This window comes from Aeromicrobium tamlense (assembly GCF_013408555.1).
In the GTDB taxonomy this organism is placed as follows: domain Bacteria; phylum Actinomycetota; class Actinomycetes; order Propionibacteriales; family Nocardioidaceae; genus Aeromicrobium; species Aeromicrobium tamlense.
In genome coordinates, this window is record NZ_JACBZN010000001.1 from 1,284,199 (window position 1) to 1,340,086 (window position 55,888).

Consider the following 55,888-nt stretch of genomic DNA (forward strand, 5'->3'; position numbering starts at 1 on the left):
AAGTTGGTCTCGTCGAAACCGTCCGGCGTCGTCACCGCGATCAACTCCGTCTCAAGTAGAGCTTGAAGGTTGGCTCAAGTGGGGGTTCAGGGTTCCTTCGCCCCCAACCTAACACCCGGGCTCGCGTGGGTCAGCCGGTCACCAGAGCCGAGTACGCCTCGGCGGTGAGCAGGCCCGACGTGACGTCCTCGTCGGCGATGCGGACCTTGAGCAGCCAGCCCTCGCCGTACGGGTCGGAGTTGATGACCTCGGGGGTCGCCTCCAGCGCGTCGTTGCGGGCGATGACCTCACCGGTGACGGGCGTGAAGACGTCCGAGACCGACTTCGTGGACTCCAGCTCGCCGACGACGGAGCCCGCGTCGATCGAGTCGCCCTCGGCCGGCAGGTCGACGTAGACGATGTCGCCGAGCTGGTCCTGGGCGAAGTCGGTGATGCCGACGATGGCGACGTCGCCCTCGACACGCACCCACTCGTGCTCCTCGCTGTAGAACAGGTCCTCAGGAATCACGGTCGTCCTCCATCGTCGCGGTCAGTCGTTCGCGGGTCGAGCGTACTGGGGCTCGGGGGCATCGGCGACAGCGGTCACGCGGATGCGCTGGCGCTTCTCCACGCCCACCTCTCCCCCGCGTCCCTCGACGCGGTCGGCCAGGCCGCCGCGGAACGTCACGGCGTCGGCGAGGGTGTCGGGATCGCCGATGACCTCCATGACGTAGGGCGGCTTCAGGACGCGGCCGCTGACGCGCACGCCGGCGTCGTCGTCGAGGAACCAGGTCTGCGCCACGACGCGCGCGACGCCGTTGAGCGAGATGACCTCGGCGCCCGCGTCGCGCATCTCCTGGACGGCGTCGAGCAGGACCGAGGCGGTGACGGCGCCCGGCGGGGCGGTGATCGTGATCTCGATGCCCTCGCCCTCGGCCCCGACCGTGCCGGCGAGGATCGCGAGGGCGTTGGCGCGCTCGACCGCGGCCTTCCTGGCCTCGGCGGTGCTCTCGTTGGAGTCGCGCAGGTCGTCGCGCGAGGCCCGCAGCGTGTCGATCTGCTGCGACAGGCGCGTGTTGGTGGCGTCGAGCGACTTGAGCAGCTCGGCGAGCTCGACGCCGCGGACGCCGCTGAAGTCGTCGGTCTCGTCGTCCTGGCGCCACTGGACGGTCATCGTGAAGGCCAGCAGCCCCACGAGGAGCGCCACGATCCAGGAGGACCGCCGGCCCAGCTGGTCACGCATGGAAGATCAGCCTGCGGATCGCGGCGGAGTTGGCGAAGATGCGGATGCCCAGGACGACGATGACGCCGGTGGACAGCTGCGAGCCGACGCCCAGCTGGTCGCCGACGAACACCATGATCGAGGCGATCGCCACGTTGGAGACGAAGGAGACGACGAAGACGCGGTCGTCGAAGCGTCCCTCCATGTAGGCGCGGGCGGCGCCCAGCACGGCGTCGAGGGCGGCGATGATCGCGATCGGGACGTAGGGCTGGAGGGCACTGGGGACCGTGGGCTGCAGCAACAGGCCGATCGTGACACCCACGACGAGACCGATGACCGGGATCACGACGCGCTCCTCCTCAGGGGCTCGGCCGAGACCCTCAGCCGCGACTCGGGTGCGGCGGCCAGCTCGACGTCGTCCGATCCTTGCACGTCGTACCGCAGACCATCGGCCTCGGCACGCGCGTCGAGGTAGCGGCCCGACGGACCCGCCTGCCACTGGGTCTCCAGCGTGGACTCGTCGCCGATCGCCGCGACGACGACCGGCTCGGTGACGGAGCGGTAGTTCACGGTGATCGCCTCCCCCGCGGAGCGGATCGCCGAGGTGGAGGTGAGCCGGTGGCCCCCGACCGAGACGGCCTCGGCGCCGGCCAGCCACAGCCCGTTGACGACGAGCTGGAGGTCGGCGTCGGTGAGGCGGCCGCCGGGGCGGTCCTCGTTGGCCGACGACTGCACCGTGATCGTCAGGCCGGGCCCCTCGACGGGGACGGCGCCGGACGCCACGCGGACCGCCACGGTGCCGGGTCCGTCGACGACCGACTCGGCCTGGAGGTCGGCGATCTCGCCCTGCAGCCCGGCGACGGTCTCCTGCTTGTTGGCCACGAGGTCCTCGCGCAGGCGGATGTTCTCGATCAGCGCGTCGCGCTCGGCCTCGGTGGCGGGGCGGTCGATGCGCGTCTGCACCGCCGCGACGGTGAGCATCGTGGCGATGGTCGCGATCGCGAGGCCGGTGAGCGCCTTCGCGCCGTTGCCCGGCGGCTTCTCGTGGTCGACGTAGTAGTCGTCGTCGAGCGCGGTGGCGGCCAGCCGTTCGAGGATCGACTCGGCCTCGGCGACCGACGACTCCTCGTCGCGCCGGCTGCTCATCGGACCCGTGGCGTGGTGGCCAGCAGGCGGCGCACCTGGATCGCGTAGAGGATGCCGGCCCACCAGTAGAGGCCGACGCCCCACACCGTGAACGCCCAGCCGAACACGCGCGCCAGGTTGGCCACCGCGCCGTCGCCGTCGCCGAGCAGCAGCAGGGGGAAGGCGTAGAGCAGGCCCGCCGTGGCGGCCTTGCCCAGGAAGTGCACGGGCAGGGCGCTGAAGCCGCGGGTGCGCAGGAACGGCACGAGCGAGAACAGGACGACGTCGCGCAGCGGCAGGATGATCGCGAGCCACCACGGGATGATGTCGCGCAGGCCGAGACCCACGACGACCGCGAGGATGTAGAGCCGGTCGGCCACCGGGTCGAGGACGGCGCCCAGGCGCGTGGTGGCGCCGGTGGCGCGGGCGATCTTGCCGTCGAGGTAGTCGGTGATGCCCGACAGCACCAGCACGCCGATCGCGAGCACGTCGGCCTCGGGGACGAGCACGAGCCACAGGAAGACCGGCACCAGCAGGATCCGGATCGCGCTGAGCAGGTTGGGGATCGTGAACAGCTCGCTGCGCAGCGAGGGCTTGGCGGGCTTCTCAGCGGGCTCGGCCGCCGGCTCCTGCGGGGCCTGCGGCTCGGGGCGCGGCTCCCGCTGGTCGGGCGTCTCACCGCGACGGCCGGGCGGCGGCGACACGGGATCGGGCCGGGCCGCGCGTTCGCGGCTCGGGGCGGTCTCGGAGGCCGCCACGACCTCGGGCTCCTCCTCGCCCTCGATGCGGCGCACGCGCTTGCCTGTCACGCCCACAGCCTACCGGCGGACGTCCCGCGATCCGGGCTGCCCTTGCCCCGGGGAACACAACTGACAGACTGAGGCTTGAACTCAACGAAGACATCAACCACTTCGACGACCAGGAGGACGCGTGGCCGACTACACCCTGCCGGACCTGCCCTACGACTACGGGGCACTCGATCCCCACATCTCGGGCAAGATCATGGAGCTGCACCACAGCAAGCACCACCAGAACTACGTCAACGGTCTGAACACGGCGCTCGAGAAGCTCGAGCAGGCGCGTGAGGTCCAGGAGTTCGACACGATCAACCTGCTCGAGAAGAACCTCGCGTTCAACCTCGGTGGTCACATCAACCACTCGATCTTCTGGAAGAACCTCTCGCCGGACGGTGGCGACAAGCCCACCGGCGAGCTGGCTGCCGCGATCGAGGACAACTTCGGCTCGTTCGACGCGTACCGCGCGCAGTTCGAGCAGGTCGCCCTCGGCATCCAGGGCTCGGGCTGGGCCATCACGGCGTGGGACACGCTGGGACAGAAGCTGGTCATCGTCCAGCTCTACGACCAGCAGTCCAACATCCCCGCGACGCTGATCCCGATCTCGCAGCTCGACATGTGGGAGCACGCCTTCTACCTCGACTACCTCAACGTCAAGGGCGACTACGTCAAGGCGTTCTGGAACATCGCCAACTGGGCCGACGCCCAGGAGCGCTTCACCGCGGCCACGAGCGGCGGCCAGATCCTCTTCTGACCCGCCGCCCCGCCGGGGCGAGACACACGACTGCCCGGTCACCCTCAGGTGGCCGGGCAGTGGTGTGTCCGGGGTCGGTCAGCGGCGTGGCGCGTCGTCGCGCAGGCTCGAGAGGTACGCGTTGTACTGCTCGAGCGCCGCGTCGTCGTCGCGGTCGGCCGCCCGGTCGCTGCGCCTGGCCTCGCGCGAGTCCGAGCGGAACCACTGCACGAAGATCGCGCCGACGACGAGCAGCAGCGGGATCTCGCCCATCGCCCAGGCGATGCCGCCGCCGAGGTACTGGTCGGCGGCGAGGTCCGTGGCGTACGGGCGCTCGAGTGCCTGGTAGTAGGACTCGGCGATGATCACGTCGGACGACATGAGCGCCACCGAGAAGAAGGCGTGGAACGGGACCGACAGCATGAGCACGCCGAACCGGGCCAGCGGGGTGAGGCGTCGCGGCGCGGGATCGACGCCGATCATCACGTAGTAGAAGAGCAGTCCCGAGAACAGGAAGTGCAGCTCCATGAACGCGTGGCCCGAGTGCGTGCGCATCATGGCCTCGAACAGGCCGGTGAAGTAGACGGCGTAGAGGGTGCCGAGGAAGATCACCGCGGCGACGATCGGGTTCGTGTAGAACGCCGAGACCTTCGAGTGCAGCGCGTCGCGCAGCAGGGACCGCGGCGAGTGCTCGCCCGGCCGGCGCGGGCCCGGCAGGGTGCGCAGCGCGAGCGTCATCGGCGCGCCCAGCACGAGGAAGATCGGCGCGATCATCGACAGCATCATGTGCGAGACCATGTGCAGGCTGAACATGACGCTGGAATACACGCCGAGGCCGCCGAACGTGGCCCAGGCGACGACCGCCAGGCCCAGGAACCAGCTGATGGTGCGTCCGACGGGCCAGCGGTCGTTGCGGCGACGCAGCACCCGCAGCCCGGTCAGGTAGAACGCGGTGCCGAAGACGACCACGGCGATGCCGATGCCGTCGGGGTAGAACCCGGTCAGGACCCGCGCGAGCGTGGGCTCCGGCGGCAGCGGGCGCCCGAGCAGCAGCTCGGCGGGGCTGGTGAGGACGTCCTCCCCCACCGGGGTGGCCGTGCGGCTCAGGACGACCGCGACGGCGATCGTCACGGTCATCAGCAGGACCTCGAGGACCGCGAAGCGGGCGAAGCCGGCACCGCGGTGGCGCAGGCGGCGCCGCTGGACGACGCCGAAGGCGCCGAGACCGACGAGCGCGGTCGCCTTGACCAGCAGCAGCAGACCGTAGGTGGAGTCGAGGCCGCCGAGCGAGCCGAGGTTCACGAAGCCGCTCACGAGCCCGGAGACCGCGACGGTGGCGAAGCACCACAGCGCGAGGGTGGAGTAGCGCGCGACGGCGTCCTCGAGGCGACGGCTGCGACGCAGCGCGACCCAGCCCAGGGCGATGAGGCCGCCCACCCACAGCACGACGCCCACCAGGTGCAGGACCAGCGAGGCGGTGGCGAGCATGTGCGATCCGGCCGAGGCCGAGTGACCGGTCAGTCCGACGGCGGAGATGCCGATCAGGCCGACGGCGACGCACAGCGCGAGCTGACGGACCGAGAACGTCCAGCGGGCCCACAGCGCGACGACGAGGGCGGCGACCGCCTGCACCAGGAGGCCGCGGCCGGTGGCGAACACCGACGCGAAGTCGACGAGCTGGCCGAGCTCGACCTGCGTCATCGGACGTGCGTAGAGGTCGGCGACGTTGGCCCAGTAGAAGACGAGCGCCGCGACGAACCAGCCGCCCGCGGCCCAGGAGGCGATGCGGACGGCCTGGACGGCGAGGCCCTCGAGCCTGTCGCCGGAGGGCAGCAGGACGACCGCCGTCAGCAGGAAGCCGATCGTGACGGTGGCCAGGATGTCCGAGGCGTATCGCGAGATCGGCAGCGCCCAGCCGACGACGGGACCCGGGTCGGGCAGGCCCGGCGGGGGCGGCTGCGGGGTCGCGCCGGACAGGACGACGACCGCGACGAGGGACGCCAGGCCGACGACGCCCAGGACCGCGCCGTAGAGGCGCGGCGAGAGCTCAGGAGCGGTCATGGTCGGACGTGACGGAGCGACGGCGCAGGACGGTGGCGGCGCCGATCGCCAGCACGACCGCGACGACACCCACGCCGAGCAGCAGCGGCGACGACCAGACCGAGTCGTCCTCGGCGTCGGCGGCGGCGTCGTTCGTCGCCGTCTCGGGCGACTGGGTGGCGGTGGGCTCGTCGCCGGCGGGCGCCTCCTCGGTGGCGATGCCGGCCGCCTGGGCGACCTCGAACGAGAGGGTGCCCGTCACGGGGTGCCCATCGGCGGAGATCACGCGATAGTTGATGTCGTACGCGCCCTCGGGCGCGTCCGCGGACGGCGTGACGACCACCCGGGGTCCGTCGACCTGGAACTCGACCTCGACGGCCTCGCCGTCGACGGCCACGCCGACCTGGGAGGGCTCGCGCAGGTTCTCGCTGAACGTGAGCACGACCTGCTCGGGCACGGAGGCCAGCCGAGCGCCCTCGGTGGGGTCGGTGGAGATGAGGGAGGTGTGCGCTTGCGCAGGCATCGACCACCCGAGCAGAGCCGAAGTGACCAAGAGCACAAGGGAGATCGCACGCACGTTCCCCAGCCTATCCGGCGGGTGTTCGCAGGGTTTCTGGCCCATCGGGACCAGGCGCCGTGGCACGACGGGAGTGACGGCTGGGGATTGTGTGAACAGTGGATGGAGGAGCGTGGTTGACTCACTGATGGAGGTGTCGCACTGATGCGCTGGACTCGGGTCTTCGCGGGGGTGACGGTCCTGGTCGCCGGCCTGGCGTTCCCGACCGCCGCTCATGCCGTCGACCCCACGACTCCCCCGTCCACCGGGGCCCCGTCGGCCACGTCCTCCGCCCCCTCGCTCGACGTCCCCGACGTCCCCGATCCGCTCGCCATCGCGCCGAGCGCCATCACCGAGCTGACCACCCTGGCGCTGCGCTACGAGGCCAACCTCAGCGTCGCGGAGGACCGTCGCAAGGAGGCCGCCGAGCGCACCCGCGATGCCGACCGCCAGCGCCGGGTCGCGCGGGCGTACGTCGCGCAGGTCGTCGACTACGCGATGTCCCCGAGCGGCGATCCCTTCGCGCGCAAGCTCACGGCCCTCGCCGCGGCGGAGAACCCCGAGGACCTCATCACCGGCATCTTCAGCACCGAGCAGGTCACGGAGGCGCAGGAGGGTCACCTGGGCGACGCCAAGCGGGCCTTCGAGGCGGCGCAGAAGCTCCAGCGCCGCGCCGACCGGGCCACCGCCATCGCCGAGAAGGCCGAGAAGGCGGCGGCCCGCCAGCTGGCGCAGGTCGGCAAGCTGGCCGAGCAGCTCGGCCTCGGCGCCTCCTCCACGCCCGAGGGCCTGCCGCAGACGCGGGCCGAGCAGGAGGCGTGGAACGACCGGGTCGCCACTGCGTGGACCTCGTACCGCAAGCGTCTCGCCCGGCTGGGGGTGAAGGCGCCGTCGGCCGCCCGCCTGAAGGCCACGAAGGGTGTCGGCACCGCCACCGTCGGCTCGCGGACCGTCCAGGTCCTGCCGGCGCAGACGATCCGCATGATCGACGCGCTCGTCGGGCGCATCGGACAGGACTACTCCGCGCGGAACGCCTCTCCCGCGTGGAGCTGCGGCGGCGTCGTGAACGTCAAGAACGGCTACGACCTGCGGGGCACGCCCGCGCAGCTCTACGCCCGCACCGTGAAGGTGCCCACCGACGAGATCCTGCGCGGCGACCTGGTCTTCTCCGCGAACAAGAAGTCGGGCATCCACCACGTCGGCGTCTACGTCGGCGACGGCCTGATGATCGACGCGCCCGCCACTCGCGCGCAGGTGGGCGTCTCGGAGGTGCCCGCGAAGCCGTACGCGGTCACGCGGCCCTCGCTCGGCAGCGGCCGCAACACCCCGCCCAACGGCTCGGCCGACTCCCCCACCACGGTCTGCAACGCCACCCGTCCGGTCGCGGCCACGCGGCAGGGCTGGACGTTCCCGCTGAAGCAGGGCTCCTACTCGATCTCGGCCGGGTTCGGCATGGGCGGCAGCATGTGGCAGTCCACCCACACCGGCCAGGACCTCGCCGCCCCCACCGGCACCCCGATCTACGCCTCGCGCGGCGGCACCGTGAGCCTGCAGGAGGTCGGCTGGGCCGGCACGCTCATCACGATCTCGCACCCCGACGGCACGGCCGAGCGCTACGCGCACTCGTCCAAGGTGCTCGTCGAGGACGGGCAGACGGTGAGCTCGGGCGACGAGATCGCCCTGGTCGGCTCGCGCGGCAACTCCACCGGCCCGCACCTGCACTTCGAGATCCAGGTCGACGGCCAGTTCATCGACCCGATGCCCGTGCTCGTGCAGTTCCTGACGAACAACGGCGCCGGCAAGGGCTGGGGCGGCTACAGCAACGGCCAGGTGCCTCGCGGCGTGCTGTGCGCCGTCGGCGACACGATGCTGCGCTGCGACGTCGCGAAGCGCGCCAAGCGCCTCGCGGCCGACTACGCCCGCGAGTTCCGCGGCGAGCGCCTCGACTTCGCCACCGGCTACCGCGACATCGTGGGCCAGATCCAGCGCGGGCCCGAGGGCACGCTGGTCGACATCCCGGGCACCTCGCCGTTCGGCTGGGGCACCCGCTTCGAGCTCGGCGACCTCAGCAAGGCCCAGTCCGCCTGGGTGGCCAAGCGCGCCGCCAAGCTCGGCCTCAAGGGCGAGGGCAACGGCACCTGGTCGCTGCCCACCGCCTGAGCGGACGCCCGCGCCGTCTTTGTCCGGATCCCTGCGGGTGATGGCAGTCGATCGGTGGTGAGTCGTCGGACCCTGCGGGTTGAATGAGTGTCAGGACCACGAGGACAGGACGGTCATGACAGCGCACCCCGCCACCACCCCGCAGAGCGACGTCTCCCCCGGTGCGATGTGGTTCGCGCTGGTCGTGGTCTACGTCGCCTGGGGCTCGACCTACCTCGGCATCCGGATCGTCGTGGAGGACATGCCGCCGCTGCTCTCGGCCGCGGCCCGGTTCCTGACGGCCGCGGTGCTGATGGGGACCTTCCTCGCCGTCCGGTCCGGGCTCGGGGTGCTGCGGGTCAGGCCGCGCGAGCTCCGGGGCGCGGCGATCGTGGGGATCCTCCTGCTCGCCGGCGGCAACGGGGGCGTCGTCCTCGGCGAGCGCACCGTGCCGTCCGGGCTGGCGGCGCTGCTCGTCGCGATGGTCCCGCTGTGGCTGATCCTGTTCCGCTTCGCCGGCGGCGAGCGTCCGCGGCTGCTCACCTGGACCGGCGTGCTGGTCGGATTCGTGGGCCTGGGCGTACTGGTCCTCCCCGGCGGCGGCGCCGGCGGGACGACCACCGGCATCGTGTTCATCGTCGGGGCGACGCTGTGCTGGTCGGTCGGCTCGTTCCTGTCGCCGCGGATGCCGATGCCGGCGAACCCGTTCGTGGCCACCGTGTGGGAGATGCTGTCGGCGGCGATCGCGCTGGTGGTCCTCGGGACCGCGCGGGGCGAGCGTCCGAGCGACTTCGCCGAAGCGTCGACCGCCTCGTGGATCGCGCTGGGATACCTGGTCGTCTTCGGCTCGCTCGTGGCCTACACGGCCTACGTGTGGCTGCTGCAGAACGCTCCGCTCTCGCTCGTGTCGACCTATGCGTACGTGAACCCGGTGGTCGCCGTGCTGCTCGGCGCCGTCATCGTCGCCGAGCCGCTCACCGGTGCCATCGTCACCGGTGGCGCGATCGTCGTGGTCGGCGTGGCCCTCGTCGTGCAGGCGGAGCGGCCCCGGTCCCCCGTCGAGGAGCGCGAGACGGCCCGGACATGACGAAGGGGCCCACCGCTCACGCGGTGGACCCCTTCGCTCGGTGCGTCAGGCCTCGTCGAGAGCCTGGGCGACGCGGCGGTGCGCCTCCCAGATGCGCTCGGGCAGTCCGCCGAACTGCTCGAGGTGCGACTCGCGCAGGCCGATCTCCTGCTTCCAGCGATCGACGTCGATCGCCAGCAGCTGGTCGAGGACGGCGTCGTCGATGTCCAGGCCCTCGAGGTTCAGCTCGTCCTTGCTCGGGACGACGCCGACGGGGGTCTTCGTGCCGGTGACACGACCCTCGCGGTAGTCCATCATCCACAGCAGGGCGCGCAGGTTCTCGCTGTAGCCGGGCCACAGGTAGCCGCCGTCGGCGTCACGCTGGAACCAGTTCACGTGCGCGAACAGCGGCTTGTCGGTGACCTGGTCGAGGATGTCGAGCCAGTGCTGCGCGTAGCGGCCCTCGGGCAGCGCCAGGAACGGACGCATCGACATGGGGTCGTAGCGCAGCTGGCCGGCCACGCCCTCGGCCGCGGCGGTGGCCTCGGCGCCCAGCGTCAGGCCGTCGTAGACGCCCTCGGCCGGATCCTCGATCGCGCGGATCAGAGGCTCACGGTCGCGGGTGCGGCCGCCGTAGATGATGCCGTCGATCGGCACGCCCGCCGGGTCGTCGTAGTCGGGCGACTCGTTCGGGACGTTCGACATGGTCGACGTGAAGCGGCAGTTCGGGTGCGCCCACACGTGGTCCTTGGAGCGCTGCTCCTCGACCGGGCGCTCGGAGATGAGGTGGCCCTTCCAGTCGCGCCAGCCCTCGACGTCGGTGGGGTAGTCGGGCGACTTGCCCTCCCACCAGGTCTCGTGCGTGTTCACGTTGTACGCCGTGTTCGTGAAGATCGCGCCGGTGCCCTCCTGGACCGCGGCGAGCGCGTTGGGGTTGGTGATCGCGTTGGTGTCGATCGCCACGCCGAACACGCCGTACTCGGGGTTCATGCCGTAGAGCTTGCCGTCGTCGCCGACCCACAGCCACGCGATGTCGTCGCCGAAGAACTCGACGTAGTAGCGCTCGCCCAGGACGCCCGGGGCGACCATCATCGCGAGGTTCGTCTTGCCCGAGGCGCTCGGGAAGCCACCGGCGATGTGGTACTTCTTGCCGGTCTCCTTGTCCTGGATCGCGATGAGCATGTACTGCTCGGCGAGGAACTTGCGCGACGCCCAGCCGTCCCAGTTCGCCTGGCGCAGGCCATGGGCGATCTTGCCCAGCAGCGCGTTGCCGCCGTAGGACGAGCCGAAGTGCAGGATCGTGCGCTCGTCGGCGACGGTCACGAAGTAGCGCTTGTCGTCGGGGGTGCCCTGGCCGAGGTTCTCCAGGTCGCCGGTGACGTGGACCGCGCGCACGAAGCTCTCGGGGTCCTGCAGGTTCTCGAACAGGTCGACGCCGACGCGGGCCATGCGGATCATCTGCAGCACGACCGAGCGGTTGTCGGTGAGCTCGATGCCGGCGGCGTAGGCCTCCAGCGGCGAGCCGGGAGCGGCCATCAGGTAGGGGATGACGTACATCGTCTTGCCCTGCGAGGCGCCCGTCATGTTCCCGATGACGACCGGCTTGATCTCGTCGGCGTGGCGCCAGTTGTTGTAGACGCCCTTGTCCGCGGGGTCGCTGGTGGCCACGATGGTCCGCTCCTCCGAGCGGGCCGTGTCCTTGTGGTAGCTCTGCGAGTAGTACAGGCCCTCACCGGCCGGTTCGAGCTCGCCGGCCTCGAGGGCCTCCTGCAGCAGTCGGGCGTCGTCGCTGGCGCTGACGACCTCGATGCGCTCGGGCTGGGTGACACCCGCCCAGTGCTTCACGAACTCATGGACATGGGGGTTCTTCAACCCCGCCTCGTCCAGGACCTTGTCCACGTCGACCATAGGTCTGCCTTGTCCTCTCCTGGACCAGCCCGCCGGCCGGTCCGGTCACGTCGATGTTCCGTCCCGTGTCGACGGCGATTCCGACGACACGATCCCGGAGATTACCGTGACCCTACCGCGCTTCGGGTGCCACTCTCCGGCGGGCCCTGTGGCACATGTCACAGCACGAATGGGTCACAGTCGCGTGACGACACGGTCGCGGTCGAAGCGCCGGACGGCCAGGTGGAACACCGCGAGATCGCCCACGAGGGCGGCCACTCCGACGCCGATCACGACCCCGCCGTCGAACGCGAGAGCGCCCGCCGCCTGCGACACGATCAGCACGATCACGGGCAGCACCAGCAGTCCCGCGACCGCCTGCGCGCCCTGGAGCGTGGAGGCGCGGTGCGAGATCAGGACGATGCAGCCGATCGCGAAGAAGGACACGAGCGGGGCGATCACGAGGGCCAGAACGAGCCACGTGCCGTTCGGGAACGCCCACCCGTGCTGCCACGGCCGCGCCAGGCCGTTCACGACCAGCGCGTAGACGGCGGTCGACAGCCACGTGACCCCCACGGCCGGCACCCACGAGACGAGGATCTTGCCGATCACGAGCTCGCGGTCCGTGAGCGGCGTGAACAGCAGGCCCTCGAGGGTGTCGCGCTCCTTCTCCCCGACGAACGCCGCCGTGGCCAGGACGGTGGCGACCACGATCGGGATCATCAGGAAGACCGGCGCCATGAAGTACTGCACGACCGCCCGCGTGGGGTCGGCGGCGACGCCGGCGGGCAGCCCGTCCAGGTAGGACGTGAGGAAGTCGAGCCGGGCCAGTGCGTCCGGCTGCCGCGTCGCGGCGATGAGCGTCGCCGGGAGGACGAGCGCGAACACGATCGGCAGCATGACGATCGGCAGCAGCGTCTGCCGGTTGCGGCGCAGCTCGATCCAGTCCTTGGCCACGAGGGCGCGGACGCGGTCGGCGTTCAACGCCCCTCCCCCTGCAGCAGCGCGAAGTAGAGGTCGTGCAGCGAGGGCTCGACCGGCTCGGGGTCCGGGACGGCGTGGCCGGCCGCGCGGAGGTCGGCGACGGCCTGCTCGGCGGCCGCGCGATCGGTGACACGGACGAGGTACTCGCGCTCGGGCCAGTGCGCGGCGACCAGCTCGTCGACCTCCCCCGAGGCCACGACGCGCCCGCGGTCGAGCATCACCACGTCGTCGCACAGCTCCTCGAGCCCGTGCAGCTGGTGCGTGCACAGGACGATCGTGGTGCGGCCGTCGGCGCGGAGCTTCGCGAGGTGGCCCAGCACGTCGAGGGCCGAGGCCGGATCGAGCCCGGCGGTGGGCTCGTCGAGGAACAGCAGCTCAGGCTCCGCCAGCAGGGCACGGGCGATCTTGGCCTTCTGACGCAGGCCCTTGCTGAGCGATCCGACCGGGGCGTCGCGGCGGTCGGCCAGGTTGACGACGTCGAGCACCTCGGAGATCCGCTCGGCGGTGTGCCGACGGGACAGGCCGTGCAGCGCGCCCCACGTGCGCAGGTTCTCGGCGACGGTGAGCCGAAGGTAGAGGTTCGCCTCGGTCTGGACGCCGATGCGGGCGCGCAGCCGGGGCGCGGTCTCGGGGGTCACCGGCTCGCCGAACAGCTCGACGGTGCCGGCGGTCGGACGCAGCAGCCCCGTGAGCAGCCGAACGGTCGTGGACTTCCCCGAGCCGTTGGGCCCCAGGACGCCGAGCACGCGGCCCTGTCGCACGGTGAGGTCGAGTCCGGAGACGGCGACGCGGTCGTCGAAGGCGCGCGTCAGTCCGACCGCGCGGACCTGGGGCTCGCCCGTCATCGCACTCCCTCGTCTCGTGCCCGCTCGCGACCCGCCGAGCGGCGGGCTCGGACCCAGAGTGCCTGACGACCGCGCTCGTCCGGGCGGCTTCGGCCGTGTCGCAGCGCTGACTCCGGGGCGGACGTCGCTCGGCGGCGACGGCTTGGCAGACGCGGGTGCACCCGCCATGATGTGGGGCGCCCCGGGCTCGCGCCGTCGTCGAAGCCCTGGAGGGGTCGAGAGCGAAGGACCGAAGCCGTGGACGCAGCGCGATCTCTCCGAGCCGCGACGCCGGCGAGGGCATGGCACGCCCTCACGGCAGGGACGGCGGCGGTGGCGCTGCTCCTGCAGCTCGCACTGGTGTTCTCGGGGGCGTCCGTCCTGGCCGAGACCGAGGGCCCGGACCTCGGCGTCCGGCTCGCTCGCTTCATCGCGTACTTCACGATCCAGAGCAACCTGCTGGTCCTGGTCTCGGCGGTGGTCCTCGCGCGCGACACGCTGGCGGACGGGCCCTGGTGGCGGGCCGTGCGTCTGGCCGGTGTCATGGGGATCACGGTGACGGGTCTCGTGCACTTCTTCCTGCTCCGGCCGCTTCTCGACCTCGAGGGGGCGAGCCTCGTGGCCGACCGCCTCCTTCACCTCGCGGTGCCGCTGCTGGCCGTGGTGGGCTGGCTGGTGTTCGGGCCTCGCGATCGGATCGATCGTCGAGCCCTGCTCGTGGCGTTCCTGTGGCCGGTGGCCTGGCTCGCGGTCACGCTGACGGTCGAAGCGGTGACGGGCTGGTACCCCTACCCGTTCCTCGACGTCGCGGCGTCGGGCTGGTCGGGCGTGGCCATGACGTGCGCGGGCATCGCCGCGCTCGTGATCGGCTGCCTGGCTGCCCTGACCCTGGTCGACCGGCGGCTGGGTCGGCGCGGCGCGCTCAGCCTCGAGAGCTGACGCCCGCCCACGGGCTCAGCGCAGCCCGGACGACCTGACGCACTCGACGCCGGCGGGTCGCTCGGGAACCGGCCGCCGGACGTCGTTCCGCACCCAGATCCGATACGCGCACACGCCGGCGACGAGCCGGTAGCGACGCTTCAGCTCGCGCTCGGCGGTGTCACTGGTCAGTCCCCACGTGCCGAGGGTCCCGTTGCTCACGACCCAGGTCGGCGCGTCGGAGCCGGAGAGGACGCGGGTGAACTCCCGTAGCGCCGGGTCGTCCGTGCGCACCGGCAGGCTCCAGAGGTGCTCGTAGGGCGACCCGAGCCCCGTGGCCCGGACGAGGTCCGGCCTGCCCCAGGCGCTGACGACCGTGTCGCCGGGATCCGCGACCCGTCCGACCATGCGTCCGGCCGCCACGGCGCCGTCGACCGTCGTGAGGGCCGGGTGGATCAGCACCCCACCCACCACACCGGCCGCGACCGCATACGCGACGACGACCGGCACGACCCGCCGGGTGCGCGCCGCGATCAGCCCGGTCGCCACGGAGACCGGCACGGCGAACTCGACCAGGTAGTGACTCCACCAGCTGCCGCCGGCCAGGACCGAGGCCGCCGCGAACAGGGTCATCGCGCTCAGCGCCCACCACACGGGCGCGCGGCACCGCCGGAGAGCAGGCGCGGCGACGGTCGCCAGCACGAGCAGCAGCTGGCCCGAGACCAGCGAGCGTCCGAGGAGCTCGTACTGCCGTCCGTCGGCGGATTCGGAGCGGTCGGTCGCCATGACCTCGTCCGCGCGCAGCCGGAACGCGAAGAGGGCGTCGGCGAGGGCGGCCGGATCGGTGCCCCGGGCCCAGGCCCACAGCAGCAGCGTGGCCGCCAGGGCGAGCGCGCCGGTCGCGGCGACCCCGGCCATGGCGAGAGCACGCCGCGCAGGCACGTCCCGCGCGATCACCGACGCCACGAGCAGCACCACCGCGAAGACGGCGGCGTCGGCGTGGTTCTGCTTGGTCATCACCGCGGCCATCCCCGCGGCGCCGGTGAGCACCGACCAGCGCAGGGAGCCGTGCTCCACCGCTCGGACGGCGGCGTACACGCCGACGGAGAGCCACGGTGCCGCCAGCAGCTCGGCGTTGACGCGGTCGGCGCCCAGCCAGGGGCTGACCGTGAGGACCGCGGCCGCCACCGCGGCCCAGCGCGCGGCGCGATCGCCCGCGAGGCGGTGCGCCGTGGCGGCGCAGGCGACGACCGTGACCGCGACGGCCACCAGGCCGAGCAGCCGCAGTGCGACCACTCCCCCGGTGCCCGCCGCCAGCTCGGCGAGCGCCATCAGCAGGGGCGGCCGGTCGACCCAGTAGTCGCCGTAGAGCGAGGTGCCGTCGTGCCACTGGCCACCGACGATCAGCAGGCCCGCCTCGTCGGGGCTGGGCAGCACCGTCAGGAACGGCAGCCGCGCCAGGATCGCCAGCGCCACCACGAGCAGCACGAAGCGCCGCGTGGTCATCGGTCGACTCGGTCAGTCCTCGACCCGGGTGGCCGGATCGCCGTCGAACAGCCGGCCGTCGGGACGGCCGAGCGCCGTGAGCCGCTCCACCGCGGCTGGATCGAGGACGTGGCCCACCGCGGCGAGGTTCTGGCGCTGGCGCTCCTGCGAGGACGCCTTCGGCAGTGGCACGGCGCCGACGGCCGCGTGCCACGCGAGCACCGCCTCGGCCGGGGTCAGGTCGTGCTGCTCGGCGACCTCGACGACGACCGGGTTCGTCAGCAGGTCGCTCTTGCGGCCGAGCGGGCTCCACGCCTGGGTGACGATGCCGCGACGCCGGTGGTCGGCGAGCGCCTCGACCTGCGGGAAGTAGGGGTGCAGCTCGATCTGGTTGACGGCGGGCAGGACGCCCGTCTCGCGCTCGAGCCGGTCGAGGTGCTCGGGCAGGAAGTTGCAGACGCCGATGTGGAACACCAGGCCGCGCCGCTGGGCGTCGACGAGCGCCTGCCACGCCTCGACGTAGAGGTCGTGCGACGGGTTCGGCCAGTGGATGAGGTGCAGGTCGAGGTGGTCGAGGCCGGTGCGCAGCACGCTCTCCTCGATCGAGGTGACGGCGAGGTCGTAGGCGTGGTGGCGCCCGGGCAGCTTGGAGGTCACCACGATCTCGTCGCGCGGCACGTCGGAGCGCCGCACGGCCGTGCCGACGGCGCCCTCGTTCTCGTAGTTCATGGCCGAGTCGAGCAGCCGGTAGCCGACGCGCAGGGCCGAGATGACCGTGTCGACGCCGCTCAGGCCGTTCAGCTGGTAGGTGCCGAAGCCCACCGGGGGCAGTTCGAGGCTCACCCTCGCACCTTAGGGCCAAAGTCAGCCGGGCAGCAGTTCGTACTCGCGCGCCACGCGGACCGCGGCGTTGCGGCGGGTCACGCCGAGCTTGCGCAGGATGTTGCGGACGTGGGTGCGCACGGTGTTGACCGAGATGTACATCTCCGCGGCGATCTCGTCGGTGGTGAGCAGCGCGGCGAGGTGCCCCAGCACCTCCATCTCCTTCTCCGTGAGCTGCTCGACGGGTGCCGGCTGGCGTGACTCCACCCCCGAACCGGGCCGGGGCCGGGCGGCGGCCGGACCGGTGCGCTCGAAGAGCCACGCGTGCGCCGTCGCGAGCTGGCGGTCCTGCTGGATCAGCTGGCGCACGGGCACGCTCGCCTCGTGGAACGGCCGTCGCAGGGTGGACGGCCGAGCCAGCTGCAGGGCCTCGACGACGGCCCGGTGGGCCTGGACGGGAGCGCCGGCACGCAGCAGGCGCGCGCACTCCGCGAGGGACCCGGCGACGCGGACCGGCACCGGTGCGTGCTGGTCGCGGGCCCGCGCGTAGGCCGTGGCGGCCGCGACGTCGTCCCCCTGGGCGAGCCGGACCTGGCCCGCGGCGAGGGAGACCGCGGGCCCGGCCAGCTCGTCGTCCACCTGGGCGAGCTCCTCGTTCGCCTCGGTGGTCTCGCCCCGGGCGAGCAGCCACGGGACCAGCTCGAGGCGCAGTCGCGCGACGAGCCACGCGTCCTGCGTCCCGAGACGCTCCAGTGCGGCGCCGATCGTCGCGATGGCGGTCGCGCGATCGCCCTGTGCGGCACGCAGGCGCGCGGTGACGAGGGCGAGCATCGCGTTCGAGACCGGATCGCCGAGGACGAAGTCCGCGCGGGCCGCGACGTCGACGTGCTCGCTCGCGGCGCGGAGGTCGAACTGCTCGAGGGCGACCCACGCCTGCGCGATCCGTGGCGCGCGGGGCAGGACGCAGACGGTGAGACCCGCGTCGGAGGCGGTCCGCGCCGCGCGCGCCGCGAGGGTGGCGGCGCGGGTCGTGTCGCCCTCGCAGCACGCGATCAGGGCGAGCAGGCCGAGGCACTCGACCAGCAGGGCGAGCTCGCCGGCACGGTCGGCCGCATCGGCGCCGAGGCGTAGCGCCTCGCGGGCGCCGGGCACGTCGCCCTCACGGAGGTGACCCAGACCCTGCATCGCGCAGACCAACGGGACCATCCCGGGGTCGGACTCCGCCCGGCCGCCGGTGCTGACCAGCGCCAGGCCGGCCGCGTCGGCGAGCGCCGCCGACTCGCGCGGGTCCGCGGCGTCGCGGCCGCGGACGGCGAGCAGCAGGGCGAGTGCGCGCCGGACGTCCTCTCCCGGATCCGTCGCGCCGGAGAGCCGGGCGACCTCGCGGTCGAAGGCGGCCGGGTCGCGCTCGGCGAGCGCCAGCGCCGCCCGGACGAGGACGACGTCCGGGTCCTCCAGCGCGGTGGGGATGGCGCGCAGCTCCTGGACCAGCGGGTGCGTGCCGTCCGCCAGCAGCAGCTGGCGCCACGCGTCGTGGTCGGTGACGAGCCCCGCGAGGTCGGTCCACGCCTCGATCGCTGCGTAGTGGCGCGCGGCCGGGGTGAGCATGCCCTCCCGGGCGTACCAGTCGGCCGTCCGGCGCTGCAGGTCGAGCAGCGTGCCGGGCGCTCGGTACCCCAGCTCGGCGCGGAGCAGGTCGCGGAAGAAGGGGTGGAAGCGATAGTGCTCGGCGTGACCCGGCACGCGCTCGATGAAGACGTTGACCCGTGCGAGGGAGGACAGGCCGCGGACCGCGCTGTGGCCGCCCAGCGCGAGGGCCAGACCGGGCTCGACCGTGTCGGGCACGCTCATCGTCATCAGCAGGTCGAGGACCTCGGGCGAGTGCGCCGCGAGCACCTCCCCCATGAGGTATTCCGCGATGCTGCCGCTCTCGCCCATCACGTCGCCCACGTCGGCGTCGGGGTCCTCGTGGTCGCCGAGGAACTTGCCGGCGAAGCGGGTGCCGGTGACCCAGCCGCGGGTGCGGGCGTTGAGCAGGTGCACCGAGTCGGCGCGCAGCGGCACGCCCATGAGGTCGAGGACGGTACCGGCCTCCTCGTCGGTGAGCGCGAGGTCGGCCATCCGGACCTCGGTCATCGACTCCTCGAGCCGGTAGCGGTAGAGCGGGAGCACCGGGTCGGCCCGGGTCAGCATCACCAGGCGCAGGCGGTGCCCCGTGTGGCGGAGCAGGAAGTCCAGGTCGTCGGCGACCACGGCCGAGCTGACGTCGAACCCGTCCATCACGATCGTGATGGCCTCGGGCTCGGACGCGATCGCGACGGCGAGCTCACGGCGCACCCGCGAGTCCAGGGGCGCGTCCCCGGGCGGGAGCGGTCCCGCGGGAACGGCGATCCCGAGACGCTCGAGCGCCTCGACGAACGCGGGCCACAGCACGTCGCCGGCGTCGAAGGTGATCCACTCCAGGCGCTCGGGCGCACGCGTGGTGGCCCAGTCGACGACGAGCGAGGTCTTGCCCGTCCCTGCGGGCGCGCTGACCAGCACGAGCGAGCAGCCGGGGTCGGCGTCGATCAGGTCGAGCAGTCGCGCGCGGCTGACGAACTGGCGGGGTCGGTCGGGGATTCCCGGCCAGCCGCCGGTGGCGGGGGCGGCCCGGTAGGACTCGTGATCTGCGGACGAGGGCTCGTCCTGCGAGCGTCGCACCATAGCCCTCACCTCCCCTCCCAGCACGCTAATGAGCGGCCGCAGCCGCGCAGATCACACGAATCGTGTGAAGGACCGTGTGCTCCCAGTGCCTCCGAAGGCGTCTACTGCCCCAGCAGCCCCAGCACGGTGGCCCGCGCGACCGCCGCACCCCGGGTGCTCACCCCGAGCTTGCGGTAGATCGACGCGATCTCGGAGTTGGCGGTGTTGCGCGAGACGAACAGCCGCTCGCCGATCTGCGCGATCGTCAGGTGGGTCTGCAGGTACGGCAGGACACGGAGCTCCGCGGGGGTCAGTGGCGCGGTCACCCCGTCGTCGCGGTCGCCGCCGTCCAGCATGGCGACGAACTCGGCCAGCTCGGCGCCCAGGACGCCGAGGTCCGGACGCTCGCGGGCGAGGTCGTGCAGCTCGCGCAGCAGCTCGCGGGCACCACCGTGGTCGCCCGTGGCCCAGAGCAGCTTCGCCACGGCGAGCCGGCCCTTCACCGCGAGCAGGGGCCGCGCGGACGTGCTGACGTGACGCGACTCCATGGCCTCGCCCAGCTCGTGCAGGGCCGCCGCCCGGTCACCGACGCGCAGGTGCAGGCGTGCCGAGGCCGCCAGCGTCAGCACGGTCGCCGGGTGACCCGGCAGGCCGGACTCCTCGGTCGCGCGGACCGCCGCGCGCACGTGCTCGCCCCCGGCGCGCCAGTCGCCACGGTCCATCGCGATCCAGCCCAGCAGGGCGAGCGCGCCCACGGCGATGTAGTAGTGACCGGCCCGCGTCGCCTCGCGCGCCGCCTCCTCGAGGCACGGGAGGGCCTCGTCCACCTGCCCGAGCATCAGGTGGGCCTCGCCGCACAGGGCGATGGCTCGGACGCGACGGAAGCTCCACGGATCGACGTGCGTCAGGGCGTACCGCGCGTCGCGCAGCGCCCGGTCGGGACCGTCCGGTGCCATCGCGGAGCGGAGCAGGGCACGGTCGGCCTCCAGGGAGGAGGTCGGGTCCGCGGTCGACTCGAGGAAGGACAGCCAGCGCTGTGCCGTGCCGGGGTCCCCCGTCAACGCCGCCACCCACCCCTGCACGACGGCCAGCCGCGGGTGCGACGCCAGCTGCAGCTCGCCCAGCGTCGTCAGCCAGCGCTGGACCACGGCGGACTCGCCCCGCTCCCACGCCGCCGGCGCCGCGGCGTCGACCAGGGCCGCGGTCCGCTCGTGCCGGGACGTGGAGAGAAGGTGCTCGATCGCGGCCTCCTGCTCGCCGCGCGCCTCGTGCCAGGTGGCGGCCCGCGTGTGCAGGCGCTCGACGTGCTCGGGGTCCTCGCGGCGCAGCTCGGCGAGGAGGAACTCGCGGAACAGGCGATGGTGGCGGTACCACGCGCGCCCGCGTCCGGTGGGCATCACGAAGCGGTTCGCGTCCTCCAGCTCGCGCAGGCGCGCGGTGGAGTCCGTGCGGTCGAGCACGGCGTCGCACAGCTCGCCGCCCAGCCGGTCGAGGATCGCCGTCCTGAGCAGGAACTCGCGCTGGTCGGCGTCCAGCGGACCCAGCACCTCGGACGCGAAGTAGTCCGCCACGAACCGGTCGTCACCGGCGACGTCCAGCCCACCGTCCGGGGAGGCCTTCGCGACCGCGGCCGCCAGGGCGACGCCGGCTGCCCAGCCCTCGCAGTCGCGCGCGAGTCGGGCCGCAGCCTCGGGCTCCACGTCCAGCCCGGCACGCGCGAGGATCGCGCGGGCGATGGTGCCGTCGACGGCGAGGTGACACTCGTCGAGCTCCAGCGCCTCGTGCTCGGCACGCAGCCGCGGCAGGTGTGGCTGAGCGCGCCGACTCGCGGTCACCAGCTGCGAGCCCGACGGGATGCGCGCGGCGATCAGCCGCACGACGTCGTGCGCCTCGTCCGAGCGCAGGACCTGCAGGTCGTCCACGAGCAGCACGAATGGTCGGGGGCGCGCGCTGATCGCGGCGACGAGTCCGCGCAGCGTGGGCCGCCGCGGAGCGGTGGTGCCGTCCGCGACGGCGAAGGCGTCGGCGAGCGTGGCGACCAGGGCGTCGGGATCGTCGTCGGAGGCTGCCAGGGACGCGACGACCACGGTGCGGTGGTCGAAGGTCGCCCAGCGGCGCAGCAGCGTGGTCTTGCCGTACCCCGCGGCGGCCGTGACGGCGACGACGCGGGACGGCGCGCACCGGGCCGCCGCGATGATCTCGCCGCGACCGACCCCCTCCGGCGCCCCGGTCATGGACTGAGGGTAGCCACCGCGGGGTCGACGACGACGACGGATTCCAGTCGCAGTCCGAGCGCGTGGATCACGGCGACCAGCGCGTCGACGTCCGCGGCGGTCACCGCGACGAGCGTCGTGCACGTGCGGGTGCGCGCCACGAGCTCGGGCCCGAGCGCGTTCCGCAGGACGGGCCCCAGCCCGCTGTCGATCGTGAGCTCGTACTCCACGGTCGGCCCGCCACGTCCGGTCACGGCTCCCCGGCCTCCGGCTCGTCGTCCGGTGTGACGATGCGGCGCACCTCGACGACCTCGAGGCCGTACGTGCGCAGCTGGGCCAGGAATCCGTGGAGCTCGGACTGGTCGCGGATGCGGGCGCGCAGCGAGGTGCGCAGCTCGCGGCCGACCACCTGGATGTCCGCGAGGTCCCCCAGGACCTCGTCGGGAACGGCGCCCTCGATCCTGACCTCGAACACCTGCTGGCGCGGGTGCTCCGTCGTCATGGCCCACCTCCCGAGTGGTCGTCGTCCTGCGTGCAGTCTCGTCGGATCGGCACCGGCTCTCCTCGTCACGACGTGATGAGTTCGCCTGCCGATCGTTCCGGCCGTGGGACGGCACTTCGTCCCCGCAGGATGAGGCCGCTCCCCCGGCCGCGCTCCTACCGTGATCGGGACACGCACGCCGCGCGTCGCCACCGTGAGGAAGGACGGCACCGCCATGGACGAGGTCGAATGGGGACCGGTCGGCTACCTGATCGTGGAGTTCCCCGGTGCGAGGATGACCGGCGAGGGACTGCAGGAGCTGGTCGCGCTCACGGACAGCGGCACGATCCGCATCCTGGACCTGGCCTTCGTGCTGAAGGAGGCCGACGGCTCCGTCAGCGCGCTGGAGATCAACGACCTCGACGGCGACGGCGCGTTCGACCTCACGGTCTTCGAGGGCGCGTCGTCGAACCTGCTGGGCGAGCACGACCTGCGGGAGGCCGGCGACGTGCTGACCGACGGCAGCGCCGCGGCGATCCTGCTCTTCGAGAACCGCTGGGCCGCCCGCTTCGTCCATGCGCTGCGCCGCAACGGCGCGGAGCTGGTCGCGGCCGGCTTCATCCCCCTGGACGACATCGCCGAGGCGCTGGACGCGACCGAGGCCGCGGGCTGAGCCCGCCCACCACCCGAGCGAAGGAGCAGGACATGCCAGGACTACTGAGGGGCGTCGCACGCACCGCCGTCGTCGCCGGAACGGCCACGGCCGTCTCGAACCGCGTCTCGCGTCGCCAGGCCTCCCGCTGGGCGGCCGAGCAGCCGCAGTACCAGCAGGGCTACGACCAGCAGTACGAGCAGGCGCCGCCCCCGCCCCCGCCGCCCGCGGCCCCGCCGGCGGACGATCCGATCGCCCTGTTGAGCCAGCTCGGGCGCCTGCACGAGGCCGGAACGCTCACCGACGAGGAGTTCGCCGCGCAGAAGGCGCGGATCCTCGCGCAGATGTGAGTCATGACCCGTCCGAGGCCGGACCCGGCCCGCCGACAGGCGTGGGCGCTCGTCCGGCGGGCCGCCGTGCGCGTCGTGCTGTCGGTGACGGTGCTGCTCTGCGCCTACTTCCTGTTGCCGGCGCGTGACTCGGGATCCGACCTGCCCTGGTTCCTGCTCGCGCTGCTCGTGTTCAGCGGCGTCGTGGCCGTCCAGGTGCCGCTGATCGCGCGCTCGACGTTCCCGGTGATCCGGGCCGTCGAGGCGCTCGCGCTGGCGATCCCGGTGTTCCTGCTGATGTTCGCGCGCGCCTACCTCACGGTGTCCCTCGCGGACCCGGACGCCTTCAGCAGGCCGCTCACCCGGGTCGACGCGCTCTACTTCACGGTCTCGACGTTCGTGACGGTGGGCTTCGGCGACATCACCGCCACGTCGCAGGGGATGCGCGTGGCCGTTACGGCGCAGATGATCCTGGACCTGGTCATCCTCGGCGCCGTCGTGAAGGTCTTCGCCTCGGCCGCTAGGCGTGGGCTGTCGGGGCGTGATCCCGGGACGCTGCCTGACTGACGGCCCGGCCCGCACCCGCCAGCACCTGGAGCACGGCGAGCAGGACCAGCGCGAGGGCCAGCGACCACCACCAGCGCTCGGGCGAGATCTCGTTGCCCCAGGCCAGCACGACCACCGCCGCGCCGACGGCCACGACCCGCAGCCACGCGACGTTGTCCGTCACCCAGCGCCAGCCGAGGCCGAGCTGGCCGTGAACCACGCCGGCGCCGAACCGCTCGAGGGCACCGCCGATCGCCGTGCGCACCGCCGTGCCCGACCGGTTGGAGCCGGTGAACCAGCCGGCCACGACGAGCGCGAGGCCGAGCATCAGCACGACCTGCCGGCCGCGCTCGAGGTACGCCGACAGCGTCTCGTAGAAGACGGTGCTGGCCGGGCCGAAGGACGTCTCGGCGAGGGCGTTCGAGAAGAGCTGGCGGCCGACGCCGAGCGCGATCGCGAGCACGACGGCGTTCACGGCGATCGCGATCCCGACGGCCACCGTCATGCGGGGCCGGCGCCGCGCGAGCAGGACGGCGCCGAGGTAGAGCACCCCGACGACCGGCAGCGCCCAGCGGGCCACGGGGTCGCTGAAGGCGTAGATCGTGCGGATCTGCTGCACGCGCGGCGCCTCCATCAGGACGATCGTGCGATCGGTCTCGGGGATGGGAGCGTTCTCGACGAACGTCATCCCGCGGTCGACGAGCCGTGCCTTGACCTCGTCGATCACCTCGCCGACGTCGAGCACGACGTCGTCGCCCTGGAGGCTCACCGCTCCCCCGCCGCGGCCCTCGAGGACCCGCTGGAACGCTTGCTGCGCGCGGACGTTGAGCCGGGTCCACAGGTCCGCGAACGCGTCGGAGGTCAGGAAGGCGCGGACCTGGCGGTCGATCGCGCCGTTGATGGCGGCCGACAGCGGCGCGGCGAGCAGCTCGAGGCGGGGTGCCTCGTCGCTCAGGCCCGCGAACGCCTGGTCGAGGAGGCCCTCGATGTCGACCTGCTGGGAGATCGCCGTGGTCACCCGGGTGGCGAGCACTTCCTGGATCTCGGGCGACTGCACCAGCGGGCCGACGGTCTCGACGTACCGCTCGCCGTCGTTCAGGGTGCGCTGGCCCCAGTAGGCGATCGCCGCCGGGGTGGTCAGGAGGGCGGCCAGCACGAGGCACACGACCGCGCCGGCCGCGCGGCCGCGGGAGGCGTTCGTGGTCGTGGCGGGCATGGGTGTGGTGGAGTCCTGGGTCATCGGACGCTCCTTCCGGTGTCGCGATTCTCGTCATCGGGACCGAGCCGGGCATCATGCTCCGGGGGTGAGCCGGGGTCGCCCCGCAGCCAGGCGCCGGCCCGTCCTTCGTCGCTCACCAGGACCTGCCCCAGCACCGCGGTGCCGATCAGGATGAAGGCCACCACGTAGAGCCAGGCGAGGTAGGTGAAGGCCATCCCGATCGGGCCGTAGCGCCCGGCGCTCACGTCGAGCGCCCACGGCAGCCACACCTCCGCGGCCGGGCGGACGATGGCCATGGCGATCCCGCAGGCGACCGCGCCGGGCAGCAACCACCGCGCCGCGATCCGCCCGGCGAGCAGGACCCACGGGACGAAGACGGCCACCGCGACGTCGGTGGCCATGGACAGCGCGGCCGGCCACAGCGAGCGGGGTGGGAGCGCGCTCGTGCGCTGGGTGAGGTTCTGGACCACGACGACCGCCATCATCAGCACGACCACCACCGCGAACCAGCGCCAGGCCGACCTCAGGTCCACCCGCGGCCGGTCGACCTGCCAGACCACGGCGAACGCGCGACTCAGCGCGCGGGACAGGCTCGTCGCGGACACGAGGACGAACAGGACGCCCACGACGCCGAACGCCGCGGCGCCCTCGCCGCGGGTGGCCTCGTCGATGAGCTCGCTGGTCTCCCCCGATGCGCCGACGACCTCGGCGATCTGGTCCGAGCCGGCTCCGAGGAAGGTCACCGCGACGATGAGCAGCGGCAGGATCGAGGTGAAGAACTGCGCGGCGATCGTCATGGCGCGGTCGAAGATCTCGACGCGCACGGACGCGGCCGCCAGCCGCATCAGGGTGCGGCCGATCCACGTGGACAGCACCCACTGCACGCGCTCGCGCGCCCAGGGCGGCAGCCGCTCGACGGCCGTGTCGATCCGCTCGGTCGACTGACTGACCGGTGCGAACGGCTCGTCCCGGCTGCTGTCCTGGTCCATCGCGGCCTCAGTCCGAGGTCTCGGGTCTTCCCGAGATGAGCGGCAGCGCCCACGACAGGCGAGGATCCGCCTCCACGAGCATCGCCTTCATCAACAGGCTGAGCGGCACCGCGAGCAGCGCGCCCAGCGGACCGAGCAGCCAGGCCCAGAACACGAGCGACAAGAACGTGAGCGTGGGCGAGAGCCCGACGCTCTCCCCCACGACCCGCGGCTGGATGATCGACTGGATCACGAAGTTCACGACGCAGTAGACGACGATGACCGCGAGCATGAGCCCCGGTCCGTCCTCCAGCAGGGCGATCAGCGCCGGCGGCACGAGACCGATCACGAAGCCGATGTTGGGGATGAAGTTCGTGACGAACGCCAGCACCGCCCAGACGAAGGCGCCCGGGACGCCGATGACGTACAGCGCGACGCCGTCGACGATCGCCACGATGAGGCCGAACGTCGCGGCGACGACCATGTACGTGCGGGTCCCGTCGGCGAAGTGCCCGACGGCCGTGACCACGTCGCCGAAGCGACCGCCCAGCAGGTGCAGGTTCCGGCGGGCGGCGTTGGTGTCGAACGCCATGAACAGCAGCACGGTGAACAGGAAGAAGACGTCGGTCAGCGCTCCCAGCGTGCCGCCCAGGATCGACGCGACCAGCTCCACGAGCCGCGCCGGGTCGATCGCGGCGGCCACCTTGTCGAGCTGCGCCTGCTCGACGCCGAAGCCCTCCAAGGTCGCGACCGCGTCGTTCACGGTCTCGGTGAACTCCGTCGTGTACTTCGGCAGCAGCGCGGCCAGCTGGGCCACCGACACCACCAGGGCGAGGGTCATCACGACGATCAGCAGGTACGCCGCGATCAGCATGACCGTCGAGGCGGCCCACTCCGGCAGCCGCGTGCGCTCCAGCGCGCGGCGGGCGGGGTGCACCGTGACCGTGATGACCAGGGCGAGGAAGACCGGCCCGATGATGCTGGCGACGGCGTGCACGCCGCCGAGCACGATCGTCAGCGCGGCCGCGCCGACGACGAACGTCAGGACGCCCGACACGGTCCGCCCGGTGGGTCCCGGCCCCGGGCCCTGCTCGATCGTCATGCGGCCTCCTCGGTCCTGGCCCTCACAGACCGCGCGTGGTGTCCCGGACCGGGAAGTCGGGGCCGTGGTCGGCCAGCGCCCAGATGACGCACACCGCGATCGCCATCACGAGCAGCGACCAGATCGGGTAGTACGGGATGAAGGCGAAGTTCAGCAGCATGCTGAGCGCCGCGACGGCGATGCCGACGCCGCGCGCCCACCCCTGCCCGCTGAACACGCCGAACCCGGCGATGACGACGACGACGCCGGCGATCAGGTGGATCCAGCCCCAGGCGGTGACGTCGAACTCGAGGAGGTACTGGGGGCCCTCGACGTAGATCTCGTTCTCGGCGAGGGCCACGATGCCCATGAAGGCGTGGAAGACGCCCATCAGGATCATCATCACCCCGGCGAACGCGATGAAGCCGAAGGCGGCTCCCTGGGAACGGCGTGGTGCCGTGCGTGAGTCGGTCATGTCGCTGGTCCTCCTGCGTCCGGGCCCGAGGGGCCGGGGCCCCGAGCGGGCCCTCCTGCCATGCAAGCGCGCATGGACCGGTGTGCGGATCATCCGTGCAGGGTGAGGCGACCCGCTCGCGCGCGCTCGGACACTGAGGCTGCTGCCCTGACAGAAAGGCACGATCATGTCTCGCACCGCAGAGCCCGCCGGGCCCGCCAAGACCCCCACCTCCGGCCAGTACCAAGCCGTTCAGCCCAGCCCGGTCTCCGGCTGGGTGGGCTGGGTCTACTTCGCCGCCTTCATGATGGTGCTCCTGGGAGCACTGCACGCCATCACGGGCCTCGTCGCCCTGTTCAAGGACCAGTACTTCCTCGTCGGCAACGACGGCCTGGTCGTCACCGCGGACTACACCGCGTGGGGCTGGGCCCACCTGATCGGCGGTGTCATCGTCGCCGCGGCCGGCGTCGCGCTGCTCACCGGCAAGGTGTGGGCCCGCGTGATCGCCGTGCTGGTCGCGATGCTCAGCATCCTGGTGAACTTCGCGTTCATGGCGGCCTATCCCCTGTGGTCGGTCGTGATGATCACGATCGACGTCCTGGTGATCTGGGCCGTCATCGTGCACGGCGACGAGCTGCGCGACGCCTGACCTGGGCTCACTCGCCCGCGAAGACCTCGCGCAGCGCGGTCTCCTGCTCGGAGCTGAGGTTCGTGAACACCAGCTCCGAGGGGCCGAGGTCGGCGAACGCGTCGGTGACCTTGTCCAGGACCGCGTCGGACGTCATGACGAACAGGGCGGAGGTGCCGGGCGTCACCTCGTCGCGGATCCGGTTGATGAAGCCGTCGTCGATGCCGACGTCGGCCAAGGACCCGGCGAGGGCGCCCGTCGCCGCGCCGATCGCGGCGCCCAGCAGCGGCACGAAGAAGATCAGGCCGAACAGCATGCCCCAGAAGGACCCGCCGAGCGCGCCCGCGCCGGTGGTCGAGTGCAGCTGGTGGGTCTTCGGCCGCTTCGCGCCCTCGGCCCACGTGACGGTCGCGGCGTCGTGGACGGTGATGAGGTTCTCGCGGCTCAGTCGCTGGAGCGTCTCCGACGCACGGTCGGCTCCCTCCGGCGAGGCGAACTTCCAGACGGTCAGGGTGGCTTGGGCCATGATGCGGTCTCCTGTGGTGCGAACGGGGGCGGGAGTGCCCCCACCGAGTGCACCCCGACGCGGCGTGCTCCGCTTCACCCGTCGAGGATGAGGCGTCGCCGCACGCGTGCAGGGATGCTCGCGCCATGACGATGCAGAGCACGCCCACGGACCGGGTGCCCACCGACCTCGACCCCGTGGGGTCCTCGGCAGCGGCCGTCGCGCGGACGCTCGGCGTCGTGCCCGCGACGGGCCTCACCGACGAGGAGGCCGCCCGGCGGCTCGCCTCGGTCGGACCGAACCGCCTCGCCGAGGGAGCCAAGGAGTCGGGTCTGCGCGCGTTCCTGCGCCAGTACCGCGACTTCATGCAGCTGATCCTGCTCGGCGCCGCCGTCATCAATCAGGTCGTGACGGGCGACACCGGGACCACGGTCGTGCTGGCCGGGCTGACGGTGCTCAACGCCGTGATCGGGCTGCGCCAGGAGGCCAAGGCCGAGGAGAGCGTCAAGGCGCTCTCGCAGATGATGAAGACGATCGCGCGCGTCCGGCGCGGCGACCGGGCCGTCGAGGTCGACGCCGAGCAGCTGGTGCCCGGAGACATCGTCCTGGTGGAGGCCGGCGACCGCGTCCCCGCCGACGGCCGCGTGTGGCTCGCGGCGACCCTGGAGATCGAGGAGGCCGCGCTCACCGGAGAGAGCCTCCCCGTGGGCAAGTCCGACCAGCCCGTGCCCGGCGACGACGTGCCGCTCGGCGACCGCACCTGCATGGCCTACATGAACACGTCGGTCACCCGGGGCCGCGGCGAGATCATCGTCACCGCGACCGGCATGGACACCGAGATCGGTCACATCGCCGACCTGCTCGCCGGCACCTCGGTCGGCAAGACGCCGCTGCAGCGCCAGCTGGACTCCCTGTCGAAGATCATCGCCTCCATCGCGGGCGTCGCCCTGGTGCTGGTGCTGCTGCTCGGCCTCGCCCGCGGCCAGTCCTTCGACACCCTCTTCGTCACGGGCGTCGCGCTCGCGGTGGCGGCGATCCCGACGGGCCTGCCCGCCGTCGTGACCGCCCTGCTGTCGATGGGCACGCGCGAGATCGCCAGCCGCCACGCGATCGTGAAACGGCTGCCGGCCGTGGAGACGCTGGGCTCCACCTCGGCGATCTGCTCGGACAAGACGGGCACGCTGACGCTCAACAAGATGACCGCGCGCGAGCTCGTGATCCCGGGCCACCACCGCTTCAGCGTCTCGGGCGAGGGCTACGGGACGGCCGGCGAGATCAGCCGCGTGGGCGGCGGGGCGGTCGACCTCGACCCCTACCTGCTGCCCATGGTGCTGTGCGCCGACGCGGTGCTGGACGGTGAGAGCCTCATCGGCGACCCGACCGAGGGCGCGCTCATCGTGCTGGGCGCCAAGGGGGGCCTCGACATCACCGACACGCGCGCGGCCCACCCCCGCGTCGCCGAGGTCCCGTTCGACTCCGAGTACAAGTTCATGGCGACGTTCCACGACATGACCGCGGACGACGGCACGCCGGTCGTCCGCTGCTACGTCAAGGGCGCGCCCGACGTGCTGATCGCGCGCGCCGCGACGTTCCGGCAGCCCGACGGGACGCTGGTGACCATCAGCGACGAGAACCGCCACCTGGCGCTCGAGGCCAACGACCGGATCGCGGCCGCCGGCGAGCGCGTCATGGTCGTGGCGCAGCGCGACCTCGAACCCTCGGTCGTGCGCGACGGCACCGACCTCATCGGGCAGGTCCAGGAGCTCACGCTGCTCGCGATGGTCGGCATCGTCGACCCGCCGCGCGCCGAGGCGAAGGCCGCCATCGCCGAGTGCCGAGAGGCCGGGATCCGGGTGCGCATGATCACCGGCGACCACGCGTCCACGGCGGCGGCGATCGCGACCGAGCTGGGCATCGAGGGCGAGGCCGTCACGGGCAGCGAGTTCGCCGCGATGTCCGACGAGGAGCTCGACCGGCGGGTCGACGACATCGGCGTCGTCGCCCGGGTGGCGCCCGAGGACAAGGTCCGTCTGGTGCGGACCCTGCAGCGGAACGGTCAGATCGTCGCCATGACGGGCGACGGCGTGAACGACGCCCCCGCGCTGAAGTCGGCCGACATCGGCGTCGCGATGGGCATCACCGGCACGGAGGTCTCGAAGGAGGCCGCCGTCATGATCCTCACCGACGACAACTTCGCGACGATCGTCGAGGCGGTCTCGTACGGCCGCACCCTCTACGACAACCTGCTGAAGTACCTGCGGTTCCAGATGTCGACCCTCGTCGCCTACATCGCGGTGTTCCTCGTGGCCGGGGTGCTGGGCATCGCCGACGGCTCACCGCTGAATCCGCTGCAGATCCTGTGGCTCAACATGGTCGTCGACATCCCGCTCGCGATCGCGCTGGGCTTCGACCAGCCGGCCCGCGGCCTCATGGCGCGCCCGCCGCGGCCGGTCGGCGCCCCGGTGCTGTCGCGCGCCAACTGGATCCGGCTGTGCGTCCAGGGCGCGGTGATGACCGCGGGCTCGCTCGCGGCCTACCAGATCGGCGTCGAGTGGGAGGACGCCGTGCTGGCCTCGACGATGCTGCTGACGACCCTCTCGCTGTTCCACCTGGCGGGGGCACTGCTGAGCCGCGACCAGGAGAACACCATCTTCGACAGTCGGGCACTGCCCGCGGTCGCGCAGCTGCGGCGGTACGGGATCGCGCTGCTGGCCATCGTGCTGGTGACGACGCTGGACTTCCTCCAGCGGATCTTCGGCACGACCGAGATGACCCTCGGCCAGTGGGGCACGTGCCTCGGCCTGGCCGCGACGCTCGTCGTGGTCGAGGAGATCGTCAAGGCCGTGCTGCGCAGCCGCCGCGAGCCCGTGGCTGCCTGACCCCTCAGTGCAGCAGGGTGTTGAGCCCCACCATGAAGAGCCCGAGGAGCGCTGCGAACGCCGTCTCGGCACCGGTCCGCCAGCCGGAGACGCCGGCCTGGTGGGCTGCGAGGTAGCCGGACACCGCCATCAGCACGACGGTGACCCACAGGCCCGCGGCCATCGCCGTCGCGACCTGCGACCCGAAGGCCAGCATGGTCGCGAACACGACGAGGGCCGGCAGACCACCGAGGAACACGGGCCACTCGTGCCGGATGCTGCCGACGAGGCGGGCGGCGAGATGGACCTGGTCACCGTCGATGCCCCGTCCGAGGGCGTGGGTGTAGGCGTGCGAGAGCCAGTAGATCGTCAGCACGCCCGCCGCGCCGATCACGCTGACCTCGGCCCGGGTCTTCTCGCTCATCAGGGCGAGGGTGGCGCCCATGACGAGCGCGCCGTGGATCATGCCGGCCGGGTGCAGCCCGGCGAAGCGCCGGGCGACGCGCATCCGGAAGCCGTGAGGCGGTCGGTCGGTGGTCATGGCGCCTCCTCCCCCGCCGTGGCCGACGCGAGGACGTCGACGAACACGCGGGGCTCGCGGTGGGTGGTCAGGAGCCGGCGCTGACGGTCGGCGCCCGTGCCCTCACGGTGGACGCGCTCGAGGCCGCACAGCAGGACGTCGGCTTCGTAGCAGTCGGCGGTGCCGGGCAGGATCGTGCGCAGCAGCCGGGCCGCCACGACCGCCCGGGTGACCTCGTCCGGACCGCTCGACGGTGGCCTCCCGTCCACGGCGACCGCCAGCAGGGCGGTGCGCAGCGCCGTGCCCGAGACCTTCACGGCAGGACGCCCCTGCTCCACGTCGGCCATCAGCACCGTCACCAGGGCGCGGCAGATCCCGGCGAGCAGGACCGCGTCGGCGGTCTCCAGGCACGTGTCGGCGATGCGGATCTCGATCGTCGGATAGCGCGGGGAGAGCCGCGCCAGGAAGTAGACGCTGCGCGCGTCGAGGGCGGCGCCGCGGTCGACCAGCTCCTGCACCGCGGCGTCGTAGGCCGCCGCGTCGGCCCACGGCTCGGGCGGCGCGAAGGTCGGCCAGAGCAGCTGGCGCGCGTACCGCGTGCTCTGCCAGCCGGAGTCCCGACCCGACGTCACCGGCGAGTTGGTGCCGAGCGCGAACAGCGTCGGCAGCCAGGTGCGCAGGCGCGCCAGCACCTGGACCGCGAGGTCGCGGTCGGGCAGCCCCACGTGCACCTGGCACGCGCACGTGCCGGCCGCGGCGGTGGCCTCGGGAAACCGCTCGGCCAGCCCGCGGTAGCGCGGCGCGTCGGTGACGAGCTCGGCTCCCGGGTCGTCCATCGGCGGCGAGCCCGCGGCGACGAGCCGCACCCCGAGGTCGCGGCACGCGCCCGCCACCCGTGAGCGGAGGTCGCGCAGCTCGCGATCGAGATCGGCCAGGTCGGTCCACACGCCGGAGTTCGTCTCCACCTGGAACGACATGAGCTCGGGCTTCACCCGGGGGTCGCCGATCGCGCGGATGACGTCGTCGGCGACGGGCCGGACCGCTCCCTCGGGGTCGAGGAGCAGGAACTCCTCCTCCACGCCCACGGTCAGCATGGACCCATCGTGCGGACCGCGCGGCGGACGGACCTCATCCCCGTGGGATGAGGCATCCCGGCGCGCGACTGGGTCACGCTCCGAGGAGACCGAGCGTTGGAGGAGGCCGCGATGTGTCGATGGCTGGCGTACTCGGGCAGTCCGATCCTGCTCGAGGAGCTGCTCTACAAGCCCGTCCACTCCCTGATCGACCAGAGCCAGCACTCGCGCATGGGGGTCGAGACGACGAACGGCGACGGCTTCGGCGTCGGCTGGTACGGCCTCGACGAGGCGCCGTCACTGCCCGGCACGCGCCGCAGCGACGAGCCCGTGCTGTTCCGGGGCGTCGGGCCGGCCTGGGGCGACCAGAACCTGCGCGAGCTGGCGCGGTCGACCTCGTCGGGCCTGTTCCTGGCGCACATCCGGGCCAGCACGGGCACGCCCGTGCAGCAGTCGAACTGTCACCCCTTCCGGCACGGGCGCTGGCTGTGGGTGCACAACGGCGCGATCCGCGACTTCTCGGTGCTCAAGCGCGATCTGGTCATGGCGGTCGATCCCGAGCTCTACCCCTTCATGGCGGGCTCCACGGACTCCGAGGTGATGTTCTTCCTCGCGCTGACGTTCGGGCTGCACGAGGACACGATCGGCGCCGTCGAGCGCATGGCGGGCTTCGTCGAGGCGGTGGGTCGCGCGCACGGGGTGGACGAGCCGCTCCAGATGACCGTGGCGACGACCGACGGCGAGCGGCTGTGGGGCTTCCGGTACTCCAGCATCGGTCAGAGCCGCACGCTGTACGTCAGCACGGCCCTGTCCACCCTGCGCCAGATGTACCCGGACAACCCCGTGTTCTCGGAGCTCGACGACGAGACGCGGATCGTGGTCTCCGAGCCCCTCGGCGACCTGAAGGGCGCGTGGAACCCCGTGCCCGAGTCCAGCTTCGGCATCGTCGAGGCGGGGGACGACACCCTGGGGCGGTTCCAGCCCCGTGAGCCGTGAGGACGATCGGATGAGCCGCACCGCACCGTCGACCAGTCGTGCCGGCGGCGTGCTCGCCGCCACGTGCATCTCCACCCTCGTGGTGAACGCCAACACCTCGGCGGTGAGCATCCTGCTGCCGGCGATCTCGGAGGACACCGGGACGTCGGTCACGACGCTGCAGTGGGCCGTCACCGGGTACTCGCTCGTGGGCGCCGCGGTCATCGTGACCTCGGGCTCGCTGGGCGACGTCTTCGGTCGCAAGCGCGTCTTCCAGCTGGGCCTGCTGCTGTTCGTCGTCTCGTGCGTGCTCATCGCGCTGGCGGAGTCCGGTGGGATGGTCATCGCGGGGCGCGTGATCCAGGGCGCCGCCGGGGCCACGATCCTGGCGTGCGGCCTGAGTCTGCTCTCGGTGGCGAACGAGGACGAGGCACAGCTCAGGGCGGTCTCCCTGTGGGGCGCCGCGGCGGCGGTCGGAGCAGCGGCGGGACCGCTGCTCGGTGGCGTCCTGGTGGACATCACCGGGTGGCAGGGGCTGTTCTGGATCGACGCCGCGGTGGCCGTGCTGTGCATGCTGCTGACCTTCGTCACGGTCGCCGAGTCGCGCGACCCCGACCGGCCGCGGTCGATCGACTACGCCGGCACCGTGCTGATCGCCGCGACGCTGACGCCGCTGATCCTCGCGGTGACCGAGAGCAGCGACTGGGGCTGGCTCTCCCCCGCCACGCTCGGCTGCTTCGCGATCTCGATCGCCGCCGGCTGGGCGTTCATCGTCGTGGAGAAGCGGGTGGCCGTGCCGCTGCTGGACCTCGCGCTGCTGCGGAACCGCGTGCTCGTCGGCTCGACGATCGCGATTCTCATCGGTGCCGGCACGATCAACGGCCTGATGTACCTGCTGAGCCTCTACTTCCAGGACCCGTCGACGCTCGACTTCAGCCCGCTCCAGGCCGGCCTGGCGACCCTGCCGGCGACGGTGGGCCTGGTCGTCGTCGCCCCGCTGGTGCCGAAGCTGGCCGCGAAGTTCGGCGGCCGGCAGACGATCGGGGTCGGGTTCGTGCTCACGACGGTGGGCTTCGTCATCGTGGGCTTCGTCCAGTCGGACTGGCGGTACGTGGCGTTCCTGCTGCCGCTCGTCGCGATCGCGGTGGGCATGGGCCTGTCGAACGGCCCGGCCTCGTCGGCGGCGACCGCCTCGGTGCCCCAGAGCCAGGTGGGCGGGGCGTCGGGTGTCTCGAACATGGCCCGCTACGTGGGCGCGGCCGTCGCCACCGCCCTGGCCGCGACGGTGTACGGCACGGTGATCGGCAACCGCACCGACGACGGCGCCGGGCAGGCGGAGGCGCTGGCCGACGGCCTGGCCGCCGCGTCGTGGCTGATGGCCGTCCTCAGCTTCCTCGGCGTGCTGATGGCACTCGTCATCGCCAAGCACCGGGCGGCCCGCGGCACCGTGGACGACGCGGTCGCCTCGGCCGCCGCGATCACCCACACGCTGCCGACCACGGCCTCGGGCGCGGCGGAGGCGACCCGATGAGCACGACACCGACCCCGTTCACGGCCGACGACCTCGCCGCGCGGATGCGCCACGCGGTCGAGTCGGCGCAGGCCGCCGGCCTCGACGGTCTGCTGGTGATGCCGGGCCCCGAGCTCGTCTGGCTGACCGGGTACCGGCCCACGGCGATCACGGAGCGGCTCACCACCCTCGTGCTGACGGCCGACCGCGAGCCCACCCTCGTGGTGCCGACCCTCGAGCGCCCCGACGCCGAGGGCTGCGCCGCCGCCTCCGCCCTGGAGCTCGTCGACTGGACCGACGGGCAGGACCCGTTCTCCGTCGCGGCCGGCCTCCTCGGCGGCACCCGGACGCTGGCGATCTCCGACTCCGCCTGGGCGATGCACCTGCTGGGCCTGCAGGACGCTGCTCCCGGCGTGGCCTACCGCTCCTTCACCCAGGCGCTGCCGATGCTGCGCGCGGTGAAGGACGAGGCCGAGGTGGCCCGGCTCGCCGCGGCGGGCGCCGCCGCCGACGCGACCTACGGCGAGATCCTGAAGGTGCGCTTCGCGGGACGTCGCGAGACCGAGGTCGCTGCCGACCTCGCCCGGCTGCTGCGCGACTTCGGGCACGAGCAGGTCGACTTCACGGTCGTCGGCTCGGGTCCCAACGGCGCCAACCCCCACCACGAGGCGGGCGACCGAACCATCGAGAAGGGCGACGCGATCGTCCTCGACTTCGGTGGCCTCATGCACGGGTACGGGTCGGACACCAGCCGCACCGTGTCGGTCGGCGAGCCGTCGGCCCTCGTGCGCGAGGTGCACGAAGTCGTCCGCCAGGCCCAGCAGGCCGGCGTCGAGGCGGTGGCCCCGGGCGTGCCGTGCCAGGAGATCGACCGCGCCGCCCGGAAGGTGATCACCGACGCCGGGTACGGCGAGCGGTTCATCCACCGCACCGGGCACGGCATCGGCACGACCACCCACGAGCCGCCGTACATGATCGAGGGCGAGACGCAGCCGCTCGTCGAGGGCATGTGCTTCTCGGTCGAGCCCGGGATCTACCTGCCCGGGCGGTTCGGCGTGCGGATCGAGGACATCGTGACGGTCACCGCCACCGGCGGGCGGCGCCTCAACGCCACTGACCGCGGCCTCGCCGTCGTCCACTGATCACCCGCCAGGGGTGAGGCCGCCTCGCCCGCCGGGGCGTGAGACTCGGACCACCAGCCCGCTGACGGCTGCACGGACGGAGGAGCACATGTTCACCCTCGCAGTGCCTCGAGGCACCTCATGACCACCGCGGACCTCTCCGCGGAGGGCGGCGGCTCCCGCGTGCGCGCGGCCACGAGTCGCGCGAGCACGCACCAGTGGATCTCCTGGATCGCGCTGGCGATGATGACCACCAGCTCGGTGGCCAGCCTGCGCGCGGCCCCGACCATGGCGGTCTACGGTCTCGCCTGCGTCTTCCTGTACCTGCTCCCGGCGATCGTCTTCCTCCTGCCGACCTCGCTGGTCTCGGCCGAGCTGGCGTCCGGCTGGGAGGGCGGCATCTACAAGTGGGTGTCGGAGGGCCTGTCCAAGCCGATGGGCTTCCTCGCCGTCTGGTGCCAGTTCGCGATGACGATCTTCTACTACCCGAGCCTGCTGGGGTTCGTGGCCAGCACGCTGGCCTACGTCTTCAACCCCGCCCTGGCCAGCAGCGGCGTCTGGACCGCCGCGGTCATCATCGTCGTGTACTGGTCGGGCGTCTGGGTCTCGGCGCGCGGCACGAAGGGCGTCGCGGGCCTGGCCAGCGGCGGCCTCATCATCGGCACGCTCGTGCCCGGCGTCGTGCTGGTGCTGCTGGGGGTGGTGTTCCTCGGCCAGGGCAACGAGTCGGCCGCGCCGATGACGTCGGACCACCTGCTGCCCGCGTGGGCCGGACTGTCCAGCCTCGTGCTGATCGTCAACAACTTCCTGTCGTACTCCGGGATGGAGATGAACGCGGTGCACGTCGGATCGCTGAAGAACCCCGCCAAGGAGTTCCCGAAGGCCATGTTCCTGGCGATGGGCCTCGTGCTGACGATCTTCATCCTGCCGGCGCTCGCGATCGCGTGGATCGTGCCCGCCGAGGAGCTCTCGCTCACCGCCGGCGTCATGCAGGCGTTCGACGCGGTCTTCGCGAACTTCGGCTGGCAGTGGCTCACCCCGATCGTCGGCATCATGCTGGTCACCGCCTCGCTCGGCGGCATGCTGACGTGGCTGGCCGGACCGTCGAAGGGCCTGTTGCTGATCTCGCGGCAGGAGGGCTACCTCCCGCCGTTCCTGCAGAAGCTCAACAAGAACGGCGTGCAGCAGAACATCCTCGTGGTCCAGGGCCTCGTCACCACGGTGATCGGCCTGGCGTACGCGCTGATCCCCGACGTCTCCAGCGCGTACTGGATCTTCTCGGTGATCACGACGCAGGTGTACCTGATCATGTATCTGCTGATGTTCGTCGCCGCGGTGCAGCTGCGTCGCAAGGAGCCCGACCACCCGCGCGGCTACCGCGCCCCGATGCTGGTGGGACTGTGCGGCGTGGGCTTCGCGGCCTCGCTGGCGGCCCTGCTGGTCGGCTTCATCCCGCCGTCGCAGTTCGCCTCGGGCAGCTCCGGCGTCTACTTCCTCATCGTGGGCGGCGGCGCGCTCGGCCTGGGCCTGCTGGTGCCGTTCCTGTTCTACCGCTTCCGCAAGCCGTCGTGGAAGCAGCCCCAGCCTGAAGAGGTGGTCGAATCATGAGCACACACCGGGAGTCGCAGACGAAGCGCGAGCGGTCGTGGATCTACATCACGGCCTGCGTCCTGCTCGGCATCGCGGCGGTGGTCGCCGTGCTGACCTTCAGCGAGGCGCGCGAGTCGAACCGCGCGCAGGAGAAGGCCGACCAGCTGATCGAGGCGTTCGTCGACGCGGGCGCAGCCCGTACGCCCGACCGGGACATGATCGTCCGGGTCTTCGGCGACGACGGCGGCGCGACGTGCGAGAACCCGAACGACGCCCTCCGCCGGGCGACGCTCGCCTCGCTGCTGACGAACGGGGCCACGGGCCCGGGCGCCCGGCCGGTGATCGCCGACAGCCGGGCCGTCCAGGGCCAGCTGCTCGTCATGGAGGTCTACTGCCCCGACGAGCTCGAGGACTTCCGCTCGTACGTGGAGGACCTCAAGACCGACGACCACATCGGAGACTGATCCATGGACCTGCGCCAGCGCATCGATGCCCTCATGCCCTCGGTGCGCGACGAGCTGACCGAGCTCGTCGCGCTCCGTTCGGTGGCCGACCCCCGCCAGTTCCCGCCCGAGGAGTGTGAGCGCACGGCGGAGTGGGTGCGCGCACGGTTCGAGGCACTCGGCTTCGCCGACGCCCGGCTCGAGGAGACGGCCGACGGCAGCCACGCGGTGGTCGGCACCCGACCGTCCGCGCGGGAGGACGCCCCGACGGTCCTGCTGTACGCCCACTACGACGTGCAGCCGCCCGGGAACGAGGCCGACTGGCGCACTCCCCCGTTCGAGCTGACCGAGTCCGGCGGGCGCTGGTACGGCCGGGGCACCGCCGACTGCAAGGGCAACATCGTCATGCACCTCGCGGCTCTGCGGGCGATCGGCGACGACCTGGGGGTCGACCTCCGGCTCGTGGTCGAGGGCTCGGAGGAGCAGGGCACCGGCGGTCTCGAGGGGTTCGTCGAGGCGAACCCCGACCTGTTCCGCGCGGACGCGATCCTCGTGTGCGACACGGGCAACGCGGCGGTGGGCCGTCCGGCGGCGACCGTGAGCCTGCGCGGCATGGTCAACGTCGTGGTCACCCTCGAGTCGGCGACGTCGGAGGTCCACTCCGGGATGTTCGGCGGCGCCGCGCCCGACGCCCTCGCGGCGCTCGTGGCCACGCTCGCGAGCTTGCGCGACGAGGAGGGCAACACCACCGTCGACGGTCTCGACGGCGGGCAGGAGTGGACGGGTGCGCCCTATCCGCCCGAGCAGTTCCGCTCGGACGCGGGCGTGCTGGACGGGGTGTCGCTGCTGGGCGACGGCACGGTCTCGGACATGCTCTGGGCGCGGCCCGCGGTGACGATCCTGGGCATCGACTGCCCGCCGGTGATCGGCTCGGCCGCGGCGATCGTGCCGAAGGCGGCCGCTCGCCTCAACCTGCGCATCCCGCCCGGCGTCGACCCCGCCGAGGCCGAGGCCGGACTCGTCGCGCACCTGAAGGCCGCCGTCCCGTGGGGCGTGCACTGCACCGTCGAGACCGAGGCGACGGGCTCGCCCTTCCGGGCCGCCACCGACGGGCCGGCGTATCGGGCCATGGCGTCGGCCATGCACGAGGCGTACGGGGTCGAGATGACGCACTTGGGCCAGGGTGGCTCGATCCCGCTGTGCAACGTGTTCGACGAGCTCTACCCCGAGGCGGAGATCTTCCTCATGGGCGTCGAGGAGCCGCAGGCCCTGATCCACGCCCCCAACGAGAGCGTCGACCCGCGGGAGATCGCGTCCATGGCATTGGCGGAGGCGCTGTTCCTCGAACGCTTCGCATGAGCGAGCGCCGCGAGGCTTACGAGGCGCTCGACCTGGCCCTGCGGATCGGCGAGGTGCTGCTGTCCTCCGGAGCCGGCGCCGCGGACGTGTCGGCCACGATGCTCGAGGTCACGCGGGCCTGCGGCGTGCGCAACGTCTCGGCCGACGTGACCTTCGTCGACCTCACGCTGCGGCACCAGCCGAGTCGGGACGAGCCCGCCGCGATCCAGGTGCGCCGGGTCAACCGACGGCCGGTCGACTACGCGAATCTCGTGGAGGTCGACCAGGCGGTGACCGAGCTCGTGGCCGGCCGCATCACCCGCGACGAGGCCCGCGACCGCGTCGCCCGGATCGTGTCGACCGGCCACAGCCGGCCGCGCTGGGCCGTGACGCTCGGTTGGGGCGTCATGGGCGCGGGGATCGCGCTCACCCTGGGTGGCGGGCCGGTCATCTGCGTGCTGGCGTTCATCGCCGCGTGCGGCATCGACGCCACGCAGCGTCTGCTCCCGCCGCACCGCATCCCGACGTTCTACCAGCAGGCGGCGGGCGGGTTCGTCGCGACGATGATCGCGGTGCTCGCGTCGGCCACCTCGATCGAGGCGGATCCGTCCCGCGTCGTCACGTCGGGCATCGTCATGCTGCTGGCGGGCGTGGGCATCCTGGGCGCCACGCAGGACGCGCTGACCGGCTTCCCCGTCACGGCGTCGGCCCGCGTCATCGACGCGTTCCTGAACACGATGGGGATCATCGCGGGCGTGGGCGCGGGGCTCACGGTGGGCGACCTGCTCGGGGTGGGGCTCGTCGACCTCGAGGTCGGCGCCGCCGGCATCGCCGAGGCCGGGGTGATCGTCGTCGGAGCGGCCCTCGCGGCATCGGGCTTCGCGTTCGCCTCCTACGCCCCGTGGCGCGCCCTCGTGGCGGTGGCGCTGGTGGGCGGGCTCGGCCAGGCGGTGCTGCTGTCGGTCAACAGCACCGCCGTCGGGCGCACGTGGGGGTCGGCGGTGGCCGCGGTCGTGATCGGCGCGGTGTGCCACCTCGCCGCCGGCCGGTTCCGGGTGCCGCCGCTGGTCGTCGTGGTGCCCGCGATCGTGCCCCTGCTCCCCGGCCTCGAGGTCTACCGGGGGCTCGCGCTGCTCGCGCAGGGCCACGACGGCGTGCTCGAGCTCGCCTCCGCCCTGGCGACCGCCCTCGCCCTGGCCGCCGGCGTCATCCTCGGCCAGTACGTGGCCCGCCCGATCAAGCGGGAGGCCGATCGGCTGGAGCGCCGCCTGTCGGGTCCACGGATGGTCGGCCGGGGCTAGCGCCGCTCAGTCCCCCGCGTCGAGGTGGCCGGCCAGTCGGCGGTGCCGCTCGAGGCTGGCCTCGTTCAGGCCCTCGATGCGCACGGTCTTGCCCTTCGCCGCGTACTTGGTCTCGATCGCGTCGAGCGCGGCCACGCTCGACGCGTCCCAGACGTGCGACTCGGACAGGTCGATGACGATGTTCGGCGGGTCGCCCGCGTAGTCGAACTGGTAGACGAGGTCGTTGCTGGACGCGAAGAACAGCTCACCCCTGACCTTGTAGACCCGGGTGTCCGGGTCGGGGTGCGCGACGTCGACCACCTCGGTGAAGTGGGCGACCCGGCGCACGAACATCACCGACGCGACCAGGACACCGGCGATGACGCCGATCGCGAGGTTGCCCGTGGCCACGACGACGGCGACGGTCACGACCATCACGAAGGTCTCGCTGGGCGGGAGCCGGCGCAGGGTGGCCGGCGCGATGCTGTGCCAGTCGAACGCCGCCACCGAGACCATGATCATCACCGCGACGAGCGCGGCCATGGGGATCGTCGCGACGACGTCGCCGAGACCGACCACCAGCACGAGCAGGAAGACACCGGCGAGGAACGTGGACAGCCGCGTGCGAGCGCCCGAGACCTTCACGTTGACCATCGTCTGGCCGACCACGGCGCAGCCGCCCATGCCGCCGAACAGGCCGGTGACGACGTTGGCGACGCCCTGCGCCCACGACTCGCGCGTCTTGTTCGAGTGGGTGTCGGTGATGTCGTCCACGAGCTTGGCCGTCAGCAGGGACTCCATCAGGCCGACGAGCGCCATCGCCAGCGCGTACGGGCCGATGATCCGCAGCGTCTCGAGGCTCAGCGGGACGTCGGGCGTGAACAGTGACGGCAGGCTGCTGGGCAGCTCGCCCTCGTCCCCCACGGTCGGCACGCCGAGCGACATCGTCACGGCGACCGCGGTCAGGACGGTGATCGCGACGAGCGGCGACGGGATCGCCCGGGTGAGTCGCGGCAGCAGCACGATGATGGCCACGCCGGCGGCCACCATCGGGTAGACGAGCCCCGGCACGCCGATCAGGTGCGGCACCTGCGCCATCAGCACGAGGATCGCCAGCGAGTTGACGAAGCCGACCATCACCGACCGCGGGATGAAGCGCATGAGCCGGGCGACGCCGGCGAACGCCAGCGCGACCTGGATGAGGCCGCCCAGGATCACGGTGGCGATGAGGTGGTCGTAGCCGTGCTCACGCATGACCGGCGCGACGACCAGCGCGACGGCGCCCGTGGCCGCGGAGATCATCGCGGGACGGCCGCCGAGGATCGCCGTCGTGACGGCCATCGTGAACGAGGCGAACAGGCCGACCTCGGGGTCGACGCCCGCGATGATCGAGAAGGCGATCGCCTCGGGGATCAGCGCCAGCGCGACCACCAGCCCGGCCAGCACCTCGGTGCGCAGCAGGCGCGGCGAGGCGAGCGCGGCGCGGACCGTGGGGACGCGTCCGGGCTCGGGCACGCGCGAGGGCGCGGAGGAGGTCATGGGGGTTCCGTTCCGTGCATCCGGGGACGGGGTGCGGACGCCCGGAAATCCTAGTCCCGACAGCGTGAGCGAGAGTCCTCGCGAGCCCGTGCGCTTCATCACTCGGGCCGCGAAGTCGGCGAATCCGACCTACCGTGGACTGGTGACCCAGACCCTGATGCAGCGCTATGCCCTCGACGAGGTCGTCGGCACCGGCGGCATGGGCTCGGTCTACCGAGCCACCGACACGCGCCTCGGCCGCACCGTGGCCATCAAGGTGCTCAGGCCCGGCACGGACGACGACGAGGTCAACCGCGCGCGGATGCGCAGCGAGGCCCACCTGGCCGCCTCGATCCACCACCCGGGCGTCGCGCAGGTCTTCGACTTCGCGGAGGACGACTCCCCCGAGGACGGTGCGACCTTCATCGTCATGCAGTACGTCGAGGGGCACTCGCTGGGCCAGCTGCTCAAGGAGCGCGGGCCGATGGCGCCCGACCAGGTGATGTCGGTCGTGCAACAGGTCGCCGAGGGCCTCCAGGCCGCCCACGACGCCGGCATCGTCCACCGCGACCTCAAGCCCGCGAACATCATGCTGACCCCCGAGGGCCGCACGGTTCTCGTCGACTTCGGCATCGCCCGCACCGACACCAGCGAGCCGCTCACCGACACCGGGTCCCTCGTCGGCACGACCGACTACATGAGTCCCGAGCAGGTGCGCGGCCGCCTCGCCACCCCGCAGTCCGACCTGTACGCGCTCGGCGTCGTGGCGTTCCACTGCCTCACCGGCACCTCACCGTTCCGCCGCGAGACGCACATCGGCACGGCGATGGCCCAGCTGCACGACGAGCTGCCGGATCTCGGGCCCAGCGTGCCCGAGGACGTGGCCGGTCTCGTCCGATCGCTCACGGCTAAGGACCCGGCCGACCGCCCGTCCACCGCGGCCGAGGTCGCGTCTGCTGCGGCCCGCATCGGCGCGGCGGGATCGATCGACCTGCCCGAGCGCTTCGAGGAGCCCCACCCGAGCCGCGACGTCGCCACGGACCCCATCCCGCTGCCGACCTCGGCCGTCCGTGCCGTCGCCCCTCACCGGAGCCGCCGCCCGCGGGTCGCCTACGCGTCGGTCGGCGTCATCGTGCTCGTGGCCGCACTGCTCGGAGGACGCCAGCTGATGTTCGGCGGGCCGCCGCTCGTGCCCGACGTCGTGGGGATGCAGGCCGGCGACGCGACGAGCCGGATCGACGAGGCGGGACTCACCGCCCGCACGAAGGTCGTCGACGTCGCGAACACGCCCGAGGGCGAGGTCGTGGACCAGTCCCCCGCCCCCGGCGCGGAGGGCTCCGAGAGCAGCCCGGTCACGCTGTCGGTCGCGTCCGGCAAGGTGCGGATCACCGCCAAGAGCCTCATCGGCAAGCCGTTCGCCGACGTCGCGGCGGCGCTCGAGCGGCGCGGCTTCGCCGTCAAGCGCGAGGACGTCACGCGGGCCGGGGACACCGGCGAGGTCGTCGCACTCGACAAGACCGGCCGGCTGCCCGACGGCGCCACGATCCTGGTCTCCGTGGCGGTCGCGCCGGTCGTCACGAACGCCGCGACGGCGCCGAAGGCCACGAGCGGCGGCAGCGGCGCCGCGAAGTCCAGCGGCAACCAGGGCAAGGGCAAGAACAACGGCAAGGCCAAGGGGAAGTCGAAGGGCAAGGGCAAGGGCTGAGCCCCGTCAGTCCTCCTCTGTCACCCGCAGCGCGATCGGGAAGTGGTCCGAGAACCCCTGCTTGTCGACCGGGTGGCCCATCCCGCCGAACGGGACAGGCCGGGGGTACTGTCCCTCGTCCGCCGTGCCGGGGAAGCGCAGGATCCGCACCGACTCCTCCTCGACGCGCAGCGGTCCGTCGGCCGCCATCGCCCGGTTCACCAGCACCTGGTCGAGCAGGTTCGGCTGGTTCTGCCAGTAGAAGCTGCCGTCCGGCTGGCCGCCGCGGCCGCCGAGCAGCGGCCAGGCGAGGTTCCACAGCAGCGGGACGTCGGCGTTGAGCACGCGGTTGCGCTGGCGGGTGCTGAGCGCGTGCGTGACGAGCGAGACGTCGAACGGCTCGTCGTTGAAGTCGCCCAGCGCCAGCACGGGCGTCTCCGGTCCGTGCACCTCCAGCACCCGCTCGTGGAAGTAGGCGAGGGTCTCACCCGCGATGTCGCGGTAGCCGGCCGACTCGTACTGGCCCCCGCTACGCGACGGCCAGTGGTTGCCGAAGACGGCCCAGGTGCGAGCGCCGTGGCGGGTGCGGAAGTTGACCTGCACGATCTCGCGCGTGGCGTTGCGGCGCATGACGACGTGGAAGAACGTCTCGTCGGCGGGCACCTCGAACAGCCCCGTGTCGTAGAGGAACGCCACGTCGATGCCGCGCGCGTCGTCGGTGTCGGCGTGGGCGATGCCGTAGTGCCGCCCCGGAAGACGCTTCTCGACGTTGGCCACCAGCAGGTTGAGGACGAAGCGATTCTCCACTTCGCACACGCCCAGCAGATCGGGTCCGGCACCGTCGTTCATCTGGGCGATCACCGACGCGAGCTGGTCGATCTTGCGGTTGCGGAGCGTGCGCGTCCAGCCCCTGAGGTCGTTCCCGAGGGCCCGCCGGACCTTCTCGGTGCGCCGGGTCGCGGGAGCCTTCTCCTCGTCGAAGAGGTTCTCCACGTTCCACCACGCGACGTAGTAGTCGACGGACATGCGTCCACCTCCTCGGCGTCCCTCTCATGATGCACCCGCATCGGCCCGTCGTGACCTGCGTCGGTGCCTCCGGACTGACACGATCAGGGGATGGACATGCCGATCGGGGTGGAGGCGGGCCTGTGGGGCCTGGTGGCGGGCGGTGCGCTGGTGATCGGTGCGGCGGTCGCGTGGCTCGTGCCCGTGCCGCGCCGTGTGGTCGCATCGGTGATGGCGTTCGGCGCCGGCGTCCTCATCTCGGCCCTGTCCTTCGACCTGGTCGACGAGGCCGAGCAGCTGGGCGGGCTCCGGCCCACCGTGCTCGGCTTCCTCGCAGGCGCACTCGCCTACGTCGCGGCCAACCTCGTGCTGGCCCGGTACGGCGCCCGCCACCGGAAGCGGTCGGGCGCGGAGCAGTCGTCCGAGGAGGAGCAGTCGGGCAGCGGCACGGCGATCGCCATCGGCGCGCTGCTCGACGGCATCCCGGAGTCGGTCGTCCTCGGGCTGTCCCTCGTGGGCGGGGGCGGCGTCGGGGTTCCCGTGCTGGCGGCGATCTTCGTCTCGAACCTGCCCGAGGGGCTGTCGAGCGCCGCCGGCATGAAGCGCAAGGGCCGCTCGGCCCGCTACGTCTTCGGGGTGTGGGGCGGCATCGCGGTGGCGAGCGGGCTGGCGGCCATGGCCGGGTGCCTGCTGCTGGAGGGCGCCTCCCCCACCACGATCGCCGCCATCACGGCCGTGGCGGCGGGCGCGATCCTGGCGATGGTGGCGGACACGATGATCCCCGAGGCGTTCGAGCGCACGCACCTGTACGCGGGGCTCCTGGCGACGATCGGGTTCCTGTGCGCGTTCACGATCTCACGCGCGGGCTGAGCGCAGCAGGTCCAGCAGGTCGTCGACCATCGGCAGTGCCGTCATCTCGTCGAGGCTGAACCAGCCCGCGTCATCGGCGTCGTCACCCGCCACGAGCCGACCCGACACGACCGTCGCCGCGAAGTCGTGGATCTCGTAGTCGCGGCCGTCGCCGATCGGCACGTGCGCGGTCCAGAGCTCGGGCCCGACCTCGACGACGTAGCCGGTCTCCTCCAGCACCTCGCGGGCGCACGCCTCCTCGAGCGTCTCCCCCGGCTCGACCCGGCCGCCCGGGACGGACCACTGCCCGCGCCCCGGGTCGTGCGCACGGCGCACCAGCAGGACGCGACCCTCGTCGTCGAGCACGACGGCGCTCGCGGCGAGGACGGGAGCTTCGACCATGCCCCCATCATCCCCGCGGCGTAGCGTGAGTCCATGCCCCGCTCCATCGCCACCAACACCCGTGTCGGCCTCGACGAGCTGCTCGACTTCGTCCGGCCGCGTCACCGGTTCATCCTGCTCACGCGACGCTCCGACGGCAGCCCGCAGGCCTCGCCGGTCACCGGCGGGGTCGACGACTCCGGACGGCTCGTGATCTCCACCTATCCCGAGCGGGCGAAGACGCACAACGCGCGCCGCGACCCCGAGGTCAGCGTGGTCGTGCTGTCGAACGAGTGGAACGACGCGTGGGTGCAGGTCAACGGCACGGCCGAGGTGCTCGACGTGCCCGACGCGCTGGACGCGTTCGTCGAGTACTTCCGGAACATCTCCGGCGAGCACTCCGACTGGGACGAGTACCGGCAGGCGATGCTCGACCAGGGCAAGAGCCTGATCCGGATCACGCCCACGTCCTGGGGCCCGATCTCGACCGGCGGCTTCCCCGCGCGCCTCGCCGACGACTAACCAGCGCCCCCCCCAGATTTGCTCCGATTTCCACCTTTCGGCACGTCTGAAACGTAGAAAGTGGAGCAAATCTCGGGACGGGCGGAGGTCAGACCGGCTGCAGGGGCGTGTGCGGCTCGGCCGGCAGCGTGATGGTGACCGCGGCGCCGGGGCGCACCTCTCCCCCGCGCTCGACGACGGCCATCACGCCGGCCTTGCGGACCACGGGTGCCGAGGCGCCCGCGGAGCCGGTGGGCGGGGCGGGTCGCGAGGCGGGCGTGCCGTCCGCCTTGGCCAGCACCACCTTGATGAGTCCGGGCTGGAAGCGGTTGATCTGCACGCAGGGGTTGCGCAGGCCGGTGATCCGCACGACCGGGCCGCCGAGGTCGAGCAGCGTCCCGGTGGGCAGGCCGAGCAGGTCGACGCCCTCGGTCAGCACGTTCTCGCCGAGGTCGCCGGCGGTCAGCTCGTGCCCCATCGCGCGGGCCTCGTCGAACAGCTCGGCGTGGATCAGGTGCACCTGGCGCAGGTTGGGCTGCCGGGGGTCCTTCCGCACGCGGGACCGGTGCTTCACGAAGGCGCCGGCGTGGGCGTCGCCCTCGACCCCGTGGCCCTCGACGAGCGTGATGGACTCGACCGGCACCTTGCTGAAGCGGTGCCGGTCGTCCCGGCTGACGGCGACGACGCGGGGATCGGACATGGGCCCATGCTGTCACGTGGTGCTGGCCGGATCGACGCCTGCGGTGGACACTCGGAGACAGGGACCGAGGCGGGGAGGCAGCATGACCGCGACCTACACCTTCGACGTGTTCGCCAGCGTGGACGGCTACGGCTCGTACCGGCCGCCGGGCGACTGGGGCGGGTACTGGGGCCGGCAGGGTCCCGAACTGCTGCGGCGCCGCGAGGAGCTCTACGCGTCGGACGTCCGGATGGTGCTCGGCGCCACGACCTTCCGTGAGTTCGTCGAGATGCTGTCGGACGACCGGTACCCCGAGCTCGACGACACGTGGGTCGGACGGATGCGCCGGATGCCCACCACGGTCGTCTCGTCGACGCTGGACGGCGACCTCGACTGGCCCGACGTCACCGTGGCTCGCGGCGACGCTGCCGAGGTCGTGGCGCGGCTGAAGGAGGAGTCCGACGTGCCGCTGCGCTCCCACGGCAGTCTCGGCCTGAACCGCGACCTCATGGCGGCGGGGCTCGTCGACGCGGTGCAGCTGACGGTGTTCCCGGTGCTGACCGGGCGCACGGGCGAGCGGCCCGTGCTGGCCGACGCCGAGGACTTCGACCTCGAGCTGCTGGAGCACCGCGTGCTCGACGACCGCACCGTCGAGCTGACGTACCGGCCCTCGCTGCGGACGTGGGACTGAGTCAGGCCCGGCGCAGCAGGTACGTGTCCATGACCCAGCCGCGGGCGGCCCGGGCCTCCGCACGCCTGGCCGCGATCTCCTCGACGACGCGGTCGAGCCGGCCGGCGACCACGACCTCGTCCGCCGATCCCAGGTTGGCGCCCCACCAGACGTTCCAGGCCGCGCGCTCCGGCAGGCGTCGGCACGTCAGCGACCCGTCGAGCATCACCACGAGGTTGTCCCCGGCGGTCGCGTCCTCCAGCAGGCGCCGGCCGGTGGTGATGGTGATCGGGCCGCCGACGGCGTTGAGCACGAGCCGGTGCCGCGCGGCGAGCAGCTGCACGCTGCTGAGTCCGGGCACGACCTCGACCTCGACGTCGACGACCCCGCGCTCCTCGATGCGGTCGGCGAGCCGGATCGCCGAGTCGTAGAGCGACGGGTCGCCCCAGACCAGGATCGCCGCGTCCCCCGGGTGCTCCAGCAGCGTTGCCTCGAACGCGATCGCGCGCGCCTCGTGCCAGTCGCGCACGGCACCGGCGTAGTCGGTCGGGTCGTCGCGGTCGCGCTCCGGGTCGGGCACCGCCACGAGGTGCCACGGTCCGCGCACGTGGCGGCGGCAGATCTCCTCGCGCATGGCGATGAGGTCGGCCGTCCCGGGGTGCTGCGCGGTCTTGTCGGCGACGAGCAGGTGGTCGACCTCGTTGAGCACCCGGGCCGCCTGCGCCGTCAGCAGGTCGGGGTCGCCCGGCCCGAGTCCGACGAGCGCGAGCCGCCGCGTCACGCGTCGTCCTCCAGGTCGCCCTCGACCTCCAGGTAGACGCGCGCCATCTCGGCCATGACCTCGGGATCGGGCTCCTCCCAGAGCCCGCGGTCGGCGGCCTCGTTGAGCCGCTCGACGATGCCGCGCAGGGCCCACGGGTTGGAGCGCCGCATGAACTCCTGGTTCGTCTCGTCGAGCACGTACTCCTTCGCCAGGGACTCGTACATCCAGTCGTGCACGACCCCCGCCGTGGCGTCGAAGCCGAACAGGTAGTCCACCGTCGCCGCCAGCTCGAACGCACCCTTGTACCCGTGGCGCTGCATCGCGGAGATCCATCGCGGGTTGACGACGCGCGAGCGGAAGACGCGGTTCGTCTCCTCCTGCAGCGTGCGGGTGCGCACCGCGTCGGGGGTGGTGGAGTCGCCGACGTACGCCTTCGGCTCGGTGCCGGTCAGCGCGCGGACCGTGGCGATCATGCCGCCGTGGTACTGGAAGTAGTCGTCGGAGTCGGCGATGTCGTGCTCGCGCGAGTCGATGTTCTTCGCGGCCACCGCGATGCGGCGGTAGCTCGTGCGCATGTCGTCGCTGGCGGCGACGCCGTCGAGGTCGCGACCGTAGGCGAAGCCGCCCCACGCCGTGTAGACCTCGGCGAGGTCGGCGTCGTCGCGCCACGTGCCCGACTCGACGACCTGCAGGATGCCGGCGCCGTACGAGCCGGGCTTCGAGCCGAAGATGCGGGTCGTGGCGCGGCGGTGGTCGCCGTGCTCCGCGAGGTCCTGCGCCGTGTGGGCCCGCACGTAGTTGGACTCCTCGGGCTCGTCGAGGTCGGCCACGAGCCGCACCGCGTCGTCGAGGATCTCGATGACGTGCGGGAAGGCGTCGCGGAAGAACCCGGAGATGCGCACCGTGACGTCGATCCGCGGGCGCCCCAGCTCGGCGAGGTCGATGACCTCCAGGCCGTTGACGCGGCGCGACGCGGGATCCCACGTGGGCCGGACGCCCAGCAGTGCCAGGACCTCGGCGATGTCGTCGCCGGACGTGCGCATCGCGGAGGTGCCCCAGACGGACAGCCCGACCGAGCGCGGGTACTCCCCCGTGTCCTCGAGGTGCCGGGCGACGAGCGACTCGGCCATCGCCTGACCCGTGTCCCAGGCCAGCCGCGAGGGCACGGCGCGGGGATCGACCGTGTAGAAGTTCCGGCCGGTCGGCAGCACGTTCACGAGGCCGCGCAGCGGCGAGCCCGACGGTCCGGCCTGGATAAACCGGCCGTCCAGCGCGCGCAGGATGTTGGTCAGCTCGTCGGTGGTGGCCGCGAGCCGCGGGACGACCTGCTCGGCCGCGAAGCGCAGCACGGCCTGCACGATCGGGTCGTCGTGCACCGTGTCGATCGCGGCCGGGTCCCAGCCCGACTTCTCCATGGTCTCGACGAGACCGCGGGCCTGGGCCTCGACGGCGTCGACCTCGGGCAGGGGGGCGTCCTCCGCCAGGCCCAGCGCCGCGCGCAGTCCCGGCAGCGCCTTCTCCTGGCCACCCCACACCTGCGTGGCGCGCAGCACGGCGAGCACGAGGTTCACCCGCGCCTCGCCCTCGGGCGCCTGTCCCAGCACGTGCAGGCCGTCGCGGATCTGGACGTCCTTGATCTCGCACAGCCAGCCGTCGACGTGCAGCAGGAAGTCGTCGAACTCCTCGTCGCCGGGTCGCTCGTCGAGGCCGAGGTCGCGGTGCATCTGCGCGGACTGCATGAGTGTCCAGATCTGCTGGCGGATGGCCGGCAGCTTCGGCGGGTCCATCGCGGCCACGTTCGCGTACTCGTCGAGCAGCTGCTCCAGCTTCGCGATGTCGCCGTAGCCCTCGGCGCGCGCCATCGGCGGGACGAGGTGGTCGACGATCGTCGCGTGCGCGCGCCGCTTGGCCTGCGCGCCCTCGCCCGGGTCGTTGACCAGGAACGGGTAGATCAGCGGCATGCTGCCGATCGCGGCGTCCGTCGCGCAGGCGGCCGACAGCGCGGCGTTCTTGCCCGGCAGCCACTCCATCGACCCGTGCTTGCCGAGGTGCACCACGGCGTCGGCCCCGAAGCCGTGCTCCAGCCAGCGGTACGCCGCGAGGTAGTGGTGCGAGGGCGGCATGTCGGGATCGTGGTAGATCGCGACCGGGTTCTCGCCGAAGCCGCGCGGCGGCTGGATGAGGATGACGACGTTGCCCGCGTGCAGGGTGGCCAGCACGATGTCGCCGTCGTCGTCGACGAACAGCGATCCCGGCGCCTCGCCCCAGGTCTCGACCATCTCGTCGCGCAGCGCGGCCGGGAGGTCGGCGGTCCAGCGCAGGTAGTCCTCGCGGCTGATGCGCACGTGCGAGCTGCTGAGCTGGGCCTGCGTCAGCCACTCCTCGTCCTGGCCGCCGGCCTCGATGAGCGCGTGGATGAGCGCGTTGCCCGACGTGGTGTCCGGCTCCTCGCCCTCCACGGGCGGCAGTGGGTCGACGCCGGGGATCTCGCCCGGCGCGCCGAGGTCGTAGCCGGCGTCGCGGAGCTGCCGCAGCAGGCGGATCGCCGACACGGGGGTGTCGAGGCCGACCGCGTTGCCGATCCGGCTGTGCTTCGTCGGGTACGCCGACAGCACGAGGGCGACCCTGCGCTCGGCCGGCGGCACGAACCGGAGCCGGGCGTGGTTGACCGCGATGCCGGCCACCCGTGCGCAGCGCTCCGGATCGGTCTCGTAGCGCGGCAGGCCGTCGTCGTCGACCTCCTTGAACGAGAACGGCACCGTGATGAGGCGCCCGTCGAACTCGGGGATGGCGATCTGCGTGGCCGAGTCGATCGGCGTGACGCCGTCGTCGGAGGCCTCCCACTCCTCGCGCGTCGAGGTCAGCGCAAGTGCCTGCAGGACGGGCACGTCGAGGGCGCGCAGCCGCTCGACGTCCCACGCCTCGTCGTCCCCGCCGGCGCTCGCGGTCGCGGGCTTGGACCCGCCGGCGGCCAGCACCGTGACGACGATGGCGTCGAGGGTCGCGAGCTCGTCGAACAGGTCGTCGGCGGCGGCGCGCAGGGACGAGACGAAGATCGGGACGCCGGTGCCACGGCCCGTCGCGTCGATCGCGTCCGCGAGCTCGTGCGCGAACCTCTGGTTCCCGCTCACCTCGTGCGCCCGGTAGTAGAGGATGCCGACGCGCGGCAGGCCCTCGGTGGCGGGCGTGGCGCGCTCGCTCACGCCCCATTCGGGCAGCACGGCGGGCGGCTCGAAGCCCTCGCCCGTGAGCAGGACGGTGTCGGACAGGAAGGCGTGCAGCTGGCGCAGGTTCTCGGCGCCGCCCTCGGCGAGGTAGCGGTGGGCCTCGGCGCACACGCCGATCGGCGCGGTCGACAGCTCCATGAGGGCCGCGTTCGGGAGCCGCTCGCCACCGAGCACGACGAGCGGACGGCCCCGCTCGCGCACGAGGGCGGCGACGTCGCGGACGTCCTCCGGTGAGCCCAGGACGCGCAGGACGACCAGGTCGGCCTCGTCCACCAGCGCGTCGCGGCGGTCGTCGGTCACCCGGGCGGGGTTCGCCCACGAGTAGGCGGCGCCGCTGGCGCGGGCCGACAGGAGGTCGGTGTCGGACGTGGACATGAGGGCGATGCGGGTCATGCTGCTCCTTCGGGTGGCGCGGTGGTGCCGGGGATGCGGAGGTCGTCGAGGGGTCGGCCGGCGGCGAAGTGCTCGCGCACGAGCCGGACGGCGTCGTCGGGTCCGACGGGGCCGTACCAGGCGCCCTCGGGGTGGACGACGGCCACGGGTCCGTGGTTGCACGGGAACAGGCAGCCGGTCTGGGCCATGAGGACGTCGGAGTCCGTGAGGCCTTCCTGCACGAGGGCCATGACGAGGGCGCGGTAGGTGTCGTCGGACCCGTGGGCGCTGCAGCGCGGTCCGCGGCACAGCAGCAGGTGGTGCCGGTGGGCCGGAGGGGCATTCCAGGCCGAGGACGTCAGGGCGGCCTCGCGGCCCGTGATCGTCCGGTCACCGAAGTGCAGGATCGGCGGGTCGACCTGCGCGCGGAGCCAGTGCCCCGCCACGCGTCCCACCCACGAGCGAGCGAACGCGAGGTCGTCCGTGGAGACGGGCTCGAGACGCAGCTCGCGCACGCCCTCGCCGTGCAGCTCGTCGAGCACGCGGACCAAGGTCGGCTCGGCGCCCTGCAGGAACGCGATCCGGGCGCCCGCCTCCGTGGCGGCGCGGCGCAGCACGCCTTGGCGCGCGGCGTCCGACAGGGCGGTGGCGACGTGGACGAGGACGGTCATGGCTGCCACACCACCGTCAGGGCCCCGGTGACGGGGTGCGGCTCCACGAACGCGGTGACGCCGTAGACGTCGGCGACGAGGTCCTCGGTGATGACCGCGGTGGGTGTGCCGGAGGCCACGACGCGGCCCTCGGCCAGGACCACCACCTCGTCGCAGTAGGCCGCCGCGAGGTTGAGGTCGTGCAGGGCGGCCACGGCGGTGACCTCGGCGTCGCGGACGAGCCGCAGCACCTCGAGCTGGTGACGGATGTCGAGGTGGTTGGTGGGCTCGTCGAGCAGCAGCACCTCGGGGTCCTGGGCCAGCGCCCGCGCGATCTGCACCCGCTGGCGCTCGCCGCCGGAGAGGGTCGCGTAGGGCTGCTCCAGTCGCTCGAGCACGCCGGTCGCCGCGGCCGCACGGCGCACGGCGTCGACGTCGTGCTCCCCCGCGGGCTGCCACGAGCGCCGGTGCGGGATGCGGCCGAGCTCGATGACGTCGCGGACGAGCGGGTCGGTGTCCGTCGCGGACTCCTGCTCGACCACGCCGACGCGCTGGGCGACGTGACGCCGCCGCAGGGTCACGAGGTCGTCGTCACCCAGCCGGACCACCCCGGACGAGGGGGCCCGCAGCCCGGCGAGCAGCCGCAGCAGGCTCGACTTGCCCGACCCGTTGGGCCCGAGCAGCCCGACCATCGAGCCGGGCGTCGCGTCGATGCTGACGCCGTCGACGATCAGGCGGTCGCGGACCGCCCAGGACACGGAGGAGGCGCTGAGGCTCATGCGCGGGACCTCCGACGCAGCAGGACCAGGGCGAACGCCGGCACGCCGAGCAGCGCCGTGGCCACGCCGACGGGGAGCTCCTGCGGATCGATGATGGTGCGGGCGGCCGTGTCGACCCACACGAGGAACACGGCGCCGCTGATCGCTGCGAGCGGCAGCATCCGGCGATGGTTCACGCCCACCATCGCGCGGGCCACGTGCGGCAGGACGAGCCCGACGAACCCGATGGCACCGGACGTGCTGACGATGACCGCCGTGGTCAGTGCGGTGATCACGAGCAGGATGATCCGGGCGCGGCCCACGTCGACGCCGAGGGCGGCGGCGCTGTCCTGGCCGAACGCGAACGCGTCCAGGGTCGACGCCAGCAGCAGGCACGAGACCACGGCGAGCGCCACCGTCGAGCCCACGACCGCGACGTCGGTCCACGAGGCGCTGCCGAGCGAGCCGAGCAGCCAGAACAGCACGCCGCGGGTCTGCTCGGCGTCGGCGGCGGTGAAGACGATGAACGAGGTCAGCGCCGAGAACAGCTGCGTCGCCGCGACGCCGGCCAGCACGACACGGTCGGTGGTCCCGCCCGCCGCCGCGGCGAGCACGAGCACCAGCAGGAACGCGCCCATCGCGCCCACGAAGGCGCCTCCCGCCAGGCCGATCGTCCCGGCGCCCACGCCGAGCACGACGATCGAGACGGCCCCGGTCGACGCGCCCGACGAGACGCCGAGCACGAACGGGTCGGCCAGCGGATTGCGCAGCAGCGACTGCAGGATGACGCCGCAGACGGCCAAGCCGGCCCCGCACGCCGCGGCGAGCAGCGTGCGGGGCAGGCGCAGGTTCCAGACGATGCCCTCCTGGATGCGGGTCAGCCCGGACTCGCCGCCGACCGCCCGCGACCAGGCCAGGGACAGCACGGATCGCGGACCGACGTCCGAGGGGCCGATGGTCACCGCGACGCACACCGACGCGACCAGCAGCGCCACCCCGGCCGAGCCCAGGATCCAGGCGCGCCGGGTGACCGTCACTGCGACAGGCCGAACTCGGCCAGCGCGTCGGCGACCTGCTCGAGGCCCTCGACGGTGCGGATCGAGGGGTTCAGCGCGGCGCCCGAGAGCGCGACGTAGCGCCGGTTCTTCACGGCCGTCATCTCGCGCGTGACCGGGTTGGACTCGAGGAACTCGATCTTCGCCTGCGCCGACTCGGCCGTCTGGCTCTTGCGGGTGAGGTCGCCGATCACGAGGACGTCGGGGTCCCGCTCGGCGACCGTCTCCCAGCCCACCTGCGGCCACTCGGCCTTCGTGTCGTCGAAGACGTTCTTCAGGCCGAGCGCCCGGGTGATGATGCCGGGACCGCCGCAGCAGCCGGCGAGGTAGGGCGACTCGGCGTTCGCGAACCAGTACAGGACGCTGACGTCGTCCTCCGGGGCCTTCGCGGAGGCGGCCGCGACGCGGTCCTGCAGCGACGAGACCAGCTCGTCGCCACGGTCCTCCACGTCGAGCAGCTCGGCCAGCTCGGTGATCTCGCGGTAGATCGCGTCGATCTCGAGGACACCGGTCCGGGCGCCGTCGTCGTCGCCCTCGTTGTCCTTGCCCTCGCACTCGGCGGGCGACAGGTACGTGGGCACGCCGAGGTCGGCGAACGCGCCGGCCGTGCCGACGCCGCCCTTGCCCAGCGTGCTGGCGAACGAGGCGGTCACGAGGTCGGGCTCGGTCTGCAGGACCCGCTCCATCGAGGGGGCGCTGTCGGCGAGCCGCTCGACCTTCGCGCTCTCGGCCTCGA

General features: G+C 72.5%; 54 protein-coding genes (2 of these 54 running past the window's edge). 20 read left to right on the forward strand and 34 right to left on the reverse strand.

Going from position 1 to position 55,888, the window contains the following annotated elements:
* The 6 genes from BJ975_RS06485 to BJ975_RS06510 all read right to left on the reverse strand — a co-directional run.
* On the reverse strand, positions 1–35 hold the beginning of the coding sequence (locus BJ975_RS06485; RefSeq protein ID WP_395487500.1) for an FHA domain-containing protein. 391 nt of this gene lie to the left of the window's left edge; only the first 35 of its 426 coding nucleotides appear in the window; its start codon is at positions 33–35; its stop codon lies beyond the left edge, outside the window.
* A 95-nt stretch (positions 36–130) separates the two neighbouring features.
* On the reverse strand, positions 131–508 hold the full coding sequence (gcvH, locus tag BJ975_RS06490; RefSeq protein WP_179424357.1) for a glycine cleavage system protein GcvH: 378 nt from the start codon (positions 506–508) through the stop codon (positions 131–133).
* Positions 509–529: 21 nt separating this feature from the next.
* Positions 530–1,222: a DUF881 domain-containing protein gene (locus BJ975_RS06495; protein WP_179424358.1), complete on the reverse strand. Its 693-nt coding sequence runs from the start codon at positions 1,220–1,222 to the stop codon at positions 530–532.
* Positions 1,215–1,547 carry a small basic family protein gene (locus BJ975_RS06500; protein ID WP_179424359.1) on the reverse strand — a complete coding sequence of 111 codons (333 nt, stop codon included), beginning with the start codon at positions 1,545–1,547 and terminating at the stop codon, positions 1,215–1,217. Before BJ975_RS06500 ends, BJ975_RS06495 begins: the two co-directional genes overlap by 8 nt.
* Positions 1,544–2,347: a DUF881 domain-containing protein gene (locus tag BJ975_RS06505; RefSeq protein ID WP_179424360.1), complete on the reverse strand. Its 804-nt coding sequence runs from the start codon at positions 2,345–2,347 to the stop codon at positions 1,544–1,546. Before BJ975_RS06505 ends, BJ975_RS06500 begins: the two co-directional genes overlap by 4 nt.
* Complete coding sequence (locus tag BJ975_RS06510; protein WP_179428083.1) at positions 2,344–2,913, reverse strand: CDP-alcohol phosphatidyltransferase family protein; 570 nt, start codon at positions 2,911–2,913, stop codon at positions 2,344–2,346. The genes BJ975_RS06505 and BJ975_RS06510 overlap by 4 nt, the downstream gene beginning before the upstream one ends.
* Before the next feature lie 343 nt (positions 2,914–3,256).
* On the opposite strand from BJ975_RS06510, the gene BJ975_RS06515 reads away from it, so the two are divergent.
* Positions 3,257–3,874: a superoxide dismutase gene (locus BJ975_RS06515; RefSeq protein WP_179424361.1), complete on the forward strand. Its 618-nt coding sequence runs from the start codon at positions 3,257–3,259 to the stop codon at positions 3,872–3,874.
* A gap of 78 nt (positions 3,875–3,952) precedes the next feature.
* Here the strand turns inward: BJ975_RS06515 and BJ975_RS06520 are convergent, their stop codons facing one another.
* Positions 3,953–5,914, reverse strand: a complete 1,962-nt coding sequence (locus BJ975_RS06520; RefSeq protein WP_179424362.1) for a bifunctional copper resistance protein CopD/cytochrome c oxidase assembly protein — start codon at positions 5,912–5,914, stop codon at positions 3,953–3,955.
* On the reverse strand, positions 5,901–6,416 hold the full coding sequence (locus BJ975_RS06525; RefSeq protein WP_179424363.1) for a copper resistance CopC family protein: 516 nt from the start codon (positions 6,414–6,416) through the stop codon (positions 5,901–5,903). The genes BJ975_RS06520 and BJ975_RS06525 overlap by 14 nt, the downstream gene beginning before the upstream one ends.
* Before the next feature lie 198 nt (positions 6,417–6,614).
* Between BJ975_RS06525 and BJ975_RS06530 the strand changes: the two genes are divergently transcribed.
* Positions 6,615–8,609, forward strand: a complete 1,995-nt coding sequence (locus BJ975_RS06530; protein ID WP_179424364.1) for a peptidoglycan DD-metalloendopeptidase family protein — start codon at positions 6,615–6,617, stop codon at positions 8,607–8,609.
* A gap of 115 nt (positions 8,610–8,724) precedes the next feature.
* Entirely contained in the window at positions 8,725–9,675 is a 951-nt protein-coding gene (locus BJ975_RS06535; RefSeq protein ID WP_179424365.1) for an EamA family transporter, read from the forward strand.
* A gap of 45 nt (positions 9,676–9,720) precedes the next feature.
* Here the strand turns inward: BJ975_RS06535 and BJ975_RS06540 are convergent, their stop codons facing one another.
* From BJ975_RS06540 to BJ975_RS06550, 3 genes are all read right to left on the reverse strand, one after another.
* Positions 9,721–11,562 (reverse strand): phosphoenolpyruvate carboxykinase (GTP), encoded by a 1,842-nt coding sequence (locus BJ975_RS06540; protein ID WP_179424366.1) that lies wholly within the window; start codon positions 11,560–11,562, stop codon positions 9,721–9,723.
* Positions 11,563–11,736: 174 nt separating this feature from the next.
* Entirely contained in the window at positions 11,737–12,525 is a 789-nt protein-coding gene (locus BJ975_RS06545; RefSeq protein WP_179424367.1) for an ABC transporter permease subunit, read from the reverse strand.
* Complete coding sequence (locus tag BJ975_RS06550; protein WP_179424368.1) at positions 12,522–13,370, reverse strand: ABC transporter ATP-binding protein; 849 nt, start codon at positions 13,368–13,370, stop codon at positions 12,522–12,524. Before BJ975_RS06550 ends, BJ975_RS06545 begins: the two co-directional genes overlap by 4 nt.
* A 312-nt stretch (positions 13,371–13,682) precedes the next feature.
* Here BJ975_RS06550 and BJ975_RS06555 point away from each other — a divergent pair, with 312 nt between their 5' ends.
* The gene (locus BJ975_RS06555) at positions 13,683–14,288 is read left to right on the forward strand and encodes a Pr6Pr family membrane protein (RefSeq protein WP_179424369.1); all 606 of its coding nucleotides are present in this window, start codon (positions 13,683–13,685) and stop codon (positions 14,286–14,288) included.
* Between the two features lie 15 nt (positions 14,289–14,303).
* On the opposite strand, the gene BJ975_RS06560 is transcribed toward BJ975_RS06555, so the two are convergent.
* The 6 genes from BJ975_RS06560 to BJ975_RS06585 all read right to left on the reverse strand — a co-directional run bounded on the left by BJ975_RS06560 (position 14,304) and on the right by BJ975_RS06585 (position 21,971).
* Positions 14,304–15,773: a glycosyltransferase family 39 protein gene (locus tag BJ975_RS06560; protein ID WP_179424370.1), complete on the reverse strand. Its 1,470-nt coding sequence runs from the start codon at positions 15,771–15,773 to the stop codon at positions 14,304–14,306.
* Between the two features lie 12 nt (positions 15,774–15,785).
* A complete protein-coding gene (locus BJ975_RS06565; RefSeq protein ID WP_179424371.1) occupies positions 15,786–16,595 on the reverse strand; it encodes an aldo/keto reductase in 810 nt (269 codons plus the stop codon).
* A 21-nt stretch (positions 16,596–16,616) separates the two neighbouring features.
* Positions 16,617–19,277: a LuxR C-terminal-related transcriptional regulator gene (locus tag BJ975_RS16710; protein ID WP_223303252.1), complete on the reverse strand. Its 2,661-nt coding sequence runs from the start codon at positions 19,275–19,277 to the stop codon at positions 16,617–16,619.
* A 101-nt stretch (positions 19,278–19,378) separates the two neighbouring features.
* Entirely contained in the window at positions 19,379–21,490 is a 2,112-nt protein-coding gene (locus BJ975_RS06575; protein ID WP_179424372.1) for a LuxR family transcriptional regulator, read from the reverse strand.
* On the reverse strand, positions 21,487–21,723 hold the full coding sequence (locus BJ975_RS06580; protein WP_179424373.1) for a hypothetical protein: 237 nt from the start codon (positions 21,721–21,723) through the stop codon (positions 21,487–21,489). The genes BJ975_RS06575 and BJ975_RS06580 overlap by 4 nt, the downstream gene beginning before the upstream one ends.
* Entirely contained in the window at positions 21,720–21,971 is a 252-nt protein-coding gene (locus BJ975_RS06585) for a hypothetical protein (RefSeq protein WP_179424374.1), read from the reverse strand. The genes BJ975_RS06580 and BJ975_RS06585 overlap by 4 nt, the downstream gene beginning before the upstream one ends.
* A gap of 160 nt (positions 21,972–22,131) precedes the next feature.
* Between BJ975_RS06585 and BJ975_RS06590 the strand changes: the two genes are divergently transcribed.
* Genes BJ975_RS06590 through BJ975_RS06600 form a run of 3 tightly spaced genes read left to right on the forward strand, consistent with a single transcriptional unit; the run spans position 22,132 to position 23,498 of the window.
* The gene (locus tag BJ975_RS06590; protein WP_218845751.1) at positions 22,132–22,623 is read left to right on the forward strand and encodes a DUF6325 family protein; all 492 of its coding nucleotides are present in this window, start codon (positions 22,132–22,134) and stop codon (positions 22,621–22,623) included.
* A 32-nt stretch (positions 22,624–22,655) separates the two neighbouring features.
* Positions 22,656–22,952 carry an SHOCT domain-containing protein gene (locus BJ975_RS06595; RefSeq protein ID WP_179424375.1) on the forward strand — a complete coding sequence of 99 codons (297 nt, stop codon included), beginning with the start codon at positions 22,656–22,658 and terminating at the stop codon, positions 22,950–22,952.
* A 3-nt stretch (positions 22,953–22,955) separates the two neighbouring features.
* A complete protein-coding gene (locus BJ975_RS06600) occupies positions 22,956–23,498 on the forward strand; it encodes a potassium channel family protein (protein ID WP_179424376.1) in 543 nt (180 codons plus the stop codon).
* Here the strand turns inward: BJ975_RS06600 and BJ975_RS06605 are convergent.
* Genes BJ975_RS06605 through BJ975_RS06620 form a run of 4 tightly spaced genes read right to left on the reverse strand, consistent with a single transcriptional unit; the run spans position 23,452 to position 27,220 of the window.
* Positions 23,452–24,717, reverse strand: a complete 1,266-nt coding sequence (locus BJ975_RS06605; RefSeq protein WP_179424377.1) for a hypothetical protein — start codon at positions 24,715–24,717, stop codon at positions 23,452–23,454. The two genes, BJ975_RS06600 and BJ975_RS06605, sit on opposite strands and share 47 nt — an antisense overlap.
* Positions 24,714–25,685 carry a YhjD/YihY/BrkB family envelope integrity protein gene (locus BJ975_RS06610; protein WP_179424378.1) on the reverse strand — a complete coding sequence of 324 codons (972 nt, stop codon included), beginning with the start codon at positions 25,683–25,685 and terminating at the stop codon, positions 24,714–24,716. The genes BJ975_RS06605 and BJ975_RS06610 overlap by 4 nt, the downstream gene beginning before the upstream one ends.
* A 7-nt stretch (positions 25,686–25,692) precedes the next feature.
* A complete protein-coding gene (locus BJ975_RS06615) occupies positions 25,693–26,766 on the reverse strand; it encodes an AI-2E family transporter (protein ID WP_179424379.1) in 1,074 nt (357 codons plus the stop codon).
* 22 nt (positions 26,767–26,788) lie between these two features.
* On the reverse strand, positions 26,789–27,220 hold the full coding sequence (locus BJ975_RS06620; RefSeq protein WP_179424380.1) for a DUF7144 family membrane protein: 432 nt from the start codon (positions 27,218–27,220) through the stop codon (positions 26,789–26,791).
* Positions 27,221–27,386: 166 nt separating this feature from the next.
* Here BJ975_RS06620 and BJ975_RS06625 point away from each other — a divergent pair, with 166 nt between their 5' ends.
* Positions 27,387–27,848 (forward strand): DUF7144 family membrane protein, encoded by a 462-nt coding sequence (locus tag BJ975_RS06625; protein WP_179424381.1) that lies wholly within the window; start codon positions 27,387–27,389, stop codon positions 27,846–27,848.
* Positions 27,849–27,855: 7 nt separating this feature from the next.
* On the opposite strand, the gene BJ975_RS06630 is transcribed toward BJ975_RS06625, so the two are convergent.
* Positions 27,856–28,353, reverse strand: coding sequence for a DUF1269 domain-containing protein (locus BJ975_RS06630; protein ID WP_179424382.1), 498 nt, complete (start codon positions 28,351–28,353; stop codon positions 27,856–27,858).
* A gap of 125 nt (positions 28,354–28,478) precedes the next feature.
* On the opposite strand from BJ975_RS06630, the gene BJ975_RS06635 reads away from it, so the two are divergent.
* The gene (locus BJ975_RS06635) at positions 28,479–31,211 is read left to right on the forward strand and encodes a cation-translocating P-type ATPase (RefSeq protein ID WP_218845752.1); all 2,733 of its coding nucleotides are present in this window, start codon (positions 28,479–28,481) and stop codon (positions 31,209–31,211) included.
* 4 nt (positions 31,212–31,215) lie between these two features.
* Here the strand turns inward: BJ975_RS06635 and BJ975_RS06640 are convergent, their stop codons facing one another.
* Entirely contained in the window at positions 31,216–31,731 is a 516-nt protein-coding gene (locus tag BJ975_RS06640) for a hypothetical protein (RefSeq protein WP_179424383.1), read from the reverse strand.
* A complete protein-coding gene (locus tag BJ975_RS06645; protein WP_179424384.1) occupies positions 31,728–32,804 on the reverse strand; it encodes a carboxylate-amine ligase in 1,077 nt (358 codons plus the stop codon). Before BJ975_RS06645 ends, BJ975_RS06640 begins: the two co-directional genes overlap by 4 nt.
* Before the next feature lie 111 nt (positions 32,805–32,915).
* Between BJ975_RS06645 and BJ975_RS06650 the strand changes: the two genes are divergently transcribed.
* From BJ975_RS06650 to BJ975_RS06680, 7 genes are all read left to right on the forward strand, one after another.
* A complete protein-coding gene (locus BJ975_RS06650) occupies positions 32,916–33,779 on the forward strand; it encodes a class II glutamine amidotransferase (protein ID WP_179424385.1) in 864 nt (287 codons plus the stop codon).
* Between the two features lie 10 nt (positions 33,780–33,789).
* Positions 33,790–35,289 carry an MFS transporter gene (locus tag BJ975_RS06655; protein ID WP_179424386.1) on the forward strand — a complete coding sequence of 500 codons (1,500 nt, stop codon included), beginning with the start codon at positions 33,790–33,792 and terminating at the stop codon, positions 35,287–35,289.
* On the forward strand, positions 35,286–36,410 hold the full coding sequence (locus BJ975_RS06660; protein ID WP_179424387.1) for an aminopeptidase P family protein: 1,125 nt from the start codon (positions 35,286–35,288) through the stop codon (positions 36,408–36,410). The genes BJ975_RS06655 and BJ975_RS06660 overlap by 4 nt, the downstream gene beginning before the upstream one ends.
* Before the next feature lie 120 nt (positions 36,411–36,530).
* Positions 36,531–37,997, forward strand: coding sequence for an APC family permease (locus BJ975_RS06665; protein ID WP_179424388.1), 1,467 nt, complete (start codon positions 36,531–36,533; stop codon positions 37,995–37,997).
* Positions 37,994–38,443, forward strand: a complete 450-nt coding sequence (locus tag BJ975_RS06670) for a hypothetical protein (protein WP_179424389.1) — start codon at positions 37,994–37,996, stop codon at positions 38,441–38,443. Before BJ975_RS06665 ends, BJ975_RS06670 begins: the two co-directional genes overlap by 4 nt.
* Positions 38,444–38,446: 3 nt before the next feature.
* The gene (locus BJ975_RS06675) at positions 38,447–39,781 is read left to right on the forward strand and encodes a dipeptidase (protein ID WP_179424390.1); all 1,335 of its coding nucleotides are present in this window, start codon (positions 38,447–38,449) and stop codon (positions 39,779–39,781) included.
* Positions 39,778–41,061 carry a threonine/serine exporter family protein gene (locus BJ975_RS06680; RefSeq protein ID WP_179424391.1) on the forward strand — a complete coding sequence of 428 codons (1,284 nt, stop codon included), beginning with the start codon at positions 39,778–39,780 and terminating at the stop codon, positions 41,059–41,061. Before BJ975_RS06675 ends, BJ975_RS06680 begins: the two co-directional genes overlap by 4 nt.
* 6 nt (positions 41,062–41,067) lie before the next feature.
* Here the strand turns inward: BJ975_RS06680 and BJ975_RS06685 are convergent, their stop codons facing one another.
* Positions 41,068–42,579, reverse strand: coding sequence for a SulP family inorganic anion transporter (locus tag BJ975_RS06685; protein ID WP_179424392.1), 1,512 nt, complete (start codon positions 42,577–42,579; stop codon positions 41,068–41,070).
* 142 nt (positions 42,580–42,721) lie between these two features.
* Here BJ975_RS06685 and BJ975_RS06690 point away from each other — a divergent pair, with 142 nt between their 5' ends.
* Positions 42,722–44,263, forward strand: coding sequence for a protein kinase domain-containing protein (locus BJ975_RS06690; RefSeq protein ID WP_179424393.1), 1,542 nt, complete (start codon positions 42,722–42,724; stop codon positions 44,261–44,263).
* A gap of 6 nt (positions 44,264–44,269) precedes the next feature.
* Here BJ975_RS06690 and BJ975_RS06695 read toward each other — a convergent pair whose 3' ends face one another.
* The gene (locus tag BJ975_RS06695; RefSeq protein WP_179424394.1) at positions 44,270–45,268 is read right to left on the reverse strand and encodes an endonuclease/exonuclease/phosphatase family protein; all 999 of its coding nucleotides are present in this window, start codon (positions 45,266–45,268) and stop codon (positions 44,270–44,272) included.
* 90 nt (positions 45,269–45,358) lie between these two features.
* On the opposite strand from BJ975_RS06695, the gene BJ975_RS06700 reads away from it, so the two are divergent.
* Positions 45,359–46,117, forward strand: coding sequence for a ZIP family metal transporter (locus BJ975_RS06700; protein WP_223303253.1), 759 nt, complete (start codon positions 45,359–45,361; stop codon positions 46,115–46,117).
* Here the strand turns inward: BJ975_RS06700 and BJ975_RS06705 are convergent.
* The gene (locus tag BJ975_RS06705) at positions 46,103–46,498 is read right to left on the reverse strand and encodes an NUDIX hydrolase (RefSeq protein WP_179424395.1); all 396 of its coding nucleotides are present in this window, start codon (positions 46,496–46,498) and stop codon (positions 46,103–46,105) included. The two genes, BJ975_RS06700 and BJ975_RS06705, sit on opposite strands and share 15 nt — an antisense overlap.
* A 33-nt stretch (positions 46,499–46,531) precedes the next feature.
* Between BJ975_RS06705 and BJ975_RS06710 the strand changes: the two genes are divergently transcribed.
* Positions 46,532–46,999: a PPOX class F420-dependent oxidoreductase gene (locus tag BJ975_RS06710; protein WP_179424396.1), complete on the forward strand. Its 468-nt coding sequence runs from the start codon at positions 46,532–46,534 to the stop codon at positions 46,997–46,999.
* An 88-nt stretch (positions 47,000–47,087) separates the two neighbouring features.
* Here the strand turns inward: BJ975_RS06710 and BJ975_RS06715 are convergent, their stop codons facing one another.
* Positions 47,088–47,678, reverse strand: a complete 591-nt coding sequence (locus BJ975_RS06715) for an MOSC domain-containing protein (protein WP_179424397.1) — start codon at positions 47,676–47,678, stop codon at positions 47,088–47,090.
* 82 nt (positions 47,679–47,760) lie between these two features.
* Between BJ975_RS06715 and BJ975_RS06720 the strand changes: the two genes are divergently transcribed.
* Positions 47,761–48,348 (forward strand): dihydrofolate reductase family protein, encoded by a 588-nt coding sequence (locus BJ975_RS06720; RefSeq protein ID WP_179424398.1) that lies wholly within the window; start codon positions 47,761–47,763, stop codon positions 48,346–48,348.
* Position 48,349: 1 nt separating this feature from the next.
* Here the strand turns inward: BJ975_RS06720 and cobF are convergent, their stop codons facing one another.
* The 6 genes in view from cobF to BJ975_RS16715 are tightly spaced (each overlapping or abutting the next) and all read right to left on the reverse strand, a layout consistent with a single transcriptional unit that may run on beyond the window.
* On the reverse strand, positions 48,350–49,108 hold the full coding sequence (gene cobF, locus BJ975_RS06725; protein ID WP_179424399.1) for a precorrin-6A synthase (deacetylating): 759 nt from the start codon (positions 49,106–49,108) through the stop codon (positions 48,350–48,352).
* Complete coding sequence (gene cobN / locus BJ975_RS06730) at positions 49,105–52,710, reverse strand: cobaltochelatase subunit CobN (RefSeq protein WP_179424400.1); 3,606 nt, start codon at positions 52,708–52,710, stop codon at positions 49,105–49,107. The genes cobF and cobN overlap by 4 nt, the downstream gene beginning before the upstream one ends.
* Positions 52,707–53,360 carry a (2Fe-2S) ferredoxin domain-containing protein gene (locus BJ975_RS06735; protein WP_179424401.1) on the reverse strand — a complete coding sequence of 218 codons (654 nt, stop codon included), beginning with the start codon at positions 53,358–53,360 and terminating at the stop codon, positions 52,707–52,709. Before BJ975_RS06735 ends, cobN begins: the two co-directional genes overlap by 4 nt.
* Complete coding sequence (locus BJ975_RS06740) at positions 53,357–54,118, reverse strand: ABC transporter ATP-binding protein (RefSeq protein ID WP_179424402.1); 762 nt, start codon at positions 54,116–54,118, stop codon at positions 53,357–53,359. The genes BJ975_RS06735 and BJ975_RS06740 overlap by 4 nt, the downstream gene beginning before the upstream one ends.
* The gene (locus BJ975_RS06745) at positions 54,115–55,134 is read right to left on the reverse strand and encodes a FecCD family ABC transporter permease (protein ID WP_179424403.1); all 1,020 of its coding nucleotides are present in this window, start codon (positions 55,132–55,134) and stop codon (positions 54,115–54,117) included. The genes BJ975_RS06740 and BJ975_RS06745 overlap by 4 nt, the downstream gene beginning before the upstream one ends.
* Positions 55,131–55,888, reverse strand: partial view of an ABC transporter substrate-binding protein gene (locus tag BJ975_RS16715; RefSeq protein WP_317628294.1) — the 3' portion only. The gene runs 271 nt beyond the window's last position; only the last 758 of its 1,029 coding nucleotides appear in the window; the start codon falls outside the window, past its right edge; its stop codon occupies positions 55,131–55,133. Before BJ975_RS16715 ends, BJ975_RS06745 begins: the two co-directional genes overlap by 4 nt.

Coding starts and splice junctions, on each gene's coding strand:
- BJ975_RS06495 (WP_179424358.1), bottom strand. CDS start 1,222: ATGCGTGACCAGCTGGGCCGGCGGTCCTCCTGGATCGTGGCGCTCCTC.
- BJ975_RS06505 (WP_179424360.1), bottom strand. CDS start 2,347: ATGAGCAGCCGGCGCGACGAGGAGTCGTCGGTCGCCGAGGCCGAGTCG.
- BJ975_RS06520 (WP_179424362.1), bottom strand. CDS start 5,914: ATGACCGCTCCTGAGCTCTCGCCGCGCCTCTACGGCGCGGTCCTGGGC.
- BJ975_RS06525 (WP_179424363.1), bottom strand. CDS start 6,416: ATGCCTGCGCAAGCGCACACCTCCCTCATCTCCACCGACCCCACCGAG.
- BJ975_RS06530 (WP_179424364.1), top strand. CDS start 6,615: ATGCGCTGGACTCGGGTCTTCGCGGGGGTGACGGTCCTGGTCGCCGGC.
- BJ975_RS06535 (WP_179424365.1), top strand. CDS start 8,725: ATGACAGCGCACCCCGCCACCACCCCGCAGAGCGACGTCTCCCCCGGT.
- BJ975_RS06540 (WP_179424366.1), bottom strand. CDS start 11,562: ATGGTCGACGTGGACAAGGTCCTGGACGAGGCGGGGTTGAAGAACCCC.
- BJ975_RS06550 (WP_179424368.1), bottom strand. CDS start 13,370: ATGACGGGCGAGCCCCAGGTCCGCGCGGTCGGACTGACGCGCGCCTTC.
- BJ975_RS06560 (WP_179424370.1), bottom strand. CDS start 15,773: ATGACCACGCGGCGCTTCGTGCTGCTCGTGGTGGCGCTGGCGATCCTG.
- BJ975_RS16710 (WP_223303252.1), bottom strand. CDS start 19,277: ATGGTGCGACGCTCGCAGGACGAGCCCTCGTCCGCAGATCACGAGTCC.
- BJ975_RS06575 (WP_179424372.1), bottom strand. CDS start 21,490: ATGACCGGGGCGCCGGAGGGGGTCGGTCGCGGCGAGATCATCGCGGCG.
- BJ975_RS06585 (WP_179424374.1), bottom strand. CDS start 21,971: ATGACGACGGAGCACCCGCGCCAGCAGGTGTTCGAGGTCAGGATCGAG.
- BJ975_RS06595 (WP_179424375.1), top strand. CDS start 22,656: ATGCCAGGACTACTGAGGGGCGTCGCACGCACCGCCGTCGTCGCCGGA.
- BJ975_RS06600 (WP_179424376.1), top strand. CDS start 22,956: ATGACCCGTCCGAGGCCGGACCCGGCCCGCCGACAGGCGTGGGCGCTC.
- BJ975_RS06605 (WP_179424377.1), bottom strand. CDS start 24,717: ATGACCCAGGACTCCACCACACCCATGCCCGCCACGACCACGAACGCC.
- BJ975_RS06610 (WP_179424378.1), bottom strand. CDS start 25,685: ATGGACCAGGACAGCAGCCGGGACGAGCCGTTCGCACCGGTCAGTCAG.
- BJ975_RS06615 (WP_179424379.1), bottom strand. CDS start 26,766: ATGACGATCGAGCAGGGCCCGGGGCCGGGACCCACCGGGCGGACCGTG.
- BJ975_RS06620 (WP_179424380.1), bottom strand. CDS start 27,220: ATGACCGACTCACGCACGGCACCACGCCGTTCCCAGGGAGCCGCCTTC.
- BJ975_RS06625 (WP_179424381.1), top strand. CDS start 27,387: ATGTCTCGCACCGCAGAGCCCGCCGGGCCCGCCAAGACCCCCACCTCC.
- BJ975_RS06630 (WP_179424382.1), bottom strand. CDS start 28,353: ATGGCCCAAGCCACCCTGACCGTCTGGAAGTTCGCCTCGCCGGAGGGA.
- BJ975_RS06635 (WP_218845752.1), top strand. CDS start 28,479: ATGACGATGCAGAGCACGCCCACGGACCGGGTGCCCACCGACCTCGAC.
- BJ975_RS06640 (WP_179424383.1), bottom strand. CDS start 31,731: ATGACCACCGACCGACCGCCTCACGGCTTCCGGATGCGCGTCGCCCGG.
- BJ975_RS06645 (WP_179424384.1), bottom strand. CDS start 32,804: ATGCTGACCGTGGGCGTGGAGGAGGAGTTCCTGCTCCTCGACCCCGAG.
- BJ975_RS06650 (WP_179424385.1), top strand. CDS start 32,916: ATGTGTCGATGGCTGGCGTACTCGGGCAGTCCGATCCTGCTCGAGGAG.
- BJ975_RS06655 (WP_179424386.1), top strand. CDS start 33,790: ATGAGCCGCACCGCACCGTCGACCAGTCGTGCCGGCGGCGTGCTCGCC.
- BJ975_RS06660 (WP_179424387.1), top strand. CDS start 35,286: ATGAGCACGACACCGACCCCGTTCACGGCCGACGACCTCGCCGCGCGG.
- BJ975_RS06665 (WP_179424388.1), top strand. CDS start 36,531: ATGACCACCGCGGACCTCTCCGCGGAGGGCGGCGGCTCCCGCGTGCGC.
- BJ975_RS06670 (WP_179424389.1), top strand. CDS start 37,994: ATGAGCACACACCGGGAGTCGCAGACGAAGCGCGAGCGGTCGTGGATC.
- BJ975_RS06675 (WP_179424390.1), top strand. CDS start 38,447: ATGGACCTGCGCCAGCGCATCGATGCCCTCATGCCCTCGGTGCGCGAC.
- BJ975_RS06680 (WP_179424391.1), top strand. CDS start 39,778: ATGAGCGAGCGCCGCGAGGCTTACGAGGCGCTCGACCTGGCCCTGCGG.
- BJ975_RS06685 (WP_179424392.1), bottom strand. CDS start 42,579: ATGACCTCCTCCGCGCCCTCGCGCGTGCCCGAGCCCGGACGCGTCCCC.
- BJ975_RS06695 (WP_179424394.1), bottom strand. CDS start 45,268: ATGTCCGTCGACTACTACGTCGCGTGGTGGAACGTGGAGAACCTCTTC.
- BJ975_RS06700 (WP_223303253.1), top strand. CDS start 45,359: ATGGACATGCCGATCGGGGTGGAGGCGGGCCTGTGGGGCCTGGTGGCG.
- BJ975_RS06705 (WP_179424395.1), bottom strand. CDS start 46,498: ATGGTCGAAGCTCCCGTCCTCGCCGCGAGCGCCGTCGTGCTCGACGAC.
- BJ975_RS06710 (WP_179424396.1), top strand. CDS start 46,532: ATGCCCCGCTCCATCGCCACCAACACCCGTGTCGGCCTCGACGAGCTG.
- BJ975_RS06715 (WP_179424397.1), bottom strand. CDS start 47,678: ATGTCCGATCCCCGCGTCGTCGCCGTCAGCCGGGACGACCGGCACCGC.
- BJ975_RS06720 (WP_179424398.1), top strand. CDS start 47,761: ATGACCGCGACCTACACCTTCGACGTGTTCGCCAGCGTGGACGGCTAC.
- cobN (WP_179424400.1), bottom strand. CDS start 52,710: ATGACCCGCATCGCCCTCATGTCCACGTCCGACACCGACCTCCTGTCG.
- BJ975_RS06735 (WP_179424401.1), bottom strand. CDS start 53,360: ATGACCGTCCTCGTCCACGTCGCCACCGCCCTGTCGGACGCCGCGCGC.
- BJ975_RS06740 (WP_179424402.1), bottom strand. CDS start 54,118: ATGAGCCTCAGCGCCTCCTCCGTGTCCTGGGCGGTCCGCGACCGCCTG.